At 40.1% G+C, this 57,671-nt stretch carries 42 protein-coding genes and 1 other RNA gene (2 of these 43 cut by a window edge); 21 read left to right on the forward strand and 22 right to left on the reverse strand.

The window, feature by feature from the left end; genetic code table 11:
* The 3 genes in view from ACFSR6_RS17150 to ACFSR6_RS17160 are tightly spaced (at most 29 nt apart) and all read left to right on the forward strand, a layout consistent with a single transcriptional unit that may run on beyond the window.
* Positions 1-2,947 carry the 3' portion of a SusC/RagA family TonB-linked outer membrane protein gene (locus tag ACFSR6_RS17150; RefSeq protein ID WP_379081066.1) on the forward strand. The gene continues 236 nt to the left of window position 1, outside the view, so 2,947 of the gene's 3,183 nt are visible here — the last part of the coding sequence; its start codon lies off the left edge, out of view; it ends in the stop codon at positions 2,945-2,947.
* A 23-nt stretch (positions 2,948-2,970) separates the two neighbouring features.
* Positions 2,971-4,380: a RagB/SusD family nutrient uptake outer membrane protein gene (locus ACFSR6_RS17155; protein WP_379081068.1), complete on the forward strand. Its 1,410-nt coding sequence runs from the start codon at positions 2,971-2,973 to the stop codon at positions 4,378-4,380.
* A gap of 29 nt (positions 4,381-4,409) precedes the next feature.
* Positions 4,410-5,309, forward strand: coding sequence for a glycerophosphodiester phosphodiesterase family protein (locus ACFSR6_RS17160; RefSeq protein WP_379081071.1), 900 nt, complete (start codon positions 4,410-4,412; stop codon positions 5,307-5,309).
* A 445-nt stretch (positions 5,310-5,754) separates the two neighbouring features.
* Here ACFSR6_RS17160 and ACFSR6_RS17165 read toward each other — a convergent pair whose 3' ends face one another.
* On the reverse strand, positions 5,755-6,051 hold the full coding sequence (locus tag ACFSR6_RS17165; RefSeq protein WP_379081074.1) for a hypothetical protein: 297 nt from the start codon (positions 6,049-6,051) through the stop codon (positions 5,755-5,757).
* A gap of 140 nt (positions 6,052-6,191) precedes the next feature.
* Between ACFSR6_RS17165 and ACFSR6_RS17170 the strand changes: the two genes are divergently transcribed.
* The 6 genes from ACFSR6_RS17170 (at position 6,192) to ACFSR6_RS17195 (ending at position 17,302) form a co-directional block, all read left to right on the forward strand.
* Positions 6,192-6,767: an RNA polymerase sigma factor gene (locus ACFSR6_RS17170; protein WP_379081076.1), complete on the forward strand. Its 576-nt coding sequence runs from the start codon at positions 6,192-6,194 to the stop codon at positions 6,765-6,767.
* A 118-nt stretch (positions 6,768-6,885) separates the two neighbouring features.
* The gene (locus tag ACFSR6_RS17175) at positions 6,886-8,046 is read left to right on the forward strand and encodes a FecR family protein (RefSeq protein WP_379081079.1); all 1,161 of its coding nucleotides are present in this window, start codon (positions 6,886-6,888) and stop codon (positions 8,044-8,046) included.
* Positions 8,047-8,249: 203 nt separating this feature from the next.
* Positions 8,250-11,633: a TonB-dependent receptor gene (locus ACFSR6_RS17180; protein WP_379081082.1), complete on the forward strand. Its 3,384-nt coding sequence runs from the start codon at positions 8,250-8,252 to the stop codon at positions 11,631-11,633.
* 10 nt (positions 11,634-11,643) lie between these two features.
* Positions 11,644-13,245, forward strand: coding sequence for a RagB/SusD family nutrient uptake outer membrane protein (locus tag ACFSR6_RS17185; protein WP_379081085.1), 1,602 nt, complete (start codon positions 11,644-11,646; stop codon positions 13,243-13,245).
* Entirely contained in the window at positions 13,245-15,281 is a 2,037-nt protein-coding gene (locus ACFSR6_RS17190) for a golvesin C-terminal-like domain-containing protein (protein WP_379081087.1), read from the forward strand. The genes ACFSR6_RS17185 and ACFSR6_RS17190 overlap by 1 nt, the downstream gene beginning before the upstream one ends.
* Positions 15,282-15,283: 2 nt before the next feature.
* Positions 15,284-17,302, forward strand: coding sequence for an FAD-dependent oxidoreductase (locus ACFSR6_RS17195; protein WP_379081089.1), 2,019 nt, complete (start codon positions 15,284-15,286; stop codon positions 17,300-17,302).
* Between the two features lie 305 nt (positions 17,303-17,607).
* On the opposite strand, the gene ACFSR6_RS17200 is transcribed toward ACFSR6_RS17195, so the two are convergent.
* Positions 17,608-17,931 (reverse strand): nuclear transport factor 2 family protein, encoded by a 324-nt coding sequence (locus ACFSR6_RS17200; protein WP_379081092.1) that lies wholly within the window; start codon positions 17,929-17,931, stop codon positions 17,608-17,610.
* Between the two features lie 20 nt (positions 17,932-17,951).
* Positions 17,952-18,746, reverse strand: a complete 795-nt coding sequence (locus ACFSR6_RS17205; protein ID WP_379081094.1) for an SDR family oxidoreductase — start codon at positions 18,744-18,746, stop codon at positions 17,952-17,954.
* Between the two features lie 124 nt (positions 18,747-18,870).
* Between ACFSR6_RS17205 and ACFSR6_RS17210 the strand changes: the two genes are divergently transcribed.
* From ACFSR6_RS17210 to ACFSR6_RS17225, 4 genes are all read left to right on the forward strand, one after another.
* Positions 18,871-19,236, forward strand: a complete 366-nt coding sequence (locus ACFSR6_RS17210) for a winged helix-turn-helix transcriptional regulator (protein WP_379081097.1) — start codon at positions 18,871-18,873, stop codon at positions 19,234-19,236.
* Positions 19,237-19,342: 106 nt separating this feature from the next.
* Positions 19,343-20,167 carry a helix-turn-helix domain-containing protein gene (locus ACFSR6_RS17215; RefSeq protein ID WP_379081099.1) on the forward strand — a complete coding sequence of 275 codons (825 nt, stop codon included), beginning with the start codon at positions 19,343-19,345 and terminating at the stop codon, positions 20,165-20,167.
* Positions 20,168-20,387: 220 nt separating this feature from the next.
* Complete coding sequence (locus ACFSR6_RS17220) at positions 20,388-21,296, forward strand: alpha/beta fold hydrolase (RefSeq protein ID WP_379081102.1); 909 nt, start codon at positions 20,388-20,390, stop codon at positions 21,294-21,296.
* Positions 21,297-21,735: 439 nt separating this feature from the next.
* Positions 21,736-23,136, forward strand: a complete 1,401-nt coding sequence (locus ACFSR6_RS17225; RefSeq protein ID WP_379081105.1) for an MFS transporter — start codon at positions 21,736-21,738, stop codon at positions 23,134-23,136.
* Between the two features lie 179 nt (positions 23,137-23,315).
* Here ACFSR6_RS17225 and ssrA read toward each other — a convergent pair.
* The 3 genes from ssrA to ACFSR6_RS17240 form a co-directional block, all read right to left on the reverse strand.
* Positions 23,316-23,683, reverse strand: a transfer-messenger RNA (tmRNA) gene (gene ssrA / locus ACFSR6_RS17230).
* Positions 23,684-23,862: 179 nt separating this feature from the next.
* Positions 23,863-25,062 carry a pyridoxal phosphate-dependent aminotransferase gene (locus tag ACFSR6_RS17235; protein ID WP_379081108.1) on the reverse strand — a complete coding sequence of 400 codons (1,200 nt, stop codon included), beginning with the start codon at positions 25,060-25,062 and terminating at the stop codon, positions 23,863-23,865.
* 62 nt (positions 25,063-25,124) lie between these two features.
* Positions 25,125-25,517, reverse strand: coding sequence for a DUF1573 domain-containing protein (locus ACFSR6_RS17240; RefSeq protein ID WP_379081110.1), 393 nt, complete (start codon positions 25,515-25,517; stop codon positions 25,125-25,127).
* A gap of 170 nt (positions 25,518-25,687) precedes the next feature.
* Between ACFSR6_RS17240 and ACFSR6_RS17245 the strand changes: the two genes are divergently transcribed.
* Positions 25,688-28,108, forward strand: a complete 2,421-nt coding sequence (locus ACFSR6_RS17245) for an alpha-ketoacid dehydrogenase subunit alpha/beta (protein WP_379081111.1) — start codon at positions 25,688-25,690, stop codon at positions 28,106-28,108.
* Between the two features lie 259 nt (positions 28,109-28,367).
* A complete protein-coding gene (locus ACFSR6_RS17250) occupies positions 28,368-30,683 on the forward strand; it encodes a tetratricopeptide repeat-containing sensor histidine kinase (protein ID WP_379081113.1) in 2,316 nt (771 codons plus the stop codon).
* A gap of 2 nt (positions 30,684-30,685) precedes the next feature.
* Here ACFSR6_RS17250 and ACFSR6_RS17255 read toward each other — a convergent pair whose 3' ends face one another.
* The 9 genes from ACFSR6_RS17255 to ACFSR6_RS17295 all read right to left on the reverse strand — a co-directional run bounded on the left by ACFSR6_RS17255 (position 30,686) and on the right by ACFSR6_RS17295 (position 39,579).
* Positions 30,686-31,441, reverse strand: coding sequence for a LytR/AlgR family response regulator transcription factor (locus tag ACFSR6_RS17255; RefSeq protein ID WP_379081115.1), 756 nt, complete (start codon positions 31,439-31,441; stop codon positions 30,686-30,688).
* A 123-nt stretch (positions 31,442-31,564) separates the two neighbouring features.
* Positions 31,565-32,173: a DUF1684 domain-containing protein gene (locus ACFSR6_RS17260; RefSeq protein ID WP_379081117.1), complete on the reverse strand. Its 609-nt coding sequence runs from the start codon at positions 32,171-32,173 to the stop codon at positions 31,565-31,567.
* A 2-nt stretch (positions 32,174-32,175) separates the two neighbouring features.
* The gene (gene aroC, locus ACFSR6_RS17265; protein WP_379081119.1) at positions 32,176-33,273 is read right to left on the reverse strand and encodes a chorismate synthase; all 1,098 of its coding nucleotides are present in this window, start codon (positions 33,271-33,273) and stop codon (positions 32,176-32,178) included.
* A gap of 260 nt (positions 33,274-33,533) precedes the next feature.
* Complete coding sequence (gene aroA, locus ACFSR6_RS17270) at positions 33,534-34,823, reverse strand: 3-phosphoshikimate 1-carboxyvinyltransferase (RefSeq protein ID WP_379081122.1); 1,290 nt, start codon at positions 34,821-34,823, stop codon at positions 33,534-33,536.
* Positions 34,824-34,974: 151 nt separating this feature from the next.
* Positions 34,975-36,114, reverse strand: coding sequence for a chorismate mutase (locus tag ACFSR6_RS17275; protein ID WP_379081124.1), 1,140 nt, complete (start codon positions 36,112-36,114; stop codon positions 34,975-34,977).
* A 114-nt stretch (positions 36,115-36,228) separates the two neighbouring features.
* Positions 36,229-37,062, reverse strand: a complete 834-nt coding sequence (locus tag ACFSR6_RS17280; RefSeq protein ID WP_379081126.1) for a prephenate dehydratase — start codon at positions 37,060-37,062, stop codon at positions 36,229-36,231.
* A gap of 306 nt (positions 37,063-37,368) precedes the next feature.
* On the reverse strand, positions 37,369-38,313 hold the full coding sequence (locus tag ACFSR6_RS17285; RefSeq protein WP_379081129.1) for a sterol desaturase family protein: 945 nt from the start codon (positions 38,311-38,313) through the stop codon (positions 37,369-37,371).
* 1 nt (position 38,314) lies between these two features.
* Positions 38,315-39,373 carry a 3-dehydroquinate synthase gene (gene aroB, locus ACFSR6_RS17290; protein ID WP_379081132.1) on the reverse strand — a complete coding sequence of 353 codons (1,059 nt, stop codon included), beginning with the start codon at positions 39,371-39,373 and terminating at the stop codon, positions 38,315-38,317.
* Entirely contained in the window at positions 39,373-39,579 is a 207-nt protein-coding gene (locus ACFSR6_RS17295) for an RNA-binding S4 domain-containing protein (protein ID WP_379081133.1), read from the reverse strand. The genes aroB and ACFSR6_RS17295 overlap by 1 nt, the downstream gene beginning before the upstream one ends.
* 95 nt (positions 39,580-39,674) lie before the next feature.
* Between ACFSR6_RS17295 and ACFSR6_RS17300 the strand changes: the two genes are divergently transcribed.
* Complete coding sequence (locus tag ACFSR6_RS17300; RefSeq protein ID WP_379081135.1) at positions 39,675-40,859, forward strand: proline dehydrogenase family protein; 1,185 nt, start codon at positions 39,675-39,677, stop codon at positions 40,857-40,859.
* A 364-nt stretch (positions 40,860-41,223) separates the two neighbouring features.
* On the opposite strand, the gene ACFSR6_RS17305 is transcribed toward ACFSR6_RS17300, so the two are convergent.
* The 3 genes from ACFSR6_RS17305 to ACFSR6_RS17315 form a co-directional block, all read right to left on the reverse strand.
* Positions 41,224-41,544, reverse strand: coding sequence for an Mpo1-like protein (locus tag ACFSR6_RS17305; protein WP_379081137.1), 321 nt, complete (start codon positions 41,542-41,544; stop codon positions 41,224-41,226).
* Positions 41,545-41,552: 8 nt separating this feature from the next.
* Positions 41,553-42,188: an HAD family hydrolase gene (locus tag ACFSR6_RS17310; protein WP_379081140.1), complete on the reverse strand. Its 636-nt coding sequence runs from the start codon at positions 42,186-42,188 to the stop codon at positions 41,553-41,555.
* A 125-nt stretch (positions 42,189-42,313) separates the two neighbouring features.
* Positions 42,314-45,022 (reverse strand): PQQ-dependent sugar dehydrogenase, encoded by a 2,709-nt coding sequence (locus ACFSR6_RS17315; RefSeq protein ID WP_379081143.1) that lies wholly within the window; start codon positions 45,020-45,022, stop codon positions 42,314-42,316.
* 273 nt (positions 45,023-45,295) lie between these two features.
* Between ACFSR6_RS17315 and ACFSR6_RS17320 the strand changes: the two genes are divergently transcribed.
* Positions 45,296-45,814, forward strand: coding sequence for a hypothetical protein (locus ACFSR6_RS17320; protein ID WP_379081146.1), 519 nt, complete (start codon positions 45,296-45,298; stop codon positions 45,812-45,814).
* 261 nt (positions 45,815-46,075) lie between these two features.
* Here ACFSR6_RS17320 and ACFSR6_RS17325 read toward each other — a convergent pair whose 3' ends face one another.
* The 4 genes from ACFSR6_RS17325 to ACFSR6_RS17340 all read right to left on the reverse strand — a co-directional run bounded on the left by ACFSR6_RS17325 (position 46,076) and on the right by ACFSR6_RS17340 (position 50,402).
* Positions 46,076-47,536: a TolC family protein gene (locus ACFSR6_RS17325; protein ID WP_379081148.1), complete on the reverse strand. Its 1,461-nt coding sequence runs from the start codon at positions 47,534-47,536 to the stop codon at positions 46,076-46,078.
* Between the two features lie 16 nt (positions 47,537-47,552).
* Positions 47,553-48,917 carry an HlyD family secretion protein gene (locus ACFSR6_RS17330; RefSeq protein WP_379081151.1) on the reverse strand — a complete coding sequence of 455 codons (1,365 nt, stop codon included), beginning with the start codon at positions 48,915-48,917 and terminating at the stop codon, positions 47,553-47,555.
* On the reverse strand, positions 48,910-49,914 hold the full coding sequence (locus ACFSR6_RS17335; protein ID WP_379081153.1) for an ABC transporter transmembrane domain-containing protein: 1,005 nt from the start codon (positions 49,912-49,914) through the stop codon (positions 48,910-48,912). Before ACFSR6_RS17335 ends, ACFSR6_RS17330 begins: the two co-directional genes overlap by 8 nt.
* A gap of 149 nt (positions 49,915-50,063) precedes the next feature.
* Entirely contained in the window at positions 50,064-50,402 is a 339-nt protein-coding gene (locus tag ACFSR6_RS17340) for a hypothetical protein (protein WP_379081155.1), read from the reverse strand.
* Between the two features lie 370 nt (positions 50,403-50,772).
* Here ACFSR6_RS17340 and ACFSR6_RS17345 point away from each other — a divergent pair, with 370 nt between their 5' ends.
* The 4 genes from ACFSR6_RS17345 to ACFSR6_RS17360 form a co-directional block, all read left to right on the forward strand.
* Entirely contained in the window at positions 50,773-51,987 is a 1,215-nt protein-coding gene (locus ACFSR6_RS17345) for a Pycsar system effector family protein (protein WP_379081157.1), read from the forward strand.
* Positions 51,987-54,026: a polyphosphate kinase 1 gene (ppk1, locus tag ACFSR6_RS17350; RefSeq protein ID WP_379081159.1), complete on the forward strand. Its 2,040-nt coding sequence runs from the start codon at positions 51,987-51,989 to the stop codon at positions 54,024-54,026. Before ACFSR6_RS17345 ends, ppk1 begins: the two co-directional genes overlap by 1 nt.
* 231 nt (positions 54,027-54,257) lie before the next feature.
* Positions 54,258-55,172, forward strand: coding sequence for an SdiA-regulated domain-containing protein (locus ACFSR6_RS17355; RefSeq protein ID WP_379081161.1), 915 nt, complete (start codon positions 54,258-54,260; stop codon positions 55,170-55,172).
* Positions 55,173-55,363: 191 nt separating this feature from the next.
* Positions 55,364-57,671, forward strand: partial view of a BamA/TamA family outer membrane protein gene (locus tag ACFSR6_RS17360; protein WP_379081163.1) — the 5' portion only. 1,298 nt of this gene lie beyond the right edge of the window; the window shows 2,308 of its 3,606 coding nt (coding positions 1-2,308); the start codon lies at positions 55,364-55,366; its stop codon lies beyond the right edge, outside the window.

Here is a 57,671-nt window from a genome sequence, read left to right on the forward strand (position 1 = left end):
TGTTAAAATAGGAAATAAATATGATTTTTCCTTTAATTACGTAGGTTACGAAAAGAAAACCACTCCTGCTTTTTTAGTCAATCCAGGTACCAATAATTCTATTCTTATCCGCATGGAAACCAGTTCTTCAGGTTTGAACGATGTGGTGGTGGTAGGTTACGGAAGCCAGAAGAAAACCAAGATTACCGGAGCCATTTCGCAGGTAAAATCAGAAGAGCTAAATAAATACGCAGGCAGTAACTTCGCTCAGCAACTTGCCGGTAAATCAGCTGGCGTGGTAATTAATGATGCTTCTGCCCAGCCAGGTACCGATCCACAGATTGTGATACGCGGTATTGGTACACTTACCGCAGGCGTAAGTCCGTTGGTGGTTGTAGATGGCTTTCCGCTTTCAGAAGGCAGTTCGCTCAATACAGTGAACCCCCAGGATATAGAAACTGTTGATATTCTGAAAGATCCGGCTTCAGCTGCTATTTATGGCTCGAGGGCAGCCAATGGGGTGATCCTGATTACCACTAAAAACGGTCGTTCAGATAAAAACACTGTTTCTTTCGACTTTTATACCGGTGCTCAGGTGCGGGCAGATAAGGTAGAACTAATAGACGGTTATCAGTTTGCTCAGCTCAATACCGAGGCGAGAGATTGGGGCTATGTGTCTAGAAACCCGACAAACAGGAGTGTAAACGACGATTATGCCACAAGGGTTTCAAAAGGAGCGAATAAAAGAGATTTAAGGTTAAATTATATCCAGCCTTACTTAAATAACCAAGCTGGTTTAACCAATACAGACTGGTTGGATGAGATTTTCCGTACGGCACCCATCAGTAGTTATAATATTGCACTTTCAGGCGGAAACGATAGATCTAAATACTATTTTTCGGGCAATTACTTTGACCAGGACGGGATTGTGATAGAAACCGGATTGAAACGTTACAGCATGTCATTTAAGTTTGATTCCAAACTTTCTAAATCATTTGATGTGGGTTTGAGCGTTAATCCGAGCTACAACCTGCAAAATTTTTTCCAGAATGATGCCAGCAGGAGTAGTGATGCCATTGGCGCAGCATTGATTATGTACCCTTTTTTCCCTGCAAGGAACAAAGATGGCTCTTTAGCCATAAGCCAGCAGATTGCAGCGAATACACCTGAAGATGGTGCCCTTGGCGAAAATCCTGTTGCGATAATGGAAAAAACGAAATACAATAGAAACCTGTTTCGCACTTTCGGAAATGCCTACCTTAATTTTAAACCTATTGCAGGGCTTACCTTTAAATCGCTTTTAGGTGGAGATTACAGCAATAGTTTTATCGACTTCTTTAGCCCATCTGATGTGGGTGAGTACCGTACCGCGGCACCAAAACCAGCCCGGGCGAGCGAAACAAAGGGCTCGGTAATCAATTACCTTTGGGAGAATACCCTCACTTTTGAGAAGAGCTTTGGAAAACACGATATCAATATCATGGCCGGAACCACCTTTCAGAAAGAATCTGGTAACAGTACGCTGGTTTCGGGCACCGGAATACCTGATAATAACATCGATAACATTGCAGGCGCATCTTCATTCTCGGTAGTTCCAACAAGGTACATCTGGACACAGCTTTCTTACCTTACCCGGTTACAGTATGCCTATGCAAACAGGTACCTGTTTTCGGCGGCCATCAGGAGAGATGGTTCCTCGAGGTTTGGTCAGGATGCAAAATGGGGTAATTTTCCGTCAGTAACCGGGGGATGGATCGTAAGCAGGGAAGATTTTTTTCCGAAAGCAGGCTGGATAGATTTATTGAAGTTGAGGTTAACCTATGGCAAGGCCGGAAATAACCAGATTGGTAACTACAGTGCTTATGCCCTTGCAAATCCTTTGAATTATGTGAGCGGGTCAACACTTCTTCCGGGGTTTGCTGCCGTTAACCCGGCAAACAGCAGCCTCTCATGGGAAACTAAAACCTCTTATAATTTTGGAGCGGATTTAGGGTTTTTCAAAGTCCTGAACCTTTCAGCCAATTATTATTCGATGGTCACTTCAGATCTTTTATTACAGGTTCCTGTGCCTTCCCAATCGGGTTATGATAGTGCATTGCAAAATGTGGGCAGGGCCAGCAACAAGGGCCTTGAGCTCGAACTTTCTGGCGCAAACATTAAACTTGGTCCCTTAAGCTGGAATTTTGGCGCAAACTTAGCCACAAATAAAAACAAAGTTTTAGAACTGGGGCCTGGCCAGAACCAGATTGTTACAGGAACCAACAGCGCATTCAGGACCAAAGTGGGTGGCCCTATTGCCGAGCTTTATGGCTATAATGTTACAGGCGTATATAAAAACCAAAGTGAGATAGACAACAGTCCGCACGTAGCCGGAACCTTGCTGGGCGATTATATTGTGCAGGATGTAAACGGCGATGGAAAAATAACACCCGATGACCGGATGGGCTTTGGTACCTACGCACCAAAAATTACCTATGGTTTCAATAGCAGCTTTGATTACAAAAACTTTGAACTGAGTTTCTCCATCAACGGGATATGGGGAAGGAAAATCTATGATAACGGCTTGGTTAACATGGAATCAGGTGAAGGTTTCTCTATGGCCGATACCTATTATTATCAGAACAGGTATCATCCTGTTAATAACCCTAACGGTTTTCTGGCACAGCCCAATACCAATTACTCTGCAAACAGGTTAAATACCAATGCATCAAGTGTTTTCTTTCAAAAGGCAGATTATATCCGCTTGCGCAACGTTCAGCTTACCTATAATTTGTCTCCTAAATTACTTTCGAAACTAAAAGCATCCAGGGCAAGTGTGTATGTAACCGCGAATAACCTGCTTACCCTTACCAGCTTCCGTGGATTTAATCCTGATGCCACCAGCGATAACGTGCTTACCTCGGGGTATTCCTATTCGAACTATCCCGTAGCCAGATCTTTTGTAGCAGGTTTTAATTTAACCTTTTAATGCATCGTTAAATATTATTCAAAATGAAAAATATAATCAACAAATTACTTTTTATCGGAGGCCTTTTCTTTCTTTTTTTTATTGCTTCCTGTACCAAAGAGCTTAATCAACAACCTATTACCTCTAAATCTTTGGCTAATTTTCTCACTACCGAAACCGAGGTGGAAGAGTATGTTAATGCGGTTTATGGTACTTTACAGTTAAACGGATTGTATGGCCTCTATCTTCCGGCCATCGGGGAAATTCCGTCAGATAATACGTTTGACGAGGTGCCCGCAAACGATGGTGGCATGTATGGCCAGCTCGATCAGTTTACAACTGTCTCATCAAACGGTATGCTGTCTGATTTCTGGAAAAATTCTTACCAGGGTATTCAGCGCACTAATACAGTTCTGAACAGGATTGATGGCATTTCTTACGCCAGTTCTACTGTAAAGCAGGCCAGAAAAGGAGAAATGCATTTTATCCGCGCCTTACTTTACTTTAATATGGTGAGGGTATTTGGCAATGTTCCACTGGTAACAAAAGAGACCACCAATCCGAACGATTATTTTGGGCAGGGCCGTACCGGTAAAGATTTAGTTTACGCTCAAATCCTTTCAGACCTGTCTAACGCCATACAGGAACTGCCGGTAAGCACTACTGTACAGGGAAAGGTGATAAAAACAGCAGCTCAATCTCTGTTGGGAAAAGTATACCTCACCTTAGGGAAATTTGCAGAAAGCAAAGCCGTGCTGGCTGACGTAGTTGCATCCGGTAAACACCAGTTACTGGCTGATCCGGCAGATATTTTTGCATTGAATAATAAGAATAACAATGAAATTATATTTGCTGTTCAGTTTGCATCAGGGATAAACGGAAACAGTGAAGGCAGTTCAGCCTATCAGCAGTTCAGTCCATCAGGTACCATCAGTGGAGCAAAAGGACATAACCTGCCAACCAAAAGCTTTTATCAGTTGTACAGTAATTCTGACAAACGTAAAACGGCTTATGTTGGCCTAACCAGTGCCGGAACGCCTTTTTCTACTAAGTTGAAAGCTTCTACCACAACTCCTGCAGATGGTGGCAGTAACTTTGTGGTTTTGCGTTACGCAGATGTACTGTTGATGCTCGCCGAAGACGAAAATGAGCTTGATAATGCTGAGGTGGCAAAAAACTATCTAAATCTCGTTAGAAGGAGGGCTGGCTTAACTGATGCCGTGCAGCAAACCAAGGAAGATATAAGGGATGCGATCTCTTTGGAGCGGAGATTGGAATTGATTGGAGAAGGGCATCGCTGGTTTGACCTGCTCAGAACAGGTACCGCTATTTCGGTAATGAATGCCTGGTTTGCCTCGCAAAATATAACAACCAGGATTACCGATCATGATCTTCTTCAGCCTGTTCCGCAAGACCAGATCGACACCGATCCTGCAATCAAACAAAATCCATAAATATTATTCAATTCAAAACAAAATACAACATGAAAACTATTATTATACAACTTTTTATGGCGTTAATTGCCTTAACCGGATTCGCGCAATCAAAACCCGAGGCAAGCCTAAAAGAGGTGTTTAATCCTAAGGGTAAAACCGTATTGGTTACTGCCCACCGTGGCGATTGGCGCAATACCCCCGAAAATTCTATTCAGGCACTTAAAAATTGTATTGCTATGGGAGTAGATATTATGGAGCTGGATTTGAAGAAAACCAAAGATGGGCACCTGGTAATTATGCACGATCAGACCATCGATAGAACTACCACAGGAAAAGGTAACGTATCTGACTATAATTTGGCAGAATTAAAAGCATTTTTCTTGCGCTCAGGTTCGGGGCATCCAACCAAACACCATGTGCCAACCTTTACAGAAATACTGGCACTCGCGAAAGATAAGATCATTATTGATGTAGATAAGGGATATGATTATTACCCTCAGGTAATTAAAGAACTGCGCGAACAGGGAATGATTGGACAGGCCATTGTAAATGTAAAGGGAAGTACACCATTATCTGTGATAGAGCAGGAGGTAGGTAAAATTGAAGAAGACATTACCATTATGCCTGTAGTGGATATGAAAAGAACTGATGCTTCAGATATTATAGCAAGTTATAAATCCCATCAAAAAACCATTATCCAGGCAAACTTTAGTACCGACACCTTAGCGGTTCTGAAAAATATCGGAAACCTGAGGATAAATTATGGTTTATGGATCAATAGTTTATGGCCTGAACAAAATGGCGGGCATGATGATGATATGGCAGTAGAAGAAAATAAAAAAGATGAAAGCTGGGGATGGCTGGTTAACCATAAAGCAAACCTGATTCAGACTGACCGGCCAAAGGAACTTCTACAGTATTTAAGGACTAAAAACCTTCATAAATAATGTTTTATTTTTTGGACTGATTCATATTGCAGGCCAATAATCTTGCAGTAGAGGACAGGCCGTCGGGAACCGATGTAGCGTTGCCCGACGGCCTTTATCAGTTTTTCACGTGTAATTGTTGTAGTAACAAAACCATAGAACAACCATTTTTACTGATTACGTAATTAATTTGGCAATGATATATCAGTTTACACTTCACTATCGTTCGTGATATTACACCAAAAATTGCCATAATAACAAATATAGTTCATGAATATAAAATGTCAAGTCTATAATTATTTTTAGTCTTACGGTTAACCGTAAGAAATAATGGTATTTAATTGAGTTTTTTACAGCTCATTTATTAAATAAATCATTATGGCAAAAGTAGCTGCATTTCATTCGATTAAACAAAATGTTTACCATGACAANCGAGTATATTGATAACAGTGAGAATAAATTGGTATTATGGATAATAGTTCCGAACCTCTCTTTGTTTTCCATCTACAGTGGTAATTGAAGCTTGTATTCTTGCTTTAACCATCATTCTGTAATCAATCAAAAGTAGAAAACCTGAATTTATAAGGGGTACTATAATTCTCCAATTAGGAACATCTTTTCTGATTGCAATTAAAGCAAAATAACCTCCAATTAGTAAACTATTTGAAGAGAATAATTTATCATGGATTCTATCAAAATACTTTTGCGTATCAGCTATTCCAGATTCCTCCGTCCTCTCAAATCGTTTATCCATATCATCCATTTCTTTTTCGGTAAGCCTGACATTTCTTCAGTCTAAAAGGCTCCGGATAGGTGAATTCTTGTAAAATAATTCTGACTATTTACAGTATAATCGGAAAAAATATCTAAAATTGATTAACACAATTTTATAACCGAATATAAATGGCCGTAGCTCACAACTTTATCGATGCTGAATTAATTGAGCTGCTTAGAAAAGGAGACCAGGAGGCTTTTACCATTATTTACAACAACTACTGGAAGTTACTTTTTCAAACAGCCCACCGCATTCTTAACGATGCTATAGCCGCTGAAGATATTGTGCAGGACATTTTTGTGAGCCTGTGGAACAGACGGAACCAGGCCGTTATTCTCAACCTTAAGGCTTACCTGCAGCAGGCTACCCGTTTTGCGGTATACCAGGCCATAAGGGAAAAACGGCACGACGATGCTTTTTACAACCGGTTGGCACAGGTAACCGCCGATATCATTACCGATAATCCTTTGCTCTTTAAAGAACAGCAAGAATTGCTGCACGAAATTATTAATGCCCTTCCACCAGAATGTAAAGAGACGTTTCGCCTCAGCAGGGAGGAAGGCATGACTTACAAACAGATTGCCATTCAGCTGGGTATTTCAGAAAAAGCAGTTGAAAAGCGTATCACAAAGTCGCTGAAGCATATCCGTAACGGCCTGTCTTTAAGCGGATGTTTATCTGTACTCACCACAATGTTTTTCTAAAGGTTCATGATTTTGTGGTAAAAAAATAACCTGACCTATATTATTCTATATCCGGAAAAAAAATCAATTTAACGGTAGGGTACAGGAGCCATTTTTACACTAGTAATAAAATGGCATTATGGAAAAACAGCGATATTTAAGTTTGTTGGAAAAATATCTAGCCGGTAAATCTACCCGGAAGGAAGAGTTATTGCTTGATGAGTACTACAAAAGGCTGGAGGCAATGTCAGATGTGGAACTATCCGGGCAACAGGAAAATCTCCTGAAAGATTCGATTCTGAAAAAGATCCGTTCCACGATTGACGCGACTGAAAATAAACCCCAACAAATGCCAAAACGCTCATTGCGCATATGGTATGCTGCGGCATCTGTTCTGGTGATGATTGCAGTAGGTAGCTTTTTTATCCATACTGATAAAAAGACCGCGATGGTAAGCAACTTGCCCGGTAATATAAAACCGGAAGATATTAGACCTGGATCAAACAAAGCGGTACTGACCTTAAGTAACGGAAAGCAAATTGTACTTAATAACCCGCAAACCGGTGTTTTAGCCAAAGAAGGTACAGCGCGTATTATTAAAAAAGAAAATGGAGAACTGGTATACGACCCTGAAGATAAAGCCACCGGGCAAAACGAGCAGCCAGTTTACAATACCATAACCGTTCCAAGAGGAGGGCAATATCAGGTTGTTTTAGCCGATGGAAGTAAGGTATTTTTAAATGCAGCTTCGTCACTCACCTATCCCACCCGGTTTAGTGGCAGGTACCGGAATGTGGAACTTAAGGGTGAAGGTTATTTTGAGGTTGCGAAAAATGCAGCCATGCCATTCATTGTAACGGCTAACGATGTTCAGGTACGGGTGTTGGGCACCCACTTTAATATTTCTGCTTATGCTGACGATGCCAGTATAACCACAACCCTTATAGAAGGCGCTGTTAGCCTCAACAAAGGAAAATTGAGCAAACTGCTTGCGCCAGGGCAGCAGGGAATCTCGGCATTTAATAATCCCGAAATCCTCGTTCAGCCTGCCAACATCGAACAAACCATGGGCTGGGTAAAAGGCAATTTTGTATTTAAAGATTTAAACATAAAAGAAGTGATGAAAATTGCAAGCAGATGGTACGATATCGAAGTAGAGTATCGCGGTAACGCGCAGTCGAAAAAATTTGGAGGAACAACCTCCAGGTTTAGTGATATTACCGAACTGCTTAATTATATGAAGATTACCGGTGGTGTAAATTATAAAATAGAGGGAAGGAGGGTTATTCTGATGAACTAAAGCTTACCGTTTAAAGGAATAACAAAGCCGGAAGTGTACCACCACTCCCGGCTGTACAGCCAATAGGCTGTAATTAAGTATTCCGATATGATCACTTTCAATTAACCAAATATTCAAGAAAACTCAATAACCAAATGTATAAAATTTCTACTGCAATTAGATGCGGGAGGCATTCCTATATTCACTCCAAAATATTGCTGATTATGAGATTATCTTATTTTTTATGTCTGCTGTCTTTTATGCAGGTTAGTGCTGCTTCCCTGGCACAAAAGATAAGCCTTGATAAAAAAAATGCTTCCATTAAGGAAATGCTTGAAGATATTCGTCGCCAGAGCGGGTACAGCGTTTTTTACGATGTAGACCTGCTGGCCAATGCCAAAGAAATCAGCATTCGTATTAAAAATGCCAGCCTTACCGAAGCTTTGGATAAGTGCTTTTTTAATCAGCCATTTAGCTATAAAATAGATAAAAAGACGATTTTAGTTACCCCCAAAATCCTGCCTGCCGTAACCGCAAGGCTCATTTCGATAACGGGCAAAATAATTGATGCCGATAATCAACCCTTATACGGCGTAACCGTAAGGGTAAAAGATGCCCAAACGATAGCCCTTAGCGATAAAGACGGGAACTATAAAATAGCTGTTAGCGGTCCAAGTGCCGTACTGATTTTTTCCATGATCGGATTTGAAACACAACAGCTCCCCGTAGAATCGAAAACGGTCATCAATGTTACACTAAAGGCACAGAATACCGGATTGAACGATGTGGTAATCGTGGGTTACGGAGCTGTTAAAAGAAAAGATCTAACCGGATCGGTGGCTGAAGTTAATATGAGCGATTTCAATAAGGCATCTGTTAAATCTTTTGACGAGGCCCTGGCAGGAAGAGTAGCCGGCGTGAGCGTTTCTGGAAACGACGGACAACCCGGATCGGTAAACAATATTGTGATCAGGGGCTATGGATCAATCACCCAGGATAATTCGCCCTTATACGTGGTAGATGGTTTTCCGATGGAAGATGGAATGAATAATTCGATAAACCCGGGCGATATCGAATCCATTAATGTACTAAAGGATGCCTCCTCTACAGCAATATACGGGGCAAGGGGCGCAAATGGGGTAATCATTATCACCACAAAAAAGGGAAAAATAGGTTTACCCGTAATTACGCTTAATTCTTACTATGGAGTACAGAACGTGGCCAAAAAAATGGACCTTTTAAGCCCGTATGAATTTGTAAAATACCAGCTGGAGCTTAATCCTACATTGGCACCGGTAACTTACCTGAGTGGAGGAAAAACGCTGGAGTCTTACCGCGATGTTAAGGGGATTGATCTGCAGGACTATATCTATCAAACAGCACCCATGCAGAACTATGCGCTTTCATTAAGGGGAGGCAATGATAAAACCCGTTATGTCATTTCGGGGAATATATTTGATCAGAAAGGCATTGTAATCAATTCGGGCTTTACGCGTTACCAGGGGCGCATGAACCTGGATCAAACCATCAATAAAAACCTGAAAGCAAGTGTAAACATCAATTATAGCAATAGTCGCTCTTTTGGTGTTAGTCCGTCAGAACCCGGCTCCAATACCTCTTACAGTAATAATCTTTTTTATGCCGTTTGGGGCTACAGGCCGGTTACCGGGGGTGATAATGATTCGGATCTGCTCGATAATCTGATCGATCCGGCACTTTCGGGTAATCTTTTCGGCGATTACCGTGTAAACCCGGTTATTTCTACCCAAAACCAGATTCAGAATACCATTACCGACAATTTAATTGCGAATGCCTTTTTAGATTATACCATTATCCCGGGGCTTAGCCTGCGTATATCGGGTGGTATTACGCGTAATACAATAAAACTGGAAAGTTTTTTTAATTCCCAAACCAGTAGAGGCAGTATATACAATACCTTTGGGGTAAACGGCTCTATTTATACCGTTCCTACAAATTCATGGCTCAACGAAAATACCCTAACCTATAAAAAGTCATTTAAAGGAGGGCATAATTTTAATGTACTGGCCGGGTACACCATGCAGGCTTTAAATTCCGGGCGTTATGGTTTCAGCGCAACCCAGGTGCCTAACGAGTCGCTCGGACTCGATGGACTCGATCAGTCATCATTGCTTTCTTCCGTATCTCAGAGTTCGAGATGGGGCCTGTCATCATTTTTGGCCAGGGTAAATTATGACTATAAATCGCGATACCTGTTAACTGCATCTATCCGTGCAGATGGTTCCTCCAAATTTGCACCGGGCCGCCGCTGGGGAACATTTCCTTCAGGCTCTTTTGCCTGGAATATGGGTAAAGAGAGTTTCCTGTCAAATCTCCGCTTTATTTCTGATGCAAAGTTGAGGATCAGCTACGGTTTAACAGGGAATAACAGGATTGGCGATTTCAGTTACCTGTCTCAGCTTATCCTTGGACCTGGCCCCGCTTATTCTTACAATAACAGCACAGCTTCAACTGGTGCTCAGCTATCATCATTGGGAAATCCCGATTTAAAATGGGAAACCACCGCCCAAACCAATATCGGTTACGATTTAAGCCTCTTCAATAACCGGATCAATTTTACGGCAGATGCTTACAGGAAAACAACCAAAGATCTTTTGTTGCTGGCCAACCTCCCTTATACACTCGGCATAGGCTCTGCTTATAAAAACATAGGGAAAGTAAATAACGAAGGACTGGAGCTTTCACTTAACACCGTAAATTTGAACAATAAAAACTTTACCTGGAAAACAGGTATCAATATCAGTTTCAACAGAAATAAAGTGCTGGAGCTGGCCGAAAATCAGAAGGAAATCCTGAGTCCGGTGTTTTTTGATTTTTCCTATAACTCGTTATTTGCCTATACTGCACAGTTAGGGAAGCCTATTGCCCAAATGAGGGGCTACGAATGGGATGGCGTTTACCAGTACAGTGATTTTGATCAGCCCACACCCGGAACCTACGTATTAAAGAGTACCGTACCAACTAATGGTACAGCAAGGGCAAATATTAAACCCGGCGATATTAAATATAAAGATTTGAACGGAGATTTAGTAGTTAATGCCGACGATATTACAACCATAGGCAGGGGTATTCCGATTCATACCGGTGGTTTTGTTAACGATTTCAGGTATAAAAATTTTGATCTGAATGTTTTTTTTCAATGGTCTTATGGTAACGACCTCATTAATGCCAACAGATTGGTATTTGAGGGGAATGGAAAGAACACACTTACTTTAAACCAGTTTGCAACATGGACTGAACGCTGGCAACCAGATAATCCATCAAATACCCTTTTCAGGACAGGCGGACAAGGGCCTTTTGCCTACTCGAGCAGGATTATCGAAGATGGTTCTTACCTCAGGCTTAAAACGGTAACCTTGGGCTATAACCTGAGCGAACAGCTTACTAAACGGTTAAAAATAAAGTCGCTCCGTGTATTCGCTTCGGCGCAGAACCTCCTTACCTGGACAAATTATTCAGGCCCGGATCCGGAGGTTTCCATCCGGAATTCGGCTTTAACCCCAGGTTTTGATTATTCTGCCTATCCACGTCCGCGCACATTAACTTTTGGATTAAACCTCGTTTTTTAATTTATAGATGATGAAGAAGATATTTTTTATATTAACTGTGGTATTATTGGTAAACAGTTCTTGCCAAAAAATACTCGATACCAAACCAACAGATTTTATTACCCCTGAGTCTTTTTATGCCACTGCAGCCGATCTGCAGATTGCGCTTAATGGTGTTTATTCTCAATTGATAGATGCCGATTGTTATGGTAATAACTATCTCTATATGTTCAATACCAATACAGATGAATCTTATGGCTTTACCGTTGATCTGGTAACCTCTTATCAGTATGTACCTACCGATGCAAAGGTAAACCTGCTCTGGAACAGCAGTTATATCGGGATTGAACGTGCCAATATGTTATTGGCCAATATCAATAAGCCGGTAATGGACGAAACCAAAAGGGGCATCATCAAAGGGGAGGCACTGTTTTTAAGGGCTTATTTTTATTTCCTGCTGGTGAGCAATTATGGCGATGTGCCCTTGAAACTTGCGCCAACTTCGTCGGTAAAGGATGTAGACCTGGCCAGAACACCTGCAAAAGAGGTGTATGATCAGATTGTAACCGATATGACCACTGCCGAGTCACTTCTTCAAACCCAAACGGCTACTTCGTTAGGTTATGGAGGCAAAGTAACCAAAACTGCCGTAGAAGGAATATTGGCCAGGGTATGCTTATACATGGCCGGTTTCCCACTCAACCAGACAACTAAATACGAGCAGGCGCTGTATTGGGCAAAAAAAGTGATAGATTCTAAAGAACATGCCCTTAATCCGGATTACAGCCAGATATTTATAAACTATGCAACCAATAAATACGATATTAAGGAAAGTATCTGGGAGCTCGAGTTTTTTCGCGATAATAATGGTTTTGCAAATAAAGGGGGCACTTATGCAGGCCGTTTCTGTGGTATCCGTTGTAACGATACTTCAGTTGGCTATAGTACCGGAAGTATTGTGGCCACCAGGAAACTGTTTGATCTCTACCAGGTTAATCCAGCCAGTGCAACTACGCCAAATAAAGCCTCGTTTGATCTGCGCAGGGACTGGAACTGTGCAAATTATACCTGGGGAACAGCAACGGTTGCAAAAAAAACGGCAGTAACCAATGTATGGTTAATGTGTGCAGGGAAATGGAGAAGGGAATATGAAGAAGTTATACCGAAAAATTCAAATTATACCCCTCAAAATTTTCCGATGCTGCGGTATAGCGATGTGTTGCTGATGTTTGCTGAAGCCGAAAATGAAGTGAACGGGCCAACAGCACTTGCTTACGATGCTGTTAACCAGATAAGAAGAAGGGCTTACGGCCTGTTGCTGCCAACTCCTCCGTCGCCTACAGTAAATGCTGCGCTAACTCCGGGACTTAATAAAACACAGTTTCTGGATGCCATTAAACAAGAACGTTCAAGAGAGCTTTGTTTTGAGGCACTAAGGCGGCCTGATCTGATCAGGTGGGGCAACTTTATTGGTGATATGAAAACTTTTTTGGCTTATGCAATCGCCAATGGTGGCAACAATACCACTATAACTACCGCTTCGAGGGTGATTACAGACAGAAACCTGTTGCTGCCCATCCCAAGTTACGACCTTTCATTAAATAAACTTTTAACACAGAATCCCGGATACTAATGAAAAAGATAAATTATACGGGGCTTAGAAAAATGGTGCTTTCTATTGCCCTTTTGCTAATGGGCTGTTTATTAAATTCTGAGTTGCTTTTTGCACAACAGAGTACCATTACAATTAACCAAAAAGTAGCTGGAAATATTTTTTACCAAACTGATCAAAAAGGTTTTATTATTCATGTAGCGGCTGATTCTATAGATTGGGCCTGTTACGATTTCTGGGATCAAAAAATACTTTCAGGCAAAAAAGCGGTAATAGGAGATACCGTTCAGCTTAATATTGCTCCCAATAAGCTGGGTTGGTTTAAACTCTCTGCTCAGGCCAGGCAAAACGGGCTTAACACCGGCTCAAAAGAAACATCTTTTGCCATTGTTTCAAATTTCGACCTGAGTACAGTTAGTCAGTCTGCTTTTATCGGGCAGACACATGCCTGGCAATCAACCGATACCCTCATTCCAATTGCAAAAAAAATGGGAGTGAAATATGTGCGTGATGCAATCAGGTGGGATGCCGTAGAAAAACAAAAAGGGATCTATACTTTCGGCACCAGGGAAAATAATTTTATTGCCCAGCTGGCGGCAAATAACCTTAAACCTTATCTTGTTTGTGCCCTGTATAACCCCCTTTACGATAATGGCAAGTCTCCGGTAAGTGCAGAAGGTAAGCTGGCATTTGCCAATTACGTAAAACAGTTGTTAACCCAATATCCAGGCATTGAAAATGTAGAAATCTGGAACGAACCCGATATTGCTACATTTTCGCAGGGATTAACCACAGAGGATCAGAAAACAAATTTTTACTATAATCTTTTAAAAGCTTCTTACGACCAGGCTCACCCGTCTTTTCCAAATGTGAAAATTGCAGGTATGGTGGTAAGTGACCTGGCCACCGATAGCTTTTTAAGCAAAATTCTGCAGAAAGGTGCACTCAGCTCAATGAACGAATATGCATTCCATTCCTATACACCGGTGCCTGAAGCCATCGTTACCGATATCAATAAGCATAAAAATCAGATAAAAACGCACAATAACAATAACCTGATTCCGATGAATCTTTCCGAAACAGGTTTTACAACTTTTACCTTTACCGAAAAGGAACAGGCCAATAATTTACCCAGAAGAATTGTGGCTGCTTTGGCAAACGGGGTACAGAAAATCGGCATTTACAACCTGCAGAATAAATCAACACTTAATGATTCGGAAGGGGCTTTCGGACTAATCAGGCATCCTGATGATACCCTCGGGGCTTATACACCAAAACCTGCTTTTGCTACCTATGCTGCTTTAACCCGTCAGCTATCCGGCGCAACTTTTGTTGCAGAAGAGCAAGTTTCGCCAGGTCTGATCAATTCATATAAATTTACAAAGGGTAGTGATGAAATAAGGGTAATGTACTCGCTTTCCGGTACAGGTGTGAGGCTCTTTACAGATGCGGCTTCTCTCGAGGTGATAGATATTATGGGAAACAGTACTGTTTATAATGCCGTAAATGATACCGTTTCGATAAGCCTTGATGCAAATCCGGTGTATATAAGGAGGGTATTAAAAGCCCCCTTCGCCCAGGAAAAGATCTTGCCTGCAACAGCCCCTTTTAGTTTAAAATATGGATTTTACTTTGGAGGATACAGCGAAGTAACACAAGATAGTATTGCTGCAGCCAAGTGGATTTCAGCAATTGCCGAAATTGTTGGTCATGACGGAAAAAGAACCAGGGTGGTAGCCAAACCTGCACAGCAAACCAAAGCAACCTGGAAAGCTGCCATTACCAAGGCCGGATTATACAATATTTCAGTTTACATTCCTTCCAATGCTGCCTTAAATGCCTATGCTACTACAAAAGCAAAGTACAGCATTTTTGCAGCCGGAACAGAAGTAGGGGCAGTGGTGGTAGATCAGTTTAAAGATCAGGGTAAATGGATCGATTTAGGGAGTTATACACTACCTAGGGGAACCAATAACTATGTTGAACTGACCGATACATTGCCCACTCACGACCGTCCTTTACGTGCCGACGCTTTAAAATTTACCTTAACACCTTAATTATGAAAAATATTCAGCTAAAACGGCTTATGGTCGTTTCTTTATGCCTCTTACTAAACGTTCATTTTGCGATAGCCCAAAAAAACGATGCCTACCAGGTGGATGTTTGTGTTTATGGAGGTAACGCCGCAGGCGTGATTGCGGCTTACAGTGCAAAAAAAATGGGCAAAACCGTACTTCTGATTGAACCGGGTAAAAACCTTGGCGGCCTCTCTTCTGGCGGTCTTGGTTTTACTGATATTGGCAACAAATATGTGGTGACCGGCCTTTCCAAAGACTTTTACCGTAGAATTGGCAGCCACTACGGCAAACTCGAACAATGGGTATTTGAACCTCATGTAGCTGAAGATATCTTCAAAAGTTACATCATGCGAGCCAAGGTAGATGTAATTTACGGTTACAGGCTTTCTGCGGTAGAAAAAGCTGGCCAATCCATTAGAACCATCAAAGTAGAACCTTCTGCTGGGCATGCGAAAAACAAGGTGGTTAACGCCAAAGTTTTTATAGACTGCAGCTACGAAGGCGATTTGATGGCAAAAGCGGGTATAACTTACACCGTGGGGCGCGAGGCCAATGCACAATATAAAGAAACATACAATGGTGTTCAATTGCTTGATGGTCATCAATTTCCCGATCATATCGATCCTTATCGTGTTAAAGGCGATTCGAGCAGTGGTTTAATCTGGGGGATTAATAAAGGCACCTTAATGCCTCGCGGCTCGGGCGATCGCAAAGTTCAATCTTACAATTACAGGGTCTGCTTAACCGATGATCCCCGCAACCGTATTTCCATTACCAGGCCAAAAGGCTACGACAGTACCCGCTATGAACTGCTGGTAAGGTTAATGGAAAAGCAAAAAAACAAGTTAAGTCTTAACGACTATTTTATTTGGAGCGAAATGCCTAACCGCAAAACCGATATCAACAATAGAAATGGATTTTCAACCGATATGATTGGTACTAATCATGGTTATCCTGACGGGGATTATGCTTCAAGAAGCAAATACATTGAAGACCTGACGGCCTACACCAAAGGGTTGTTTTATTTTTTCGGACACGACCAAAGAGTACCTATTGAACTCAGAAATCAGATGCTTCAATGGGGATACCCGAAAGATGAGTATAAAAACAATCAGAACTGGTCTCCTCAGCCTTACATCAGAGAAGCGCGAAGAATGGTGAGCGATTACGTAATGACCGAAAATAACTGTACCGGAAAGGCAATCGTTACCGATGGGATTGCTTTGGCAGCATATAACATGGATTCGCACAATACCGACCGTTTGGTTGTTGATGGCATGGTTAAAAACGAAGGCAATGTCGAAATTCCCGGCATTTTACCTTATCCAATCAGCTATAAAGCCATTGTACCTCAACAACAGGAATGCACTAACCTGATTGTACCCGTTTGTCTGTCGGCAAGTCATATTGCCTATGGTTCCATTCGTATGGAGCCTGTATTTATGGTGCTTTCGCAGGTTGCTGCAGTTGCTGCCAGTTTTTCAATAGATCAGGGCATAGGTGTACAACAGCTGGATTATAAAAAAATAAATGAAAAACTCACCGTTGATCCTTTATTGGATGGAAGTACACCAGATCTTATTATCGATAACGTTTCGCCCATGGTTAAAATAGAAGGTAACTGGGATTTAAAACCCGGGCATATCTACGGCCCAAATGCACTTTTCTATAACAAACCAGATCAGCAGCCAGCAAGTGTCACTTTTAATGCAAATGGTTTAAAAGCCGGACAATATGAGGTTTTTAGCTATTATCCACTAACAGATCAAGGTTCCAATATTACCACTATTGAGGTCTTCGACGGAGAAAAGAGCCATAAACACAGTATTTTGAAATCTGATGTCAAAGTGCTTGGCCAAACCTCCGGCGAATGGGTTTCGCTGGGCAAATACAACATTAAAAACAATACCAAACCATACGTAAGGATCAGTAACCTCAAAGCCGATGGGATTATTGTAGCCGATGCCGTATTATTTAAACCTTTGGCCAATCCAAAATGACCAGGCAAGCTAAAACAGTGTGGAGTAGAGGAAGCGGTTCAAAGTACATACTACAGTAATGAACGCACAAAATTTTCAATAAAGATCAAGAAATAACAGCTAAAGGTCCTTTTCATCGCTTTACTTTTCACCAGTTATAAAATTAAATCTGTACTGCCTCTGCTCTGTGCTATGATTATTGATATAACTGGTGTCAAAAGCTACCAAATCAAAAAAAAAACTAAAACCCTGAAAATTGTTGACTTTCAGGGTTTTAGTTTTGGATTCTGTAGATGGGAGGGAGTAGATTATGTCCACATCCTCTCTTAGCCCGTTACTTTCAACTGCTGGATTAGCCCATCAGCAATATCAAAATGAAATTTTAATACAATCGGGCTTCCCGGAAATGTACCTGAACATTCTGCAGATAAGACACCTGAAGTGCCATTTTCGGTATATTCGAGAGGTTTCATCACTGATTTGTATTTTTCGTTTGATTCTTCGATCCAATGGTGAATTTCGACCCTTCCGTTATGCGTTTTTCCTTCATCAGATACCACGGCGGTTTCCGAAAAACAATTGGTATAGGCAATGCTATCGAAGCTGTTCTGTGCATTAATCAGGTTGGTTATGATTTTTGGTAAGTTCATTTTTAATTTTTTTAAGATGATTAGATTGTTGGTACAGTACCACCATCAATTATAAATTCTGTTCCGGTTAAATAATTGGCCCTTGGCGAAACGAGGAAACCAACCAATTCGGCTACTTCTTCAGGTTGGGCAGGTCGGCCATTAGGTATTCCACCCAATGCGTCCATAACACTCTGTTGGGCTTCTTCTATTGTACTATTTGCGTTTCTTGCAATCTCGCCCAGCCACGCCTCCGATGCTGTTGTGTTGATCCATCCTGGCGAAACAGTAAGTACGCGGATACCTTTTGGCGTAACTTCATTTGATAAACTTTTACTATAATTAATCAGTCCTGCTTTTGCAGCGGCATAGGGCAAAGTAGAATCATACAAAGGCAATTTGCCCTGAATTGAGGCAATATGAATAATCACACCGCTTTTTTGATCCAGCATCTGAGGTAAAAATCCCCTGTCCAATCGCACAGGAGCGAGCAAATTAGCCTGCAGGGTTGATTCCCAGTCTTCATCAGTCAATGCAGTAAAGCCACCAGCAGGTGTTGTAGACGAACCAAGGTTGTTCACAAGAATATCAAGCTTCCCGTAAGCCGACAGCACCTCGTCTATTACTTTTTGTGTGCCCTCTGCCTTGCTTAAATCGGAAGGTATGAAATGCAGCGTGCTGTTTTCTTTTTCGGGAGCATTCCTTGCGGTAATAATAACGGTTGCCCCAGCCTGAAGCAGCCTTTCTGCAATTGCCTTACCTGCTCCCTTTGTACCTCCGGTTACCAAGGCAATTTTGCCCGATAATTCGTTATTGAAGTTAAAGTTTTGTTCCATTATCTTATTTTTTTGTACAAAGTTGGGATGTATATAAGTATCTGGCAATAAGGGAAAACCGAATTGCATAGGGACAATTTTTTCCCCTATTGCGCAATTTGGAACATTGCGCTAGCTTTGTCATATGTACGAGAGAAAAATACCTTTGAACCTGAACTGCGGCCTCGACCTTATTGGCGAGGTACTTTATGGAAAATGGAAGATGCGGTTACTGTGGTTTATTAACCAGGGGCATAAGCGCCCCAGCGAACTGCAGCGTAAAATTCCAGATGCTTCAAGAAGGGTGCTGACCATTCAGCTGAAAGAGCTGGAAGACCATGAATTGATCTCAAAGGTGATTTATCCTGTAGTACCCCCTAAAGTTGAATATAGCCTGACGGATTTTGGAAAAACGCTGATTCCGGTAATTGCGGCAATCGGAGGCTGGGGAGATGAGCATGAGGAACGTTTACGGTCGCTCATTTTAAAACGTTTAGATTCAAAGCCATGACTAATAAAAACAGATCGCCATTTTTTAACATAGTCCTTTTTGGAAAGCTCTTTAGCCAGGTGAAAACCAATGAAGGCTATTTTTTTAATGAAGTGAATATCGAAACATGCTGAGAGAATTTTCATATAAACAGTTCGGGAACATCGAATTTAGCAAGAAAGCTACGGATGAAACTGTGCTCAATTCAATATCGGGATACATCAAAATTCTATTTATTCCCAGAAAGGCTACCATACAGGTTGATTTCCAGGAATTCACGATGGAAACCGATGCACTTTTATTCATTAATCCAAAAGTGATTATTAAACCTTGTGAAACCGTTAACGGCCAGTTAATTTATTTCAACAGGGATTTTTATTGTATCGAAATTCACGACCAGGAAGTGGCTTGCGATGGTATCCTTTACAATAATGTTTTCGAAATTCCATTTATTAAGTTAGATGAAATTCAGTCTGAGAACATCCAAAACCTCATTGAGGAAATCAAAACAGAAATGGCCAATAATGATTCCAGTACAGAAGAAATGCTGCGAATTCTATTAAAAGTTATCATTCTCAAATCAACCCGCATTTGGAAACAACAACATCAGTTATCGGAAAAAAACCAACATGCCGATGTCCAGTTCTTAAGGAAGTTCAGCAAGCTGGTTGAACAAAATTTTAAAACACATCATACCGTTGCCGATTATGCCGAAATGTTATTCATAACACCAAAAAATCTAGGTAAAAAGATAGGGCTGATCAGTAAAAGTACGCCCAACGATATTATAAAAGAACGGATCATATTAGAGAGTAAGCGACTTTTGGCGCATACCAAAATGACGGTAAAGGAAATTGCCTTCAGTCTCAATTATGAAGATGACGCCTATTTCATCCGTTTTTTTACCAAAAATGCGGGTTTGTCGCCGGTATCTTTCAGAAAGCAATTCTAAAGCTAAGCAGATAATAAATTGTACGTAAAGCACGGCATAACTGTCGTGCTTTTTCTGTTAAACCAAGGCCTGGAACGGATTTAAACCGTTATAGATCTGCCTGATTTCGTATAAAGGGGAAAAAGTGCAATTTAAAGAGAAAACCGTCCATTGCTGCCGTTGGGCATTTGCTGCAACTTTGCTTCATCAAATAATACTAACTATTTAAAAAACAGAAAAAATGAAAAATTTAGTTTTAGCAACCGGATTGTTTTTATCATTATTAACCAGCAATGTTGCGTTTTCGCAAACCAAAAGAGTAGCAGCCTCTGCCGGTAGGGAAGAATATATCGAAGTAGAGAAAAATGTAAAACTTCATGTAACCGATCTGGGAGAAGGACAGCCTGTTGTTTTAATCCATGGCTGGCCGCTAAGTGATGAAATGTATGAGTACCAATACCAATATCTGAGTCGAAAAGGTTTCAGGGTAATCGGAATTACTTTGAGAGGGTTTGGAAAATCAGACAAACCTTACGGCCGATACGACTTTGATGTCTTTTCAGACGATATCAAAGTGGTTTTAGACCAACTAAAAATCAAGAACGCGGTAATGGGTGGTTTTTCAATGGGTGGTGCGGTAGTGCTTCACTATATCACAAAATATGATGCCGCGCATGTTAGCAAGCTAGCCCTTTTTGGAGCAGCTGCACCATCTTGGAGGAAAAGAGACGGTGCGCCCTACGGCATATCAGAAAGTGATGCGAACGGACTGATCGCAAAAACCATGACTGCCAGGGAAGATTTGATCGCCGGCTTCGGAAGTGCCTTTCCTGCCAAAGAAGGCAATATCTCTAAAAATGTAGAAAAATGGCTGGAAAACATCAATTTACAAGCATCGCCCTATGCCATCACCGAATCGATAAAAGCGCTTTCAAATATTGACTTACGTCCTGGACTCGCTAAAATTAGTATTCCTGTTGCGATTTTTCATGGAGCACAAGACAAATTATGTCCATTTGAATTTGCAGAAGAGCTGAAGAAAGGAATTAAAAATTCTTATATAGTAAGATTTGAAAATAGCGGCCATGCGCTATTTGTTGAAGAAGCAGAAAAATTCAATACAGCATTAGAAAAGTTTGCCAGATCATAACAGTGGCCCATCTTTTTAAATTTCAGTAAAATGAAGGATGATTCAGGAGCGAATATACGAGGCGCTTAAGGCCCTTTAAAAATCTTGGAAAATATAGTATAACAAACAAGCAAGTGGTTAGTTCAATGGAGCTAGCCACTCGCTTGTTTTGGAGTTGAAATTTTTCTTTTAAAGTGTTTATATTCAGTGCTTTAAGATGTATTTTTTTGATTTTGGTAAACCGAAAGCTCAAATCTGTTTTTTTGAATGTAAATTCTTATTTAAAAGATAGGGAAGTGGTTAACATAAGAATTGAATTAAAGATTTCATTTTTCGACTATTCTGTCTTTTAAGAGTAGAATAATTATATTAACTTCATTAGAGAGAGTAAGAATAGTTTCTATTTTTGAGAAAAATTAAAGTTTCGGCAGGTGCTATTGCACAGGCCTAAAATTTAGCTATGCCACAAAATTTACAATTGAAAAATATAGAAGCTACAAGACGCGTATTGCCTATGATACTGGCTACAGCTATTTTTATGCAGATGCTCGATTCGACCATACTCAATACATCGCTGCCGGCCATTGCAAAAGATCTCCATCAATCTCCGTTGAATATGCAGAATGCCATTATTGGCTATGTATTAACACTGGCTGTTTTTATGCCGGTGAGCGGTTTCCTCTCTGATAAATTTGGTACAAAGAAAGTGTTTATTATTTCTTTATTACTTTTCAGCGCAGGATCACTTTTTTGTTCGCTCTCCGGAAATCTAACTCAACTGGTAATTTCAAGAATAATACAAGGGGTAGGTGGAAGTTTGATGACACCAGTTGGAAAATTAGCATTGGTTAAGACTTTCCCAAAGAAAGATTTATTGAAAGCCATGAATTTTGCGATTATACCTGCGCTCATCGGACCTGTTTTAGGCCCACTTGTTGGGGGATATATGGTAGATTATCTATCCTGGCACTGGATATTTTTGATTAATATACCGATGGGAGTTTTAGGGATTGTGCTCAGCTTGCGGTATATGCCTGACTACCGGTCTACTGTGATTGATTTTGACTTACGGGGCTTTTTAATTTTTGCTGCTGCATCATTATTTCTCTCCATTTCTCTCGAACTCCTGGGCGATGTTGTTTATACTACGCCTGCCCTGGCTATTTTATCACTTGGAGTGTTAATGCTCTATTTTTATTACCGGCATGCTGTAACAGACAATAATCCCATTTTCCCATTGAACTTATTTAAGGTAAGAACATTTAGGGTGGGCATACTGGGTAACCTTGCTACCCGCTTAGGCATCAGCGCAATACCATTATTGTTACCCATGATGATTCAGATAGCTTATGATCGATCTGCAGTAGTATCGGGCTGGATTATAGCACCCATGGCACTAACAGCTATTATTGCAAAATCACAGGTCATAAAAATTTTGAACAGGTTTGGTTACAGAACAACGTTGATGGCCAATACTTTTATAATAGGGAGCCTGATCTGTATGATGGCTATACCTGCAATTAGTTCTTCTATTTATTATTATGTGCCAATCATTGCGGTCATGGGTTTTTTTAATTCTATTCAATTTACGGCCATGAACACCATTTCAATTGCTGATCTGCGTGAATATCACACCAGTAGCGGTAATTCTTTGATATCTGTAAATCAGCAGCTTGCGATCGGGTTTGGCGTTGCCTTCGGACTCATTATCCTGAAGTTATTTCGAGGGGATGTAAAGCTGATACACGATGATATCCACAATGCATTCAGGTACACCTTTCTTGTAGTGGGTATTTTGACCATACTATCTGGCCTCGTATTTAGAAGGTTACATTTTAAGGATGGAGAGAATTTAAAGTAATTGAAATAAGATCATTTTGCCCGACTTTTCATTTAAGGATTGGCATAACTTGAATTTTTGAATTTCACAGCTTTCTAAATGTACACTGTAAATCTATAAAACATATTGTTTGAAAGAATTGTATGGAAAAGAAAAAAGCTGCGGAAAATCGTGGGAATTTCGCAGCTTTTAATGAAAGTTTGTGGAGCCGAAGGGAGTCGAACCCTTGTCCAGTTGTGAGATAAATTATACCTTCTACATGCTTATTTTTCAATTGATTTTCGGGAAATAAACGGGCTGAAAACCGACCTTATTTAGATCCTTAGATACTTCATCTCACTTTAAGTCGTATCTCCTTAAAGCCAGCTTTGTTGTTTCGATGCCCCAGGTTCTAACCCAACAATGCAGCAGTTAGAGGGACAAAAGCTAAGCGTAGTTCTAAACTAGGCAGCTAAGGCGTAAGTATTTTCGCCAATTAAAATGTGATCGTTCACTTTAAGTGCTCTCCGAACAACGCACTGCATGCTAACATAACCTTCGCCACCCTGTCAAATCCAAGAACGGCCCCGGTATTACAATTTTGCAATTATCAATTATCAATTATCAATTATCAATTATCAATTATCAATTATCAATTGCAAAACTGGACTACAAATATACAAAATTATTGGTAAACTGGTTAATAGTTTAAACCGGTTAACTGTTTTTGTAATGACAACAATTAACCAATTTAAACAGTTTTAACAATTAAACTACGCGTCCCGGATATTGCTGTAAGGCGATTTCCAGGCAATCCATGGCTGCATTTAAATCTTCTGTGTTTAATACGTAGGCCATACGTACTTCGTTTTTGCCCGAACCTGCAGTAGAGTAAAAACCAGTAGCTGGTGCCATCATCACCGTTTGATTATTGTGACTAAATTTTTCTAAAATCCACTGGCAGAATTTATCAGCATCATCGATAGGGAATTTGGCCACCACGTAAAATGCGCCACCGGGATTAGGGCAATAAACACCCTCAATGTTGTTTAAGCGTTTAACCAAGGTATCGCGGCGTAACGTATATTCGGTATTTACCTTTTCAAAGTAACTGTCTGGTGTATCAACAGCAGCGGCACCGGCAATCTGCTCTACCATGCCCGGGCTTAACCTGGCCTGTGCAAATTTTAATCCCGAAGCAATAACTTCCTTGTTTTTAGTAATTAAGCAGCCTAAACGTGCACCACACGCACTGTAACGTTTAGAAACCGTATCCATAACCACTACATTTTCATCTAAGCCATTTAAATGCATCGGCGAAATAAACTCCCTTCCATCATAACAGAATTCGCGATAAGCTTCATCTGAGAATAAAAACAGGTCGTATTTAACGCAAAGCGTCTTTAATGCTTCTAACTCTTCTCTCGAGTATAAATAACCCGTAGGATTATTAGGGTTGCAGATAATGATTGCCTTGGTTTTTTCAGTAATCAATTTTTCAAATTCAGCAATCGGCGGCAATGCAAATCCATTTTCAATGTACGAAAGGATAGGTTTTACCACCACGTTGCTCATACAGGCAAAACCATTGTAATTGGCATAAAAAGGTTCTGGAATAATAATTTCGTCACCCTCATTTATACAGGTTTGCATGGCAATGGTAATGGCCTCAGAACCACCAACGGTTACCAGTATGTTTTCCGGGCTGATGTTATAGCCCAGTTTATTGTAGTATTCGGTAAGTTTTAAGCGATAGGCGAGGGTTCCCTCTGATGGTGTATATGCCCAAACATTAAAATCAATGTTTTTAATGGCGTTCAACATTCCTTCGGGAGTTTCAATATCAGGCTGGCCAATATTTAAATGGTAAACCTTTTTACCTTCTTTTTTAGCTTGATCAGCAAATGGAGTTAACTTTCTAATGGGCGATGCAGGCATCTGCACGCCTTTTTGTGAAATTTTTGGCATGGCACAAAAATAAAAAAGTCCCGATGAAAATCGGGACTTTTTAAATAATATCGTTTAAAAAATTATTTCGAAGCAGCGGCAACCGTTTCACCTTTAATGTAAAGCACCTTAATTGGCGTTTTTGCATTTGAAGTAATGGTGATGGCTTTAGAAAAAGTTGATGGACCGGCAGCAGCATTGAATGTTACCGAAATTACACCGGTTTCACCTTTTTTCAAAGGAGTAGAAGTGTATTTAGGCACAGTACATCCACAGCTTGCTTCAGCTTTGGTAATAATTAATGGTTCTTCACCAATGTTAGTGTATTTGAAATCGTAAGTTACAGGTTTGTTTAAAACAATTTTACCAAAATCGTGAGTCTCTGACTCAAATTTAAACTCTGCGGGCTTAGTTTGTGCATTTGCAGCAATACCCAAACCCAAAACAAAAGCGAATAATACTAAGATCTTTTTCATGTTATTGTGGTTGTAATTTATTTTTTAATTCTAAAACAAATTTAATGATTTCATATTAAAACAAAAACTATTCCAAATATATTTTGCAAATCCATATATAATTTTACAATGGAGGATAAAGGCAAACTTTTAATTTTGTATATATTTGCCGCAACCAATCTTTGATTACTATGCCGAATGAAAAATTGATGACCAACACTATTGATGCTTCCGAACTAAGTTTTAATGATTTTAAATCTATCGTTAAAAACGACTATAGAATAGCCTTTGAAAGTAGGCAGGCCAGTATTTTAGGCCGTAAAGAAGTATTAACAGGGAAGGCTAAATTTGGTATTTTCGGCGATGGCAAAGAAGTGCCCCAGTTGGCTATGGCTAAAGCTTTTAAAAACGGCGATTGGCGTTCAGGTTATTACCGAGATCAGACTTTTGCCTTTGCAACGGGCATTTCTACTGTTAAAGAATTCTTTGCACAGCTCTATGCCAATACCACTTACGGAGCAGACCCGTTTTCAGGCGGAAGGCAAATGAACTGCCATTTTGCAACAAAATCAATTAATGAAGATGGAAGCTGGAACGATTTAACGCAGATTAAAAACTGCTCGTCAGATATTTCCCCAACCGGTGGCCAAATGGCCCGTTTGGTTGGTTTAGCTTATGCTTCAAAATTATTCAGGCAGAATAAGGAACTCGATTATTTAAAACATTTCTCGGTTAACGGAAACGAAGTGGCTTTCGGTACCATTGGTAATGCTTCCACTTCAGAAGGCGTATTTTTTGAAGCCATTAATGCTGCAGGTGTTTTACAGGTACCCATGGCCATTTCCATCTGGGATGATGCTTATGGCATTTCAGTTCCGGCAAAATATCAGACTACAAAAGAAGATATTTCGGAGGTTTTAAAAGGTTTTCAGCGCGATTCTGATCAACCAGGATATGAAATTTATAAAGTAAAAGGTTGGGATTATCCGGCTTTATGCGAGGTATATGAAAAAGCTATACAGGTTTGCAGGGAGGAACATGTACCGGTTTTAATCCACGTTACCGAACTTACTCAACCTTTGGGCCACTCTACCTCCGGCTCGCATGAAAGGTATAAATCAAAAGATCGTTTGTCTTGGGAAACCGAGCACGATTGCATCCTGAAGATGCGCGGCTGGATGCTCGATTCGGCCCTGGCAACCGAAGAAGAAATTGCAGAGATTGAAAAAGAAGCAAAAGCTTTTGTACGTAATGAGCAAAAAGAAGCCTGGAACGAGTTTTTAGATAGTATTAGACCCGAGCAAAAACAAGTGGTTGATTTGGTGAATGGCATAGCTAAACATCAACCCGAACTGGCTAAAATTGCTGCAAATCTGGCAGCAACTGCTGATGCACAACGCCGCGAAGTTTTTACTGCTGCGCGAAAAGCAATACGTTTATCAGCAGGCTTCAACTCTCCGGAGCGTAACGAACTATTGGCCTGGTATAAACAACAGACCAAGCTTAATCACGACCGTTATAATTCTAAGCTGCATACTGACGGTAAAGAAAGTCCGGATATGATTGCTGTGGTTAATGCGGTTTATGATGAACAATCGAAAATGATCGATGGCCGGGAAGTGCTTAACGCCTGCTTTAACGAAAATTTTGCCCGCGATCCGCGCTTAGTTGCATTTGGAGAAGATTTGGGAAATATTGGCGATGTAAACCAGGGTTTTGCAGGTTTGCAGGCAAAATATGGCGAGCTAAGAATTACCGATACCGGAATCAGGGAGATGACCATAATGGGGCAGGGCATAGGCCTGGCACTACGTGGTTTAAAACCAATCGCCGAAATACAATATTTAGATTATTTAATATTTGCCTTAAATGTATTGAGCGATGATTTGGCGTCGCTTTCGTATCGCACCAAAGGCATTCAGAAAGCCCCTGTAATTGTGCGCACCCGTGGCCACAGGCTCGAAGGCATCTGGCACTCTGGTTCTCCTATTGCCATGCTGTTAAGCTCTTTAAGGGGTATGCACCTGTGTGTACCACGTAACATGACGCAGGCCGCCGGGATGTATAACACGCTGTTCAGGGCAGATGAACCTGCTGTAGTAATTGAGTGCTTAAACGGTTACCGCTTAAAAGAAAAATTACCCTCAAATGTTGGTGATTTTACGGTTCCATTAGGAAAAGCTGAGATTTTGGAAGAAGGAACCGATATTACAGTGGTTTCTTACGGCTCATCATTAAGAATTGTTCAGGAAGCTGCAGAAGAACTGGCACTTTTAGGTATTTCGGTCGAAATAATAGATCCTCAAACCCTTTTACCTTTTGATATTGACCAGGTTTGTGTAAAGTCTCTTTCAAAAACCAATAAATTACTGGTTGTTGATGAAGATGTTCCGGGAGGTGCTTCGGCCTATATTCTGCAACAAGTACTCGAAGAACAAAAAGGTTACTTCTATTTAGATGGACAGCCAAAAACGTTATCAGCAAAAGCTCATCGTCCGCCGTTTGGATCTGATGGCGATTATTTCAGTAAACCATCAGTAGATGATGTAATTGAAGCCGTTTACCAAATGATGCATGATGCAAATCCAACTAAATATCCGGCACTTTTTTAATAAATAATCGATAAGGCATAAGCCATAATTCTGCTGTAGTTTAAAGAGTTACCATCGGTTTCCAGTTTGTTTTGCTTAAGTAATCAAGAATAAGATGAAAAATGTAAAAAAATGGTTACCTGTTAAACGGTTTTTTAATTACTTTTATAAACCAAACTCTATTTTGCTATTTCAGTATGTTTTATCTCATTTCAGATATAAAACGCTGTCATTTTCAAGATTTTTTATGTTTCAGTGGAGTTAAATCATTGATTTGATCATGAAACGCTGTCTTGTAAATGTCATGTTCGTTATTAAGGCGTGTTTTTCTAAAAAAGGCATGCTCTTTCTGCTTTGCTTGTTTTTAGGCATGGCCGGTTTTAGCCAGGTAAGTGCACCGCAGAAAAAATTGGATAGCCTTTTAAGCTTAAACCAAAAGAACTTAAAAACAGACTCCACCAAAATCAAAATATTAACGGAAATTTTCCGCCAATACATGAGGATGAAAAATGTAGAGAAGGCGGAAGAATACGTAGATAAAACCATTCAGCTGGCACATGAGAAAAATCTAAAAAAATTCTCTGCAATGGCCTATTACCGAAGGGGCTTAATGTACCATGGAAGGTCTGATTATCAAAAGGCAGAGGAGAATTACTATAAGGCGGTTACCGAGTTTTCTTCAGTAGGAAATTTGGATATGCTGGCTGGTACTTATCTCAATCTGGGAGCCTTATATGGCAGCATTCCGGATTATGCCAAGTCTTTAGAAGTTAACCAAAAGGCTATAGCGATCTACGAAAAAATGGGTAATGAAGCCGATATGGCGAGTTGCTATACCAATATTTCTACTATTTATCAAAGCTTGGGTAACCAGAGTCAGGCGTTGGTTTATATGAACATGGCATTAAAAGTGTTTGCCAAAGCAGGCGAAAATACACGAGGCGTGGCAGTTGTTTATGGCTTAATCGGAGACAACTATTTTGAGGCTTCAGATCGTGAATTAATGGAGATGAACGTCATGCCCAGCCAAAAAATAAAACTGGCCTTAACCTATTACAACAAATCACTGAAAGTATCAGAAGCTATTGGCGATACAGGATTAATGGCTAGCCTTAAGCGTGACCTTGCCAACCTGTACAGTTCGATAGGGCAAAAGGAAGTGGCGCTAAAATTATATCAAAAATCGGTCGAGTTAAATAAACAGGAAGATGATAAAGCAGCCTATGCTTCAAGTTTATATGCTTTAGGGAATTTTTACCAAAAAGAAAATGATTTTGATAATGCAATAACATTGCTCAGCAGCAGTCTAAAAATTGCACAGGAAAACAGGTTGTTGGATATTGAAAAACAATCTGCTTTAGGGCTCAGTACAGTATATGAGAAACAAAAAGACTTTAACAAATCATTAATATACTACAGACAGTATATTGCTGTTAGGGATAAGATTTTCGACCAGGAAAAGGAAAAGGAAATTACCAGGAGGCAGATGCAGCTTGATTTCGGCCTTAAGGAACGCGACTATCTGTTGAAACAGAAACTGACTGAAACCGAACTAAAACGACAACAGCAGGAACTTGAACTAAAAAAGCAGCAATTAGCACTTAGCGATAAAGAAAAAGCATTGGATCTTATGACCTTTCAGAAGGCAAAGGCCGATCTTGATATTCAGCGTTTGGCCCAGGATAATAAATTTGCCAATGCTAAATTTGAGGCACAGCTAGCTGCCGGATTAAAGGATAAACAGATCAGTAAACAGGTACAGCAGATTAGATTTGATGAACGCATAAAATTATTCCTTACCATAGCCGCTACACTTATCCTGATTATTGCTGTTGTTACGTTTTTTAACCAACTGAAAACGGCAAGGTTGAATAAGATTATCAATACGCAAAAACGCGAATTAGAGCAGTTAAGTAAAGTTAAAGACCGCATCTTTAGCGTAGTGAGCCATGATATGCGTACGCCTGTTAATTCGCTGATTTCCTTCATGCAGCTGTTGGAAGGTGGTAATATAGAGCAGGAGCGGTTAAACAGGTATGCAGCATCACTAAAAAATAACCTCACTTATACCTCAACAATGATGGAAAACCTACTCAACTGGGCAGCTAGTCAGATGCAGGGGTTTAATCCGTATTTAGAATCATTGGATGCTCACGACCTGATTAATGAAGTTATCCTTTCTTTGAGTGATAATGCCCATCAAAAAGGCTTGGTTATTCGGAATTTAGTTCCAGCCGGCACATTTTGCAAAGCAGATTCGAACATGTTCACACTTGTTGTAAGAAACATCATCAGTAACGCAGTTAAATTTACACCTACTGGTGGTACAATAGCTGTTGATGCTGTGCCTGATGGTAATGGCCTGGAAATTAAAATTTCAGACACAGGTATTGGTTTAACGCCTCTACAGGTTGAGCATTTTAATAAACCCGGCTATCTGGGGATTGGTGTGAGTACCTTGGGTACCAATAAAGAAAAAGGTACAGGTTTAGGTTTATTGCTCTGCAGAACTTTTATAAGCTTAATGGATGGTAAAATCAGTGCAGCTATTAATCCTGCAGGTGGAACTTGTTTTAAAATGATCTTAAAGAAATAGCCTTATTTTAAAAATCTCGAAAGGATTTTTTTATCGATCGATTTTTCCAATAATTCCTGCCGGTTGGAAGCACTTATCGGAACCAGAAAGTTATTGGCTAAATGAACCTCATGATTGGTTAAGGTTACAATGTGGTTGATATTGATAATATACTGTTTGTGTACCCTTTTGAAAATTTTGGAAGGGAGTTGTTTTTCTAAATTTTTTAGACTTACCAAAATAACATGCCTGTCGCTATGGGTAAACAGCTTTGAAAAATCGCCCATGCTTTCTATGTAAATTACATCGCTGTATTTCAGCTTGGTTATGCCCTTCGTTTCCCTGAAAAAGAAAAAGTCGTCTTCGTCTTTATTGTCGTCATTTAAGTTTTCGACAGGAAGTTTATCTACCAGTTTCCTTAATTCAATATACTCAATTGCTTTATTGGTTGCTTTTAATATACGTTCGAAAGTGGCGGGTTTAACAATAAAATCAAGGGCATCCAGGTTAAAGCTCTCGGCGGCATATTCGCTAAATGACGTGATAAAGATAAATAATGGCTGTTTTTTAAGACTCTTTAATAAATCCAAACCAGAAAGTTCTGGCATATCAATATCAGAATAAACGATATCTACAGCAGCAGTGGTTAAAATTTGAGCAGCTTCTATGCCGTTGCGGCAGGCAGCGATGATGTTTAATGACGGGATTCTTTTTAGGTGCATTTCTATAGCATCCCTTTCAATTTCATTATCATCAACAATTAAACAGTTATACGTCATTTAGAAATGGGTTAGGCAATTTATTTAGAGAACACTTTTTTTCTTAATGTTTGTAATTTACATTAAAATGCGGGATAAAATATGGTCTGATAATTATTTTATGGATAAAAATAATATCGGCTTTTATTCACGGTGTTTCTTTTCACCAGTGTATAGTTTTTCACCTGCTTTTATGGCTAATTGTAAATCGTTTTCTTCAGGAGGTACCGGACAACGGTAGCCATCGCTATAAGCGCAGTAGGGGTTATAAGCTTTGTTAAAATCGATTTCTATATGGTTGCTGTTGATTTTTTTCGCATCCAGGTCAATATAACGGCCACCTCCATAAGTTTCCTTATTGTTCGTTTCATCCGTAAAAGGCAAAAATAAATGGTCTTTATAGATAGGATTGGTCGATAAAGCAACGCTTCGATACAGCGTCATCCGGACCGCTTTTCCCTTTAAACTGAAGTTTATGTGTGCATAGCGGTAATAATCGCTGCTGCTACCGTTAAAGGTTGGCATTTTGAACACTTTTTCATTCTTTAACAATTCTACTGCCGCTAATACTTTATAATTGCTGTCGGCCTCATAAAAATGCAGATTCTGCAGATCATTTTTCTTTAATGGCGAGTGGCTGTCTTTAATGAAATCTTCTTTATAAGCCTCGCGGTGTTTAGCAATCAGATCGGCATAACTTTGAGCAAAAGTATTCATGCTGATCAATAAAAGTAGGGTGGTAATAAGTTTCATAATTAAACTACACTTGCTTTATTTCTTAAAAACTGATCAGCCAGAACCAGAGCAGCCATTGCTTCTACAATAACCACAGCTCTTGGTACCACGCACGGATCGTGCCTGCCTTTTCCTTTAATTTCTGAAGCTTCTCCAGCTGCGTTAATGGTTTGCTGGTTGTGCATAATAGTGGCTACAGGCTTAAAGGCTACTTTGAAGGTAATATCCATTCCGTTTGAAATGCCCCCTAGTATACCGCCGGCATAATTGGTAGTGGTTTTAAATACTTTCGAATCGGCAGCTTTTGGCTGCGGGATATCGTTATGTTGCGATCCGCGTAATTCGCTTCCTGCAAAACCGGAGCCATATTCGAAACCATGAACGGCATTGATGCTCAGCATGGCTTTACCTAAATCGGCATGTAATTTATCAAAAACAGGTTCACCTAATCCAGCCGGACAACCTTTTATCACGCAACTGATCTTCCCGCCAACCGTATCGCCATCTTTTCTTACTGAATCGATAAATTCGATCATTTCGTGCGCTGTTGCAGGGTCGGCACAGCGAACAATATTTTCTTCCCTGATGGCTAAAAGCGACAATAGATCATTGCTTTCTAAATTTGGCGCTTCAATTTTGCCTACTGAGGTTACATGTGCAAAAATTTCTATACCCTGTTGTTTTAAAAACAGTTTTGCAATGGCACCTGCGGCTACACGGGCTGCTGTTTCGCGGGCAGAAGAACGTCCGCCACCACGGTGATCGCGGATGCCGTATTTTGCATCATAAACATAATCGGCATGGCTTGGACGGTAAACATCAATGTTATGGCCGTAGTCTTTTGAACGCTGATCCTCATTCGGGATTAAAAGCGCAATAGGAGTACCCGTACTTTTTCCTTCGAAAATACCAGATAAAATCTGCACAGTATCGCTTTCTTTTCGCTGCGTGGTAATCTTAGACTGACCTGGTCTGCGTTTATCCAGTTCTGATTGGATAAAATCCATATCGATATCCAGTTGCGCCGGACAGCCATCAATAATTACTCCAATGGCTACGCCATGAGATTCACCAAATGTAGTGATGCGAAATAGTTGTCCGAATGAGTTGCCTGCCATATATATTAGATATGAGAAGCTAGATATGAGATTTGAGAAGTACCCGGTTCGTATCTAAGCTTCTGTTTTTTAATTGTTTAGAGGTTGGATCTGAGTTAGTAGATTTGAAGTTATCCCTCAAATTACACTCAAATCCAGTTAGCTTGTTATTTATTTATTTTAATCTTGTATTCAATCCCGATGTATTTTCTCAGGTCTGGTGTCTCAAATCTAGTGTCCCACATCTCAAATCTCATGTCTCACACCCAGTATCTCACTTATCAAATCTCTTTTACTTCAAATCCCGCTTTTTTCAAATCTTCCCAATAATATGGATAAGATTTTTCCACCACCTGCATTTCTTCAATTTCAACTTCGTTGATCAGTAGTGCAAGTGGAGCAAAGGCCATGGCCATACGGTGGTCCTCGTAGGTTGCAATGGTAATTTTATCCGGAAAATGCAGGTTATCTGTATTTAAGGTATAAACCAGGTTATTTTCGGTTAAAGTAACGCCAATTTTAGCCAATTCGTTCTGAAGGGCTGCAATACGGTCGGTTTCTTTGATTTTTAGGGTTTCCAAACCAGTAAATGCCATGTTTTTGCCCAAAGCTGCGGCAATAACAATAATAGTCTGTGCTAAATCAGGACAGGTTTTTAAATCTAAAACTTCTTTGGTGTCTAAAGTAAGCCCCAGATTGCTAATGGCGATTCCTTTATCGGTTTTACTCGTTGCAATGCCAAAAATCTTCATAATATTTTTGATCTGGCTGTCGCCCTGCAGGCTTTTCTGCTTTAAAGCAGGTAAAGCAATTTCGGCTTCATCAGCCAAAGCTGCAATGCTGTACCAGTAAGATGCTGCACTCCAATCGGGTTCAACAACCAAAGTGCCGGGTTTAAAAGCCTGAGGTTTGATTGTTATCGAATTTCCATTCCAGGCATGCTCAATGCCAACTTCTGCGAGCATATCCAAAGTCATGTCTACATATGGCTTAGAAGTAAGCTCCCCCTCGATCTCTAAAGTTAAACCTTGAGGCAGGATAGGGGCAATCATTAGCAAAGCCGAAATATACTGACTGCTGATATCGCCTTTAATTTTTACCTGTGCCGTTTTTTGATCCAATGGACCAATAATATTCAAAGGGGGGAAACCCTCAGCTTCTGCATAAGAAATATCGGCACCGATTGTTTTTAAAGCTTCGGCCAAAATCCCGATCGGGCGTTGTTTCATCCGCTCGGTTCCGGTTAACAGGAAATTCCCGTTTTTTGCCGAAAGGTAAGCCGATAAGAAACGCATAGCAGTACCTGCAGGTCCAACATCAACCAGTTCGGAGTTTGCAGTTTTCGGTTTGGAGTTTTCTCCCAACTCACTACTCTCAACTCCCAACTTATTCAGGATACCATTTAAGGTTACGGTATCGGCAGCATTAGAAAGGTTTTCAACTTTAACCAGTTTCTTGCTTAAGGCACTGATTATTAAAGCCCTGTTACATTCGCTTTTGGAGCCTGTTAATTGGATTTCCGTATTAATATTCTTGGTTCCTTTAAAAGAAACTAAGGCGTTTTTGGACATTTTATTCTGTTTTATTCTTAAATGTAAGTGCCAGATGGAAACACCTGACACTCCATTATATATTGTTAATCGTTGTATCCCTTTGACAAGCTCAGGATAACATCGCTGTTAGAAACCGCTTTTAGCTTTAGTTTTTGAGCTTTAAGCTTACCTATGCTTTAACTTCGTTATGTTGCTCTGCAGCAATGCCTTTTTCAGCTTTGCCTGCATTCATAATTTCAGTTTGTTTGCGGATTGATTCGCCGTGCATCAATTCTAAGAATTTCTCGGTAAAGCCTAAATCTAATTTTAAAGCTTTTGCAAAAGCGTGACCTTTTTTAATGATGGCATCCCAGCGGTTAACCTGTAAAATAGTTACCTGGTTATCGCGTTTAAACTCACCGATTTTTTCTACGATAGCCATACGCTCACCTAATTTTTGCAATAAAATGTCATCAATTTTATCTATCTGTTTACGAAGTTCGGCCAATTTATCGGCAGATGCTTCGTTTGGTGCCTCTGGTTCGCGAACGGTTAAACGGTCTACCAACTCTGCCAAAGCGGCCGGGGTAACTTGTTGTTTGGCATCTGTCCAGGCTACTGAAGGATCTACGTGCGATTCGATCATTAATCCCTGCATATCTAAATCCAATGCTTTTTGTGCAATGTAAGGGATCAGTTCGCGGTTACCGCAAATGTGGCTTGGATCGTTAATGATCGGAAGCTCAGGGCATAAAGTTTTTAACTGGATAGCCATTTCCCACATTGGTTCGTTACGGAAAGAACTTTTCTCGAATGAAGAGAAACCACGGTGAATAGCTCCTATTTTAGTAATACCAGCACCATTGATACGCTCAATAGCACCAACCCATAACTGTAAATCAGGGTTAACAGGGTTTTTGATCAATACCGGAACATCATGTCCTTTTAAAGCATCGGCAATTTCCTGAACGGTGAAAGGATTTACAGTAGAGCGTGCACCAATCCAAAGGATATCTACACCAGCCGCCAAAGCCTCTTCAACGTGTTTTGCATTTGCAACCTCTACAGCAGTTGGTAAACCTGTTTCAGCTTTAGCACGTTTTAACCATTCTAAACCGATACTTCCGATACCTTCGAATTCTCCCGGACGGGTACGAGGTTTCCAGATACCGGCCCTTAATACCGATACTTTACCGGTAGCTGCCAATAAGTGTGCTGTAGTTAACAATTGTTCTTCAGTTTCTGCACTGCATGGACCAGAAATCAATAATGGTTCGTTGTTTGTGTTTAACCAGGTGTTTAAAGGTTGGATGTTTAAATTAAGTTTCATGATGATGGGGGTTGTTTAAAGTCCTTAGTCCAAAGTCGGAAGTCCGGAGTTATATTTTATATTGTTTAATTGTTATATTGAATTGTCAACTGAAAATTGTTTACTGCTAGCTGTTTATACTTTGTCGTTCTTTTGATATTCTCCTAATATGTTAAAGTTCGATGTATATTTTAATGCCTTTCTGATCGCCTTATCGTATTTTTCGGTACTTGGCCATTCCAGGTCGACGTAAAAGTAATACTCATTTCTTTTACCTAATACCGGCATAGATTGTATTTTTGTTAAGCTTACGTCCTGTTCAGCAAAAATATTTAACACGGTTGCCAAGGAGCCCGCTTTGTGTCCAACCTGGAAACAGATCGAAGCTTTGTTTATTTTCTTTCCTTCGTCGGTTTTATCTTTTTTAAGGATGAGAAAACGGGTATAGTTTTTCTTGTTCGACTCTACCCGGCGTTCCAGGATGTTTAAACCATAAAGTTCTGCAGCTAAGTTGTTTGCGATGGCCATGGTATCTGTTAATTTCTCTTCCTGGATGCGTTTTGCACAGGCAGCGGTATCGTTGCTCTCCACAATTTTAATATGTGGGTAATCATAAAAGAAATCGATGCACTGGCGGATGGCAATAGGGTGTGAGGTGACCACTTTAATATCCTCGAATTTTACACCCGGCAAAGCCATTAAGTGCAGCTGGATGGGTAAGTAAACCTCACCAACAACCGAGAAACCATAATCACGAATCAAGGTGTAATTTGGTAATAAGCTGCCTGCAATCGAGTTTTCGATGGCCATTACCACGAAATCAGCTTCGTTTTTTTCAAGCTTATCGCAGGTTTCTTTAAAAGAATTGCACTCTACCGTCTCAATTTCCCTACCGAAGAATTTGTATGCGGCCTCTTCGTGGAAAGATGCCTTAATACCCTGAATTGCTATACGTTTTGTCGTTTCCATTTTTGCGTTAAAACAAAAAAGTCCCGGCTGTTTGCCGGGACTTTTTTATACAATTTAATATTTTTTATATATCTTTTTGCATATTAGCCCCGGCTCTCACTAAAATAGTAAAAGTAACCAAAGTAATATGTGTTAGTATTTTGCATTTCTTTTTTTGTTGAGCCAAATGTAGTAACAAAATTTAATTTGTCAATAAGAAATTGAAAATATTTTTAATAAAATTTAATTTCTCTGTTTTTATACTGTTTTGATGATGGGTATAGAAACCTTACAGGCTTTGTTAATCTGTAAGGTTTGATCGGCATACTATACCGCAGAACTTAATTCGGGCTGTTCTGATTTTAATTTTTTAGATTTTTCAAGTGCTTCTGCGTCACGGAGCTCCTGCTGCATAATTTTGGCAATTTTGGTACTCCCGTCATGGCTCCATCCTGGTGGATTGAAAATGTATTTTACTTTATCCATAAAGGTTGGTGCTTTTTTAACATCTGCTGTTAGGGCAATAAACTCATGAAAAATAATGTTTACCGGCCCGGTATCAGTAGGTTGGGTGGTTAAGCCATATTTAATTTCATCTTCGGGTAATTCGGCCTGAAAGGTTCCAAACCACCTGTCCCACAAGATTAAAACCATCCCCATGTTTTTATCGAGGTAACGTACATTGCTGGCGTGGTGCACCCGGTGGTGAGATGGGGTTACGAAAATATATTCGTACCATTTCGGAAATTTGATGTTGTATTGGGTGTGCACCAGGTTGCCGTAAATCTGGGTAACCAGATAGGCAAAAAGGATATCAACTGCCGTAAAGCCCATAAAGGCCAATGGCAGGTAAAAGAATACCCGGTACAAAGGTTCAAAAACAGTAGAACGGAAACCCGTTGTTAAGTTAAAATGCTCTGAGGAGTGGTGTGTTACGTGCATGGCCCAGAAAAAACGCACATAGTGACCTACGGTATGCAAAAACCAATAAAGGAAATCTTGAGCTAAAATTAATACCAGCCAGTAAATCCAAATATTGCTAATCTGAAACAAACGGAACTGGTAGCAATATTGCAATAAGAAAAAAGTACCTGTTTTAGTAGCCAAATTGATTACGATAGCGGCCGTCATCAGGTAAATATTGGTCCAGGTATCGCGTTTGGTGTATAATTTCCTGTCGTGCAGGTAGCTAAAATACATTTCAACCAGGGTTAAAACGATAACGAAACCAAAAAGCCCGATTACAGAAATATCACTTCCGGTAAACTTCATCTTATAAACTGTTATAATAATCCAAACTGCTTAAAATATCGGCAGTGCTTACACGGCAGTTAAACGTGCATTTGCCTGTACTTTCTAGAAGTGAGAAAAGAATGTTCCCATCTTCGTTCTTTTTATCACTCTGCATCAGTTCTAAAAGCGTATCGAAACTTTCTTTTTTGATGTGGTATTTTGGATATAATGATAAAATATAACTACTGATGTCGTTCAGTTCGTCTTTTGTTAACGTACTGTTTTTAATTGATAATGCCGCTTCGCAAATAAAACCAATGGCAATAGCTTCACCATGTGTTAAAGGTTTTTCGTCATTTGCCAGAGAATAACCTTCAACAGCATGACCAATGGTATGGCCAAAGTTTAAAATCTTCCGCAGGTTTTTTTCATGCGGATCGATGGTTACCACTTCATTTTTAATTTCTACCGAACGGTAAATGTCCTCAGCGCTCGGAGTAAGGTAATTGGTGGCCTTTAACTTTTCGTAATAAGGTTTGTCGTAGATCAAACCATGTTTAATCATTTCGGCAAAGCCCGATAAAAGTTCACGAGGTGGCAGCGTTTTTAAGAATGCTGTTTCGATAAAAACCATTTGTGGCAGGGTAAAGGTGCCTACCATGTTTTTTACATTGTCGATATCAATCCCTGTTTTGCCACCTACCGAGGCATCAACCTGCGATAATAAGGTAGTAGGCACATTGATGAAATCGATCCCCCTTTTATAGGTCGAAGCGATGAAACCACCCATGTCGGTAATTACGCCGCCGCCCAAATTGATCATTAAACTTTTTCGGTCGGCTTCAAAGTCCAGGAGGGTCTTCCAGATGCCGATACAGAAATCGATATTTTTATTTTCCTCACCTGCTGCTGTTTCGATCAGGTCGAATTCAGAGAAATCATCTAAAAACGACTGGAACAGTGGCAGGCAGATTTCGCTTGTATGCTCATCTGCAAATACAAAAACCTTACTGTACTTGTTGCTTTCTAAAAGTGTTTTTAAGGCGTCTAAATTGCTTTCGAAATAAAGCGAATGGCCTGCGCTCGTTAAGGTTTCCATTAAATTACTTCGATTTTATCTTGTTCAAAAGTGATGACGTCGCCAATCCTGACTTTATATCGTTTGCGGAATTCAACTTCTCCGTTGCATTTTACCAAACCATCAATCACGGCAGCCTGTGCATCGCCCCCGGTGCCAACCAAACCTGTTGCTTTAAGCAGCTGGATCAGCGGAATAAACTCGCCTTCTAATTTGAATTGTATCATTTTGTGCAAAAATACGATTATTTAGAGGTTTTTAGTTTTAACAACCAATGCTTTTTATAATTTTGCACCAATCTGACTTATTTATATAGTAAAAAATGGATTTAGTCCCCAATAAACAGCCTAATTTCGATAACACGGAAATCGCTTTCCGTCAAAAAACAAACCAGGAACTGAAAAAAGCATATTGGCTTTTTAAAATGATTGGTAATAATTTCCTCACAAAAGTTGGCCCGGTCATTACAAACTTTTTCTTAAACATCGGGCTGCCTATACAGGGCGCAATTAAAGCCACTATTTTTCAGCAGTTTTGCGGAGGCGAAACCATTGCCGAGTGTGATAAAACCATTGAGCAGCTGCATAAAGGGGGGGTGGGTACCATTTTAGACTATTCGGTTGAAGGGGAAGAAGAAGAACATGTTTTTGATGAAACCTGTGCCGAAATTATCCGTACGATAGTCCGCGCAGATGGCGATGTCAAAATTCCGATTACCGTTTTTAAAATAACCGGGATAGGCCGTTTTGCACTGTTGCAGAAACTGGATGCGAAAGAAACTTTAACCGCTGCCGAAGAGGCAGAATACGAAAAGGTAAAACAGCGTTGCGAAATGATCTGTAAAACGGCTTTCGATAAAGACGTGCCGATTATGATCGATGCGGAAGAGACCTGGATACAGGATACCATTGATGAATTGGCCTTGGATATGATGCGTAAATTTAACCGTAAGCGTATTATTGTATATAATACTTACCAAATGTACCGTCATGATAAATTGGCTGATATGAAGGCTGATCATTTGATTGCAAAGGCCGATGGTTTTATTTTAGGAGTTAAAATGGTTCGTGGGGCCTATATGGAGAAAGAACGTAAACGTGCAGCCGAAATGGGCTACCCCTCGCCAATTCAGCCTGATAAGGAAGCTTCTGATCGTGATTACAACGAATCTCTGCGTTACTGTGTAGACCATATTGAAGAAATTGCCATTGTTGCCGGAACACACAACGAAGATAGTAGCCGTTTATTGACTTACCTTTTAGAGGAAAAGAATATTGCACACAATCATCCCCATGTATATTTTGCCCAGCTGTTGGGAATGAGCGATAATTTAAGCTTTAACCTGGCCGATTCGAATTATAATGTGGCAAAATATGTGCCTTATGGACCAATTAAAGCGGTAATGCCTTATTTATTCAGAAGAGCACAGGAAAATACTTCGGTTGCCGGACAAACTGGCCGTGAATTAGGCTTGATTGAAAGGGAATTGAAAAGAAGAAAACTGTAGTTCGGTTTTCTGCTAACAGTTGGTAGTTTTCAGTTTTGAGCGGTTATAAATACTGCCAACTGAAAATTGCCAACTGTTTTTTGTTTGCATAATCTTTTAGTTCCGTTATGCCGAACTTGTTTTACAAGTAGAAGTAGTATTTTCTATTGTCTTGTAAGCTACTTTGTACTCAGCATTTACGTTGCTTAAAAACTGATTCATTTTTTTGAAAATGAGCGTGCAGTAGTTCTTTGGGAGAGGAGGCCTCGCTTTGCGCTGTATCTTTTTGGCTGCCCTTAGACACTTCCAGGGGTTGACAGCCAAAAAGGATGCCGCTTCAATCGAGTTTAGTTTGAAAGGGTAATGCGCTGAAAACAGCTATATATTACTTCTTGATTATAAAGGATTGTTTGCCTGTTAACAGGTCGTAAAACAGGATAAAATCACTCGCCAGGCTATATCCCGGATACTGAAAGGTGGCGGGCTTATTTTTTTCAAAGAAAAAGTGCCCAACCCAGGCAAAACCATAGCCCAGTACGGGCATAGCCAGAAAGAAATGCCAGTTGTGAAAAAGAAAACCTGCAAAAAAGGCCAGTACCACTAATCCGGTTCCTATAAAATGCAGGATCCGGGAGGTGGTATTGCTGTGTTCTGTAAGGTAAAACGGGTAGAACTCTTTAAGCGATTTATACTTTTTTTCTGCCATACCCTAATTTACAAAATTCCGTTTGCTTTTAAAAACGATCCTAACTGAGCAGGTTTTTCGGTCATTAATAAGGTATTTAAGCCTACTTTTTTAGCACCTTCTATGTGTTGCGGACTATCGTCAATAAACAAAGTTTCTGCAGGGTTTAGATTGTTCTCTTTCAATACCTGCTCAAAAATATTGGTATTGGGTTTACGCAGTTTCATGTGCTGAGAGAAATAGGCTTTCTCAAAATAAGCATCGTAATTATTGATTTTGAAAGTTGTTTTCAAATAATTAATGATCCATTCGTAATGGATTTCATTGTTGTTGCTCAATAAAAAAGTGCGGTATTTTTCTTTTACCTGGAGGAGTAAATCGTGGTTTTCCTGGATTGTACCAATTAAAAGGCTGTTCCAGGCATCATCAATCTGCTGGTCGGTTAATTCGGGTTTACCAGCTGCTTTCCTGATCCCCGCCCTGAACTCAGCCGGCGAAATGGCTCCGGTTTCAAAATCATCAAATAATTGATTGTGTCCTTTATGAGCGAAGAAATTTTCTATATCGGTAATACCCAGTTTTTGAAAAGATGTTTGGGCAATTTTGAAATCAATATCAAATATGACGTTTCCGTAGTCGAAAATAATATTCTTAATGTTTTGCATAAATACGCTGAATTTGCTGCAAAGATATTATTGCTAAGCTAATGGGGGATGAGAAAGTATTATTTTTACAATAAAAAACCCGAAACCTTTATGATGGGGTTCCGGGTTGTATTTTTTATTTAAATCTACTTAGGTTCTATCGTTATTGATTGAATAATTGGCCGGTTCTTTTTATCGCCGGTTTTTAATTCTTTGAAAATAAAATAGATTGAATGGAATTTTCCATCCGAGAGCATGTTAATTGGTACACTTTTTCTAAAAGTAGATTTTCCGATCATAATACCCTTACTATCATCCAGTCTGATTTCTATTTCACCATCGCTTGTTGGGTCCAGGTTTAGAAAAGAAAAACCAAATCCCGAAATACCGGTTAAATCAACGTTTTTGATTGCTATCCAACCATAATCTTTTCTTAAAATCAGTTTTTCGCCTCCAAAAATATCTTTTCGTTCAAAACCTCCAAAATCTTTTATATCGTCAGCATCAATTACGTTACTTTTCAGATTGATCAGCTTTGTTGTAGTTAAAGGTTTTAAACCTGCTTTAGCTGTACCGGTATAAGTTGCTTTTAAAGTCAGTACAGATTTCTTCTTGTCAGTGGTGGCCGGTGGAACAATTTTACCAGAAGTTGGTAGAGATGCTTTTATGGCTTCTTTATTGCCCAAAGTCATGATCCATTCGGTAATTTTCTTTACATCAGCTTCTTTCATGGTGGTGTGTGCAGGCATGGGAACTTCGCCCCAAACACCCTGGCTGCCTTTAATTATTTTTGAAGCAAGGTAATCAACCGCTTTAGGGTCATTTTTATATTTAACCGCCACCTTGTCAAAAGCAGGACCGATTGAAACGGCTGATTCTTTATGGCAGGTGCTGCAATCGGCTTTTAGCATCAGTGCCTTACCAATCATGGTTTGTGCGGCCTGCTGATGGCCCAATTGTGCCCCGGCCATATCGGTTCCCTCTGTGTAGGTATTTGAAATGTAAATGCGGTTATTGTTCACTTTTGAGCTTTTATCGCTCACCAGCACTTTATAATCAACTGGTTTATTAGGGAAATAAAAACTCTTATTTCCGGCCAGATCGATTGTTACATTTGGATGTTCATTTCCTGCATAAACGGGTATTGCTGCGCTCTTGGCACTAGCTTTACTTTTATCCATAACAGTAACACTTACCGGGTATTCGCCGGCTTTGGTAAAGGTATAGTGCAAGGTTGGGCTTGTAGTGGTTTTGGTTATGCCTTTTCCTAAATTCCAAACGTAAGTTAAGGCATCGCCATCGGGATCAACAGCGGTTACATTAGCGGTCATTTTGTAAGGAAGCAACCCGCTTGTTTTTACAATATCGAGTTTTTCTACTCTTGGCGGTCGGTTTCCTTTTAGATAGTCGATTCTTGAGATTGCAGCATCTGGGTTTTTACTGAACCAGCCTTTGCCATATTCTAAAATGTACAATTTCCCATCGGGGCCTAATTCCATATCGATTGGGGCGGCCAGTGAAATTTTTGATAAAAATGGTTCCATACTCTGGTAATCGCCTTTATCATTCATGGTTACAGCCTTAACCCAACCACGTACCCATTCATAAATAATCAGTTTTCCGTTGTAGTAAGCAGGGTAGGGCGAATTAGCGCTGGCATAATATACGGGGCCGGTCATTGCCGTACGTCCGCCGGCACCAACCTGAGGAAATTCTAACGACTCGCCATAAGGGTACCAGATAAAGGCCGGTTGTGCCGGTGGAAGCTGCTCCAGGCCAGTATTGTTTGGCGAATTGTTAATGGGTTTTGCAGGATCAAAAGCATTGCCATTTGCACCGTTGGTAAAATCGTAAGCCTTATAAGGAAAGTTATTGCCAATAAACAATGGCCATCCAAAATTACCGGCTTTCCGGGCCTGGTTTACTTCATCGTAACCCCTCGGACCTCTTAGAGCATCGTCGTTGCTTGCATCAGGCCCAACCTCTCCCCAGTATAAAAAACTGTTTTTTTGATCTACAGAAATGCGGTATGGGTTTCTATTACCCATTACATAAATTTCTGGTCTGGCTTTTGGATCATTTTTAGGAAAAAGGTTACCATCAGGAATGCTGTAAGTTCCATCTTCGTTTACTTTGATCCTTAAGATTTTTCCACGTAAATCGTTGGTATTACCTGCTGATCTTCTGGCATCGTATTGCTCAAACCCCTTTCTGTTATCAAGCGGAGCGTAACCTTTATTTACATATTGTTGCTTTGGCGCATCAAAAGGAGTGGAATTGTCGCCCGTTGAAACATACAGCAGGTTATCCGGTCCGAAAGCTATCGAACCACCGGTATGGCAGCAGATTTCGCGTTGCGAATAAAATTCCAGAATGATTTTTTCTGATTCTTTTACAACCTGATCGTTTACCAATTTAAACCTCGATAGCCGGTTTACCGATTTATCAAACGGACTGTAGAAAAGGTAGATATATTTATTAATTGCAAATTTTGGGTCGGCAGCCATGCCTAACAACCCTTCTTCTGCATTAACATTGGGAGTACTGGTTTTGAAATAAACATCAAGTTTACCAGCTTCTTTAATTTTTTTTGTCTGGTTTTTATAGATCAGCACTTCACCTCTGCGCTGCGCTACCAGAATATCCAGATTAGGGAGTATGGCCATTTCTGTTGGCTCTGTAAATTCACCCTGTGCGAGGGTAACCTTAACGAAACGGTCCTGATCGGGTGTATCGATTTTATTTCTGTTGCTAAAATCGAAAGTTTTGCCCCGATAAGTTTTTTTGTTGTATGTAGTCGCCGAAATTAATATAAACGCAATGGCAGATAACACTAATGTAAATGTTGTTTTCATCTATTTGATTGAAGGATTTTTAATAAATATAATGGATTGTTTTAAAAATCGAACCATTATATCAAAAATTATGCAAACAAGTAAAATAAGACAATGATGGGCGAAGTAGCTGAAAACAGGCTTGATCTGATTACTGGTGAGGGTATATCAGTTATGGTGTGGCTTGTAAATGTTTTATTTACAAAGTTTACAATTTTATTTACAATCCAGATTCCTTGTGCTGAAAGACATCAAAGTAATTTTGTTGTATAAACTTTAAAAAGACATGAAAAAATGATGAAAAAAGTAATTTATGCGCTGATGTTACCACTGGTTGTGGTAAGCGGACTGGTATTTGCAAACCGTGAAATTAAAAAGCCGACCTCGAAACCCCTTTCTGCTGCTGAAAGGAAAGAGGCATTGAAAAAATGGGAGGCAAGTCCTGATGGTATCAGGTTCAAAAAATGGGAAGCATCTCCCGAAGGTAAAAAAGTATACGCCGGTGTTGCTAAAATAAGGAAGCAGATTAATGATTATACCAATATGGAGGCTGTTGTAACCTCTCTTTCTCTTCCGCCAGGTTCATTGTTAGGTTTCGGGGTGATGGCTAAGATTAATGGCGAGGATTATATTCTTAGGTTTGATAAAGAACTTCAGCAGTTGAATAGCCTGAAGGTTAATGATAAGATAATTATAAAAAGCCATAATGTTTCGTACGCGCCCAAGTATGTCTATCCAATAGTATCGTGCGAATATGTAGAACGGGACAGTAAAGTAATTTATGAGCATGCTCCACGCAAAGGTGGTTGCTAATTACAGGTATATAAATTAAAATCCATAAAGTGGTTCCGGAAACGCACAGTTTGGGTTGCCATTTAAAAGGGGCTGTATCATTTTGTAATTTCTCACCTGTTTGTCACTTTGAGCTTGGCTATAATGAGCTTGGCTATAATGAGCTTGGCGAAGTATCGGGATGCCTTTAAGACATTTAAACGAGATCCTTTGACAAGTTCAGGATGACAATTTATACTTATGATTCAGCCTCTTTTGGGTTTAAATTATACCAAGAATTGTTTAATTCATGATTTCTCTCGTTCCTGCCTTATAATATAGCTCTGCCAGTGTTTTCTGGTAGCCGGCTATCATACTTTCCTGCTTAATTTTCATGTCAATCAGTTTAGTTTCCCTGCTGTTGATTAAAAAAAGTGTGCTTTCGCCCAGGCTAAACTTCTGGTTCTCCCCGTTAACCAGGATTTGCTGGTTTTCGATGCTTTTTACCTGTAAAGCAAGCTGTGCAGAATAAGCAGAGAGATCGTTATAAGAGGCAATTACATTGTTCCTGATTTCTCTTCCAAACTGTTTAATGTCGTAATCAAGCTCCAACTGTTTGATTTTTACTTCCCTTAATTTACCCCGCTCTGACCGGAGGAAAAGCGGAAAAGCGAACTCTATACCAAACTTATAATTGCTCCAGTTAAAATCGTAATATCCGGGTATGTTGCTGTTAAAACCGGTACGGTTAGAAATCAGGTTACCGATTAAGTTCAGTTTAGGCTTTAGCAATTCCTGGCGGTAACTTTTTTCGATAGCCAGTTGTTCGCCTTTACTTTTCAGTTTTAAAAGCTCAGGATGTTGATTAGCTGCCTGGCCCAAAAGGGTGTCCAATAATAGGGGATTGGGCTTGCCGATTGCCAACAATGTATTTTGTGGAATAGCCTCAACCGGGAGTTCCAATGGAGAGCCCTGATCATTCCAAAGGTGGTTAGAGAGGATCAGCCTTGCGTTTTGAAGTTCAATAGTCGTTTTTTCTTTTTGTATCATCCGCTCCTGTACGGTGATGTAGGCCTCAACAGAATCGATTGTGGGCTTATCGCCGATAAGCGTTTGCGCACTTAGTGCTTTGAACCGGCGTTGCGCCAGGTCCAAACCTTCATTAACTAGCGCAAATTGTTTGTAGGCATAGTACCAGTTCCAATAATCCTTTACTATTCCATACCAAACGCTATTAATCTGTTTCAGCTGATCGGCCTCTGCATATTCAACCATTATTTTAGATTGGCGGAGCGTACTTCGCCTTGCATCAATAATGAGTCCCTGCCCTAAGGGAATACTTAAACCAATAGCAGATAAACCTTGCTGGCCGGTTCGGTTTTCCGGATCGATGTAGTTACCCACGTTGCGGTCGTAGCCTAGTTTAAGGTCTGCTCCGGCAAGCCAAAGCGGAATTTTTAGCTCACTGTTCCATTTATTATAATATTCGGTATCGCCAAATAATTTTCTGCTGAATCCTGCCTTTAATGCCGGATCAAAATAACCTAAAGACTGTAATACCTTTGCCCTTGCAGATTCGCTCAACAGTGCAGCCTGCTTCATCACCGGATGATACCTGAAAACCATCTGTTGCAGATCTTCAAGGCTGAAAACTTTTCCGCTGTCTATGCTTTTTTTTACAACGGGATTTTGGGCGAAGTTTATTTTGACCGATAGCAGTATTATGATGAATACCGTAGATATTTTTTTTAAAGTCAATTTCATTTTTACAACCGCTAAACTATTTTTTGTCTTTCATGTCTGTTGCAGGTTCTTTATCTAAACTTGGCGGAAAACCATTCAATTGGCGCCATATTTCGTACCACAGGGGTACCGACCGGAGGATAATTCGGCCGTAAACGCCAGAGCCTTGTCTTAATTGATTTGGCCAGGGCTCATCCTTAGTAGGAACCGGATTGGTCTGGCTTACCAAAAGACGGTATTTTCCTCCCGTACTGCTCGTACGATCGATGGAGAATACTTTACCTGCAAAAGTACCTACCGCTACCGATGGCCATCCTGAAAACTGCACCGATGGCCAGCCTTCAAATTGCAGGCGGACATCACTGGTGTCCAGTATGAGGGGAACATCCATTGCACTTACATAAAGTTCAGCAGCAACCATTGGCGATTTTGGCTGTAAGGTAGCTACCGATTCTCCTTCTTTAATGTTTTCGCCAATACCTGCCTTTAAGGTTTTAACAATAAAACCACTTTGAGGGGCCCTCACTACATAGAGGCCACGCCTGATGCTGAGGTTTGAAATATCGTTGCGTAATTTTGCAATGTCTCCCTGTGCACTTACCTTACCAGATATGGCCGAACTCATGTCTGATTGTGCTTTTGACATCGATTCCTGGTATTTTGCCCTAATGTTATCGAGTTCAATCCTGGCATTTAGTAAATTCTGCACTGAGTTATTTAATTTATTCCGCTGGCTGATCACTTTCGCATTATCTTCCTGTAGTTTAAGCCGGCGTGTTTCAATGTCAGTAAGCGAAAAAAGCCCGTTTTTGTATCCTGTTTCGTACCTTTCCAGGCGCACTTTTGTAGTTTCATAAAATTTTTGGACAGCCAGTAGTTCGGCACTATCGATACTTACATAATTTCTGGCCTGTAATACCTTATTTTCTGCCGCTTTCATTTGAAAATGCAATCCTTCAGTAAGTGCTTTCATTTGTGCTTTGGTTGCATCTATTTTCTGCACAGCAGCTGTTTCACTGCCCCGTTTGGCATCAAGCTGTTCGTTTAGGCGCGAAGGGAGTTCAGGATCAAAATAAGATTGACTGGTTTCTGAAATCAGGAGTATCGTATCGCCTTTTTTTACTTCCTGCCCTTCCCGTACTGCCCAATGTTCAATACGGCCACCAATCTGGTTCTGTATGGTTTGAGGCCGGTCTTCAGGCCTAAGCGCTGTTACAGTTCCGCGCCCAGGGATGGTTTGTCGATAAGGAAGGAATAACAGCAGTACAAAAAAAGCCATGATGAATAATAGTATCCTGCCCAGTCTTTTAGGACCTTTTGCATTTATAATTTTACGGTTGGCATGTACCGAAAGTGATTCCCAGTTTTGAAGCTGAGCCAAATTGCTCCCTGTGTTAGCCATGATTCAGTTCTCCTTCCTCCAACTCCAGGTCGGTTACTACAGCAAGCTTTTCGCTTCCTGTAATCATGTCAAACACCGTATTCAGGTTGGTCATCAGTTTTTCAATGGCATAGCTGATCTGCACGATAATTACCTCAGCGGCCACAAACTGCCCAAAAGTCATTTGGCGTTCTACAACGAAATAAGAGCCTAAAAGCAATAAGGCGCCCATCAATATGGTACGCATGGCAACTGCACTGATGAAAAATTTTTTCAAAACACCGAAATGATCATTCCGCGATTGGATGTAGTTTGCTGTGATTTTATCCGTCTGTTCAATAATCTCTTTTCTCTTGGCCTCACTCTGCCTGTAGGTATCCAGATCGGAAGCAATTTCCTCCAGATAGGCAACCACCTCATATTTATAGCCAGATTCTTCAATGCTCGTTTCTACACCGCGGCGATAATATAAGATCAGGATCAAAGCGATTACAATGAGCACAAATGTGCCAAAGGCCATAAAAACAGGGTGATAGAAGGAAAGCAGTATTACGCTAAAAAATATAAGTACGGCTGCAGCAACAATATCAACCAGTAGTTTGGTCAGGCCTTTTTGTATGGTGAGGATATCAAAAAAACGGTTAACAAGCTCGGTAGGGTTTTCTCCCTCAAGGGCCTTCTTTTTAATTCTTGGCAAGCGGAAGGCAAATTCGAGGGCAGCTTTTGTGAAAATTTTCTGCTCCAGGAATTCGACCAGCGTTAATTGCCCTATAAGCAATAAACCGCCAACAACTATACCAACTAAAATTACGGTAATAAGGATATAGGTTGAGCTATACATTGCTCCATTGGATAGCAGGTTAAAAACGGCGCTTGTTCCAAGTGGAAGCGAAAGGCCGATTAAGCCAATTAAGATGGCATAAACATAGATATAATTGATGGTTTTGCGTTCAAGATGAAGCATAAGCACCAACCTTTGCCATGGCGAACGTGCACTAGCAGTGTGACGATTTTTCATTAATATTAATTCAGATAAACAAACTATACTCCAATGTTTTGGAATAATTTTACTGGTAGATAATGTGTAATAATTATAAACTATAGCATCCCCATTAACACACTCAAAGGCATGTTTAAGACATTATGATGTTTGAGACCCACTGGGCGTTAAGAATGTGTGTCTGGAGGCGGGGTAGGGACATTCTTGGCAGGAAAACTGCAGGATCTGAAGCGATAGGTGTATTTGTTTACCGGAGATTGATCAGCCAGAAAAGGGTTTAAGCATGCTGTTAGCGAGGAATCAAAAAACAGCATTTTTTTCTTTAGTTTATCGAACGATTCTTCTTCTTTACCTTTGTTTTCTTCGCTGCTTTTTTCCACGGCGTAGGCATGATCAGAAGATAAGAATGTACTCAGAGAGAATGCAAAAAATTTTGTGGCAAGCAGGCCCAATACCAATAGGCCAAAAATGTTTTTCCATAATTTTTTTCTCAGGTAATTCATCATCTACAATGCAAATATAAGACAGAAAAACCAGGATTGAGATATTGAAAAGCAGATTGGGTTCTTTTTTTCAAAGCCTGACATAATTTTAATACTAGTATTAAAACGGGATTAAAAACGGGGTAAATATTTGATTAGTAGATTTAATTATTGTTTAAAGCTTCAGGCTTGTAACTCATCAGCAATTCTTCCATGGCTAAGTATATCAGGTTTTTCAGACTAATTTTCCAATATCCATAATTCATACCTCATTCTTTTTAAAAAATTAAGTAATTTTATAATGATAAAAAATCAAAACAATTTCGGTTTAAAAAGATTTTAAGAAAATGCATTTTCCAAAAAATAACTTATTATTACTTCCATATTTACGTTCATGAACTATAAACAATTGCAGGAAGATGTAGAACAGTATGTTAGCAATTACTTCCAAACCCATAACGATCCGCGGTTGGTTTATCATAATTTTGAGCATACGCAGGAGGTTGTAAATGCAGCACAGCAGATTGCCAATCACTATCAACTTAACGAGCAGGATTTTTTCACGGTAACCGTTGCTGCCTATTTTCATGATACCGGCTATTTCGAAGATGCCTTAAACCATGAGGCAAAAGGCGCAGAACTGGCTAACGTGTTTCTAACCAAACACAAAGTCAATCAGGAAGTTCAGGATAATGTGAAGAGTGCCATATTGGCAACAAAAATACCACAGAAACCTAAAAATGAAATCGACAGGATTATCTGTGATGCAGATCTTTTTCACTTGGGTTTGCCTGATTTCCGTGCAAAAGGAAAACTGATGCATAAGGAAAACGAGCTGATTTATAAGAAAGACATCAGCAAGCTCGAGTGGCGTAAAAGAGATATCCAGTTTATGGAGTCGCACCATTACCATACTGATTATGCCAACCTCTTACTGAATGATCAGAAACAAAAAAATATCGAAAAACTGAAAAGTAAACTAACTGCACAGGAAGAAATCAGTACCGAACTCGAAGAGCCTAAAAATTTTGCACCGGTAATTATTAAAGATAAGAAGAAGAAAGACAAAGACGACAGGCCCGATAAAGGTATCGAAACCATGTTCAGGATTACTTCGGCCAACAACCAACGTTTGAGCGATATGGCCGATAATAAGGCGCACATCCTCATTACGGTAAACTCGATCATGCTTTCGTTAATCGTGAGTTTGTTATTAAGGCGCCTCGAAGATCATGGCAACCTCATTATTCCAACCTTTATTTTGTTGATGGTAAGTTTAACCTGTGTGGTAGTTTCCATTTTATCAACCCGTCCGTCTATTCCAAAAGGCGAATTTACCCAGGAGGATATGGACAAGAAAAAAGTAAACCTTTTGTTTTTTGGTAATTTCTATAAAATGAGCCTGCCAAGTTACACCGAAGGCATGATCAAGGTGATGAATGATAAAGACTTTTTATACGGGACCCTCATTACCGATGTATATTCGCAAGGTGTTGTGCTGGGGCGCAAATATAAATTGATTCGCCTGGCTTATAATATTTTCATGTTTGGCTTAATTGCAGCAGTACTGGCGTTTGTAATTGCTTATGCTGCTTACGGTAAACTTTAATGGAGCATACAGTAGAAACCTTTTTTTTTAACAGGGATTTAAGCTGGTTAAAATTTAACGAGCGTATTTTAATGGAAGCCGAACGCAATAACGTTCCGCTTTTAGAAAGAATTAAGTTTTTATCGATATTTTCTTCCAACCTCGATGAGTTTTACCGGGTAAGGATGCCTGTGCTGCTTGCCCTCGAAAAATTAAGCAACAAAGAAGATAACGATATCAAGATCGATGATAATTTATTGAGTACGGCCAATGAGCTCATTTCCGGTCAGCAACAGCGTTATGGAAAAGTGCTGAAATCGGACATTATTCCTCGGCTCAAAGAAAATAAGATCAATTTAATCTATGGTCAGTCCTTTCCTGAAGAAATCCGGAAAAGCGTAACCCGCTATTTCCTCAGTCAGGTTATGGCCTTTTTACAGCCGGTTTATATTAATCCCGACACTAACTTTTTCCCTACCAATAACGAACTCTATTTTCTGATTACCTTAAAGCAGAATGACCAAACTGAAACCGTTGTTTTAAATATCCCTTCCAATCAATTACCGCGTTTTTATAAAGTAGAAGCGGGAGAAGAAACCTATATTGTTTTTTTGGATGATATTGTCCGTTTTCATTTAGACAGGGTTTTTCATGAAGCAGAAATTACTGGTTGTTACAGCTTCAAAATCACGAGAGATGCCGAAATCGACCTGAAAGATGAGTACTCAGGCAGTTTATCCGAACAGCTGGAAAAGCAGTTGCTTAAACGTGATTCTGGGCTCGCTACGCGGTTTCTTCATCAGCCAGGTATACCTGCCCATGTTTTCGAGCTGCTTAAAAAAGTGTTCAACCTTAAAAAGGCCAATAGGATAGAAGGCGGACAGTACCACAACCTGAAAGATTTTATGGCTTTCCCGGTTAATGCTCCAAAACTATCCAACCAGAACTGGCCTAAACTCTGCAATACCGATCTTATTGATGGGTCTTTAACCGAGGCCATTTATAAAAACGATATCATTGTACATATACCTTATCAAAGTTACGACAGTGTGCTGCGTTTTTTTAACGAAGCTGCAGTTGATGAAGATGTAAGGGAAATCTATATTACGCTTTACAGGGTGGCCAGCGATTCGAAAATTGCAAATGCATTGATCAGTGCTGCAAAAAACGGGAAAAAAGTAACTGTTTTGGTAGAGCTTAAGGCCCGTTTTGATGAAGCCAATAACATTAAGTGGGCCAAGAAGATGAAAGAGGTAGGAGTTGATATCATTTATAGTGTTACCGCTTTAAAAGTTCACGCCAAAGTGGCCCTGGTAAAACGGCAGACAGGCAACCGGATGCATTATACAGGTTTGTTTGCTACGGGCAATTTTAATGAAAGTACAGCTGCCTTTTATACCGATCATATTTTAATGACTGCCAATAAGGAAATGCTCCGTGAAGTGGAGCTGCTCTTTATTTTTCTTGCCAAGAGGGTTAAACCAACTTCAGCTGATCAGATCAAATTCAGCCATTTATTGGTTGCCCAGTTTAACCTGCAACAGGTTTTTCTGGAATTGATTGACCGGGAGATCGAACATGCAAAACAGGGGAAACCATCGGGTATTACCATTAAAATGAATAACCTCGAAGAAAAAGTATTGATCAATAAACTTTATGAGGCTTCGCAGGCAGGTGTAAAGATTGAGATGATTGTAAGGAGTATCTGCCGTTTGGTTCCAGGGGTAAAAGGAATGAGCGAAAATATCAGGATTACCCGTATTGTTGATCGTTATTTAGAACACGGGCGTATTTTTATCTTTCATAACCTGGGCAATAATGATGTTTACCTGGGCTCTGCCGATTGGATGAACCGGAACATTTACCGCAGGATTGAAGTCTGTTTTCCTATTTATAATGAGCAGATTAAACAGGAAATAATGGCGATTATTGAAATCCAGAAACGCGATAATGTGCAGGCGGTTTACATAGATGAGAACATGGATAATATTCCTGTTAAAACTGGCGAGGTTCTTGTTTCCTCTCAGCATGATATTTACGAATTATTGAAAAATAAATAAAGCATGCTGTGGTCTGTGCTTTCTATATGGTCGTCATTTCAGATGAAGTTCCACAAAGTAGTCGTCATTTCGACTGAAGCACGGTCCCGAATCTTCGGGAGAGAAATCTATGAGAGTAGCTTTCAATAGATCTCTCCACTACGGTCGAGATGACGATCAAGTAGTATTGAATGAAACATGTCATGGTTTGGGTTCACAGGCCATGCCCCATAAACATTAAAATTTTACCCTATGAAATACAATAAAACCTTTTTAGCCTCAGGATTTCTAATAGCTTCAGCTTTTTTTAATGTATCATGTGTTAATAGTAACCGCGATGATAAACAAACCGACTCAGCAAGCATGGCATCTTCAACAAACGGAGTAGTAAAATCAGATTTTCCTTATGATCTGGCCAATCCGGTAAAATACAACATGCCACATAACCTTTTCGAAATTTCTGGTATTGTATTTCATAATGGCGATCCTAAGGAAGTATTTGCCATCCAGGATGAAGATGGCGATCTTTTTCATTTAGGTTTGGGCGATAAAGAGTCAAAATTTACAAAATTTGGTGGAAAAGGCGATTATGAAGATGTAACCATCATCAAAAATTATTTCATTGTATTAAAAAGCAATGGCGAACTGCACACCTTTCCTGTAGCTGAGCTGGGTAAACCCGAAGCCACCAATGTGACCAAAACCAAGGGGCTGGTGCCTAAAGCTGAATATGAAGGACTGGCAGCAGATGAGAAAAAAAACATGATTTATGTATTAACTAAAGATAGCAAACCCGATTCTAAAGCAAAAGCTTCCAGTATTTATGGTTTTAAGGTTGCCGATGATGCCTCGTTAACAGCAGCCGGAGAATTTAGCCTTTCGCATAAAGCAATCGAAAAAGCATCCGGAAGCTCAAAATCAAGGTTCCGTCCCTCTGCATTGGCTAAAAATCCCAAAACCAACGAGTGGTACATCCTTTCATCAGTAAATAAACTTTTGGTAATTACCGATGCTGATTTTAAAGTTAAAGCAACACATGCACTAGATCCGGGTTTATTTAACCAACCGGAAGGCATCGCCTTCGATCGCGATAATAACCTTTATATCTCGAATGAGGGTGGAACTCTTGCTGCCGGTAATATTTTGTTGTTTAAATTGAAGAAATAAGGTTAAATAAAACCCTTTCGTAAAATTGTTATCCTGAACTTGTTTCAGGATCTTTCATGCTATATAGCTACAAGGCAATTGAAAATACTACTTCTACTTGTAAAGTAAATTCAGCACGATGGCGCGATGGAAAAAATCCTCAAGAAACAAACTAAATTTTAAAATAACTATCTTTATACAAACCTCGCACTATGATTAAAAGCTTTACCCTTTTTTCCATCTTATTTTTAATCAATTTTATTGCCTTTGCACAGGATGATGTAAAATACCGTGTAATTCTTTTTGGCGATGCAGGCGAAATGAATCAAGCCCAGATGCAGAATTTAAAAAATGCTGCAAAACAAATTCTTCCCAAAAAAACAACCGTACTTTACCTTGGCGATAACATTTATCCAACGGGAATGGGATTGCCTGGCAGTTTAGAAGAAGAAGAGACTAAAAAAATATTACGCTCACAGTTCGAGCCGATGCGTCAAATGGGTGCTGCGGTATATTTTGTACCCGGCAACCATGACTGGGATAAATCCGGACCAAAAGGATTGGCCAAAATAAAGGCACAGGGCGATTATCTAAGGGCACAGAACGATCCTTTGCTGAGACTGATCCCCGACAATGGTTGCCCCGATCCCATAGCCATTAATCTTACAGATAAACTTACCATCATTGCTTACGATAGCGAATGGTGGCTTTTTCCGTATAATAAATCCAATCCAAATGGCGATTGCGACTGTCGTACCAAAGATGAAGTGCTTGTAAAAATGGAGCAATTGCTCGAAGAAAATAAGGATAAAGTAATCCTTTTGGCGTCGCACCATCCGTTTCAGAGCTACGGTCCGCATGGAGGCTATTTTAATTTAAGAAACCATATTTTTCCGCTTACTTCGCTAAACAAAAACCTGTACATTCCTTTACCGGTTTTGGGTTCTGTTTATCCGTTGTTGCGTTCCACTTTGTTAAGTCCAGAAGATTTAAACCATCCGGCCTATAAGGATATGATTAAATCTGTAACAGATGTGTTTGGCGATTATCCAAATGTAACTTATGTTGCCGGACATGAGCACGGGTTGCAATTGATAAAAGGCAAGCAGTTGCAGATTGTTAGCGGTTCTGGCTCAAAAGTATCGCCAAATAAAGAGGGCAAAACCTCCCTGTTTCACGAAATGCAGCAGGGTTATGTAGTGGCCGATCAGCTAAAAAACAACGATATGCGCTACGAATATTACATTTATTCAGATACCAGCGTTAAACGTGTTTACAGTTATATTAAAAAGTTTGAAGCCATTCCCAAGAAAGTACGTAACAGGGATAAACCGATCACTGCCGATAGCATTGTGATACGGATTAAACCCGAATATGATAGTGTAGGCCGTTTTCACCGTTTTATTTTCGGCGAAAATTACCGTAAAGAATATGCTGAAAAGACCAAGGTGCCTGTGCTGCGGATTTCCCAGATGATGGGTGGTTTAAAAGCAACCCAGCGTGGCGGCGGTAATCAATCGCGGTCGTTACGTTTAGAAGATAAAAATGGTAAAGAATACGTATTGCGCAGTGTAGAGAAATATCCTGAAGTACTTTTGCCTGCTGCCTTGCGCGAAACCTTTGCCAAAGATGTTATTAAAGATAACATGTCGGCACAGCATCCGTTTACGGCTTTGGTTGTGCCAGATCTGGCTAATGCAGGTGGCATTGCGCATAGCAATCCGATTATCGGCTGGGTGTCTCCCGATGATAATTTAGGTGAGTTTGAGGCCGTTTTTGCCAATACCCTCTGTTTATTTGAAGAACGCGAGCCAACCGGCGATTCAGATAATTCTCCAAAAATGGACAGAAAACTTACCGAGGATAATGATAATAGACTGGATGGTGCATCCTGGGTGAGGGCAAGGGCATTTGATGTGTTATTAGGCGATTGGGACAGGCACGAAGACCAATGGCGATGGAAAGCAACCAAAACCAAAGATGGCCTGATTTATACTCCGGTTCCGAGAGATCGCGACCAGGTATTTTTCAGGTCTGACGGCTTCTTACAGCGTTATGCACAATCATCTTCCTTATTACCAATGATGCAGGGATACGAACGTGGCATACAGAATATCAATTGGTTTTTATGGGAAGGAAGAGAAATCAGCAGCCGTTGGACAGCCAATATTGATGAAAAAGAATTTGATCAGATTGTAAAAGATTTCTGTGCTAACTACAACGATGCTGTTTTCGAAAAAGCATTGAAAAAACTGCCTGAACCAAGTTATTCAATGCACCATGATGCATTTTTGGCCGAGCTGCGGAACAGAATTGCCACTTTGCCAAAATTGATGAACCAGTATTATCACTTCTTTAACAGGATTGTTGATATCGAGGTAACGAATAAAAATGAGCTGATCCAGATCACCGATGCTAATGATAAAGGTTTACGGGTGAAAATCAATAAAATTTCAAAAGAAGGGAATGTTAAAGGGGAACTCTTCGACAGGAAATTCGATCCTAAAGTAACCAAAGAAA

The organism is Pedobacter vanadiisoli, from assembly GCF_042684385.1.
Taxonomy (GTDB): Bacteria; Bacteroidota; Bacteroidia; order Sphingobacteriales; family Sphingobacteriaceae; genus Pedobacter; species Pedobacter vanadiisoli.

Bases quoted from the DNA above. Each gene is read 5' to 3' on its own strand.
- ACFSR6_RS17155 (WP_379081068.1), top strand. From the start codon at position 2,971: ATGAAAAATATAATCAACAAATTACTTTTTATCGGAGGCCTTTTCTTT.
- ACFSR6_RS17160 (WP_379081071.1), top strand. From the start codon at position 4,410: ATGAAAACTATTATTATACAACTTTTTATGGCGTTAATTGCCTTAACC.
- ACFSR6_RS17165 (WP_379081074.1), bottom strand. From the start codon at position 6,051: ATGGATGATATGGATAAACGATTTGAGAGGACGGAGGAATCTGGAATA.
- ACFSR6_RS17170 (WP_379081076.1), top strand. From the start codon at position 6,192: ATGGCCGTAGCTCACAACTTTATCGATGCTGAATTAATTGAGCTGCTT.
- ACFSR6_RS17175 (WP_379081079.1), top strand. From the start codon at position 6,886: ATGGAAAAACAGCGATATTTAAGTTTGTTGGAAAAATATCTAGCCGGT.
- ACFSR6_RS17180 (WP_379081082.1), top strand. From the start codon at position 8,250: ATGAGATTATCTTATTTTTTATGTCTGCTGTCTTTTATGCAGGTTAGT.
- ACFSR6_RS17185 (WP_379081085.1), top strand. From the start codon at position 11,644: ATGAAGAAGATATTTTTTATATTAACTGTGGTATTATTGGTAAACAGT.
- ACFSR6_RS17190 (WP_379081087.1), top strand. From the start codon at position 13,245: ATGAAAAAGATAAATTATACGGGGCTTAGAAAAATGGTGCTTTCTATT.
- ACFSR6_RS17195 (WP_379081089.1), top strand. From the start codon at position 15,284: ATGAAAAATATTCAGCTAAAACGGCTTATGGTCGTTTCTTTATGCCTC.
- ACFSR6_RS17200 (WP_379081092.1), bottom strand. From the start codon at position 17,931: ATGAACTTACCAAAAATCATAACCAACCTGATTAATGCACAGAACAGC.
- ACFSR6_RS17205 (WP_379081094.1), bottom strand. From the start codon at position 18,746: ATGGAACAAAACTTTAACTTCAATAACGAATTATCGGGCAAAATTGCC.
- ACFSR6_RS17210 (WP_379081097.1), top strand. From the start codon at position 18,871: ATGTACGAGAGAAAAATACCTTTGAACCTGAACTGCGGCCTCGACCTT.
- ACFSR6_RS17215 (WP_379081099.1), top strand. From the start codon at position 19,343: ATGCTGAGAGAATTTTCATATAAACAGTTCGGGAACATCGAATTTAGC.
- ACFSR6_RS17220 (WP_379081102.1), top strand. From the start codon at position 20,388: ATGAAAAATTTAGTTTTAGCAACCGGATTGTTTTTATCATTATTAACC.
- ACFSR6_RS17225 (WP_379081105.1), top strand. From the start codon at position 21,736: ATGCCACAAAATTTACAATTGAAAAATATAGAAGCTACAAGACGCGTA.
- ACFSR6_RS17235 (WP_379081108.1), bottom strand. From the start codon at position 25,062: ATGCCAAAAATTTCACAAAAAGGCGTGCAGATGCCTGCATCGCCCATT.
- ACFSR6_RS17240 (WP_379081110.1), bottom strand. From the start codon at position 25,517: ATGAAAAAGATCTTAGTATTATTCGCTTTTGTTTTGGGTTTGGGTATT.
- ACFSR6_RS17245 (WP_379081111.1), top strand. From the start codon at position 25,688: ATGCCGAATGAAAAATTGATGACCAACACTATTGATGCTTCCGAACTA.
- ACFSR6_RS17250 (WP_379081113.1), top strand. From the start codon at position 28,368: ATGAAACGCTGTCTTGTAAATGTCATGTTCGTTATTAAGGCGTGTTTT.
- ACFSR6_RS17255 (WP_379081115.1), bottom strand. From the start codon at position 31,441: ATGACGTATAACTGTTTAATTGTTGATGATAATGAAATTGAAAGGGAT.
- ACFSR6_RS17260 (WP_379081117.1), bottom strand. From the start codon at position 32,173: ATGAAACTTATTACCACCCTACTTTTATTGATCAGCATGAATACTTTT.
- aroC (WP_379081119.1), bottom strand. From the start codon at position 33,273: ATGGCAGGCAACTCATTCGGACAACTATTTCGCATCACTACATTTGGT.
- aroA (WP_379081122.1), bottom strand. From the start codon at position 34,823: ATGTCCAAAAACGCCTTAGTTTCTTTTAAAGGAACCAAGAATATTAAT.
- ACFSR6_RS17275 (WP_379081124.1), bottom strand. From the start codon at position 36,114: ATGAAACTTAATTTAAACATCCAACCTTTAAACACCTGGTTAAACACA.
- ACFSR6_RS17280 (WP_379081126.1), bottom strand. From the start codon at position 37,062: ATGGAAACGACAAAACGTATAGCAATTCAGGGTATTAAGGCATCTTTC.
- ACFSR6_RS17285 (WP_379081129.1), bottom strand. From the start codon at position 38,313: ATGAAGTTTACCGGAAGTGATATTTCTGTAATCGGGCTTTTTGGTTTC.
- aroB (WP_379081132.1), bottom strand. From the start codon at position 39,373: ATGGAAACCTTAACGAGCGCAGGCCATTCGCTTTATTTCGAAAGCAAT.
- ACFSR6_RS17295 (WP_379081133.1), bottom strand. From the start codon at position 39,579: ATGATACAATTCAAATTAGAAGGCGAGTTTATTCCGCTGATCCAGCTG.
- ACFSR6_RS17300 (WP_379081135.1), top strand. From the start codon at position 39,675: ATGGATTTAGTCCCCAATAAACAGCCTAATTTCGATAACACGGAAATC.
- ACFSR6_RS17305 (WP_379081137.1), bottom strand. From the start codon at position 41,544: ATGGCAGAAAAAAAGTATAAATCGCTTAAAGAGTTCTACCCGTTTTAC.
- ACFSR6_RS17310 (WP_379081140.1), bottom strand. From the start codon at position 42,188: ATGCAAAACATTAAGAATATTATTTTCGACTACGGAAACGTCATATTT.
- ACFSR6_RS17315 (WP_379081143.1), bottom strand. From the start codon at position 45,022: ATGAAAACAACATTTACATTAGTGTTATCTGCCATTGCGTTTATATTA.
- ACFSR6_RS17320 (WP_379081146.1), top strand. From the start codon at position 45,296: ATGATGAAAAAAGTAATTTATGCGCTGATGTTACCACTGGTTGTGGTA.
- ACFSR6_RS17325 (WP_379081148.1), bottom strand. From the start codon at position 47,536: ATGAAATTGACTTTAAAAAAAATATCTACGGTATTCATCATAATACTG.
- ACFSR6_RS17330 (WP_379081151.1), bottom strand. From the start codon at position 48,917: ATGGCTAACACAGGGAGCAATTTGGCTCAGCTTCAAAACTGGGAATCA.
- ACFSR6_RS17335 (WP_379081153.1), bottom strand. From the start codon at position 49,914: ATGAAAAATCGTCACACTGCTAGTGCACGTTCGCCATGGCAAAGGTTG.
- ACFSR6_RS17340 (WP_379081155.1), bottom strand. From the start codon at position 50,402: ATGATGAATTACCTGAGAAAAAAATTATGGAAAAACATTTTTGGCCTA.
- ACFSR6_RS17345 (WP_379081157.1), top strand. From the start codon at position 50,773: ATGAACTATAAACAATTGCAGGAAGATGTAGAACAGTATGTTAGCAAT.
- ppk1 (WP_379081159.1), top strand. From the start codon at position 51,987: ATGGAGCATACAGTAGAAACCTTTTTTTTTAACAGGGATTTAAGCTGG.
- ACFSR6_RS17355 (WP_379081161.1), top strand. From the start codon at position 54,258: ATGAAATACAATAAAACCTTTTTAGCCTCAGGATTTCTAATAGCTTCA.